Origin of the sequence: [Mycoplasma] gypis, from assembly GCF_016924775.1 — a bacterium.
GTDB classification, from domain to species: Bacteria; Bacillota_I; Bacilli_A; order Mycoplasmatales; family Metamycoplasmataceae; genus Metamycoplasma; species Metamycoplasma gypis.
In genome coordinates this window covers 115,344-173,014 of the sequence record NZ_JAFFTD010000002.1, presented here as the reverse complement: position 1 = coordinate 173,014, position 57,671 = coordinate 115,344, and the positions used below count along the sequence as shown (strand labels likewise).

The following is a 57,671-nucleotide window of genomic DNA, read 5'->3' as shown; positions in this document are numbered from 1 at the left end:
ATTAGCAAACAAGCTAATAAATAACGACTTTAGTAACTTAATAAAAACAACAAAAAAATATTTTGAAGTAGATATGGCTAACTATTTACCTAGTCCAAAAATTACTTTAAATAAATACTTTGCGTTTTTAGGCTTAGAAGTTTTACCAAAATTAACAACATATACCCAATTAAGTCAAAACAATAAAAACACCATTAAAAAAATAATAAAAACAAACTTACAAAATTTAAGAATTTTATTTTTTAAATATATCGATCTTTATAAAGCACGTTTGCAAGTTATTCAAGATTATAAATTAAATAATAATTATTTAAAATACACCGACACCCGTTTAATTGATGGCGTGTTCTGAGAAGGTAAAAAAGCACCGACTCCGGTAACTTATAAAACTTATAAATATAATGCGCCTGACTTTATAAAAAAAATATATAAACAGTTTTTTAATTCTTATTATTTTATTATTGAAAAATTCGAAAACTTTGTTTATTATGTCGACAGAAATTTAGCAAGTGACGAAGGTTATTTTTTTGACATTAATTTAAATAATAATATCTTTACCTTTTCAAAAGGGGGATTGCATCAAGCTCAAAACAATATAAAAATTTATGATTCTGAAATTTATAGCGTTGATATAGTAAGCAACTATGCCAATATTATCGCTAATACGTTCATAAATACACCACAAGAGCTTGAAATAGCTAAAACAATTAAATATATTATTCAGTTAAGAAACTCGACTAGCGACGAAATAAAGCGTCTTTATTTAAAAAATATTTTAGTTCGTGTCTTTGGAGCAATGGAACTTAGTTATTTAAAAATGTTTAACCCTAAACAAAGACAAGCAATCGCAAACACAGGACAACTAATTATTTTTATGTTAGTTTTAATGGTTAAAAACTTTGCTAACATTTTACAAACTAATACTGACGGTATATTTATACAAGTCGAGCAAAACAACAAAACCAAATTTAAAAAAGTAATTGAAACATTTGAAAAAGTCACCAAACTAAAAACAAAAATAACCACCCTGAAAACCTTAGTTCAAAAGGACGTGAATAATTATGTTGCATTAACTACTGCAAACGAAATAATAAGCAAAGGTGCACAAGTAAAAAATATTAATAACTTTATTTTTTTAGATGGTTTTAGGGGAGACTCGAAGAGTTTAAATAATTCGCTCAATATCATCGATATCGCTTGCGTTAACTATTTACTTTTTAATATTGAACCGATGGAAACAATAAAAAAATATTTAAACCCGTTTTATGTTAGTTTATTTATGCAAGTTGCAACCCTTGGCAGTGATTATAAATATTTTTGATACCAAAACAAAGCAATAGAAGATTTTAACACCCTACGTTTTTATTTTTCAAAATTGCCAAGCGATGGACCTATTTTTAAAGTAGCAAAAAACAACACGAAAATAAAAATACCCCTAAGCTCGGAACGAAATAAAATAACTAACCTTATAAAAATACAAAACAATAGCGATTTTTTTAATGAGTTTATAAATTGCGTTGATTTAAAGTATTATGAATATTTAATTTTACAACGTATTGCATTATATGAAAAAACACAAACAACTCACCAAATAAAAAAATTAGCTTTTAGCTACCCTGGTCAGAGCTTAAGCTGTCAATTTTGTGGGAATAGTTTAGAAAATGAAACAACCATCCGAAAAATAAAAAATTATGAAGTTTGCAAAAATTGTTATTTAAAAAACAATTAAAAGGAGACAAACAATGGACACCCAAAGCAATAAAGCATTAACAATTGAAAAATATAAAAATGTTCAAGATGTGTTTGCATTTTTTGAAAACAGTAGATTCGTAGTACTAAATGAAGACAAAACCCCAAAAGCATCAATAAAAAACCCAATTAACCGACTACCGTTTTCAGAATGTCAAAGCGAAGCCAATTTAGGTTTAATACTGGAAAACAATTATTGTGTTGTTGACATCGATAACAAAGATCACCCCGAAGCATATAAAAAAATGTTGCAATTAGTTGACAGTTACGGCTGAGAAACCAGTATCATGGAGACAACTAGAGGATTTCACTTTTGATTTAAATGTCCACCCAACGGCATAAAAAATTATACTGATGTTGTTTTACCTTGTGGAATTAGAGCTGATATAAAAAGTGCTAATGCAACCTCATATGTGGTTATTAAGAAAAATAATAAAATTCGTAACTGATTACGTTTTAATAACAAAGTTGATATATTACCAATGGAACTAACACCAATCGAAGGCGACCCGCTTAAAGATTTACCCACCCCAATCAACTTAGCACAAGGAAGTAGACGGAATAACCTTTTTGAGCGTATTAAAGTACTAGTGCGTGCTGGCTTTACTAAAAAACAAATTTATAACCTTTTTACAATTATTAATAACATTTTATTTGCTACCCCAATGGATGCTAATTCTTTAAATTCGTTATTTAGTGGCTTTGATGAATACTTTGAAAGTTTCAGGGAACGGAATTATTTTTCTGATAAGGGTAGGGTTTTAAATAATGCATTTTGTGATTTTTTTATAAAAAAGTATTTATTAGTTAAATACTCAGAGCAATTATATTATTATGATTTTAATAATAATACTTACGTGCGGGGAGACAATGAAATAAAAGGGCTAATTATCAAGGAAGAACAAACCCTAGAAATACCACAAGTAAACCAAATTTTGGAAACCTTAAAAGTTAGCTTATTAGTACCCAAAAGACAACCAGAAGAAAATATTATCGCTTTGCAAAACGGGTTATATGACGTTCAAAATTTCAAATTTTTAGAATTTAGCCCCAATTATTTTGTCATAAATAAAATTAATGTATTTTACGACCCTTTGTTTTGCAAATTTGATGCAATTAAAAAATTTTTTAAAGACATTACTGCAAACGATGAAAACTTGCAAAAAATATTATTTGAGTTCGTGGGTTATTGTTTAACTCAGGACACCCGATACCAAAAAGCACTGCTTTTATATGGACCAAGCGCAAGAAACGGGAAGTCGACTTTTATTGACTTATTACGCTACTTTTTTGGAGTGGATAACTGTGTCAATTTAAGCCTTGAGGACTTTGATAAACGTTTTTCAACTAGTTTATTACTTGACAAGCTTGTAAATTTGGGAGCTGATATTAGTACCGAACATATAAAGGATCCTTCAATGCTTAAAAAGCTGGTTACAGGAGACACTGTTATGGCTGAATTCAAGGGGAAAAATTCTTTTACTTTTAAAAATAAAGCGAAGTTAATTTTTGCGACTAATAAACTACCGACAACACAGGAAAAAAGCGATGGTTACTTTCGTAGGTTTATAATTGTTCCATTTGTGGTTAGGTTTGAAGGTGATAAAGATAATAAAAATATTTTAGACGACTTAAAAACACCCGATAACATGAATGCTTTGTTTCATCTTGCGTTGGAAGGTTTGAAACGTTTAAAACATAATAACACTTTTAGTAATTCAGAAAGTGTTAAAAACTTATTGCAAAACTACAAGGAACAAAATTCAAACGTCATTTCATTTTTTCAAAACGGTCCAATTAATGGCTTTATTACTACCGAAGATGGTCGCTTTCTGAGTGGTCGAGCTATTAAAAGCGTTTATTCTGATTATAAAATTTTTTGTGAAGACTTTCAGTATAAACCTTTAAACCTACAGAATTTTAAAGCTGAGGTATTGGCGTTTTTTAAAGATATCGAAATAAGACGAGTAATTAACAATTCATCTGCTTATGAGGTTTTCGAAGTTGCATAATTAAACACTTAAACACCAACACAAGGTGTTTTTTTATTTGTGTTTTAACATAATATCTTCATAAATGTTTTTATTTTGTTCAAGTGTGGGGTGAATATATTGTAGTGTTGTAACTGACGAAGCATGTCCCATAAGTCAAGACACAGTAGAAATTGGAGCATTGTTATAAATTAAATGTGTAGCAAATGAACGGCGAAGCGAGTGAGGACTGATGTCAGGGCGAATATATTTATGAATGTTGTATCTAATTCAGTCATCAGGTTTTTTTAGCTTTGATATTTTTGTTTTATAAACTTTTTTAAATAATTCATATGTTTGTAAGTTATAAAATATTTGCCGTGTTTTATTACCTTTACCACCAACAACAAATAAATTGTTTCCGACTTGTTTTAATTTGCTAAGTTCTGAAATTCGTATACCAGTTTCAAAAAGAAACAAGCATAATATTTTAATCGCTCGTTGGTTTGGTTTGTCGTTTTCTTTTAATTTGGTAATTGTTAAAATGTCATGTTGGTTTATAACTGTGTGCAGTTTTCTATGCACTTGTCCAACACTAAGACGTTCAAAAAGTTGTGCTTCTTTAGTTTTATTGAAAAATTTAAAATATGATTTTATTATTGTTTTATATACTTTTTTTGTATTTACTTGAATTTTAGTGTCTAGTATGTTTTGAGCAATTTGCGATGCTGGTAATTTATCAACCTCAAAAAGAGTCAGTACTATTTTATATAATTCTAGTGTTTTTGAACTTCTACCGACACTATGCAAATAGTCTAAATATTCTTCAATCATAAAAAGTCCTTTTTTATATTTTTTTACTTTATTTTTTTATTTGTGTGTTTTGTTATTTTAGTATTTTATTCATGCACTAATATTATAATACGAAAAATCATAAAAGTATAGTAAAAAAAATAAAAAAAATAAAATAGCCCTATTTTTTTGGGCTATGTAACATGTTAAAGTTTTGTAATTACTTCTAAAATTTTTTTATTCTTTGGATCTATTCCGTTATTTTTTAATAGCTGCGATATTAATAACTTTTTTTGCTTTGAGTTATATTGCGGGTTATTTAAAATTTCCCTTACATCCATAGTTGCAGAGCCTATAAGTGGTTTTTGCAGTGCTATGCATGTATTTAATAAATTAGCTATAAAATTCTCGTCTCTTGCTTGTTTTTTTGTTTGTGCGTTTAATTTGCTCATGTGGAGTTCCTTTCCTGTTTGTTCAGTGCTTACGCTGTCAATTTTTTCAATTTCGTTATTTACTATTTTTCTATATTTGTAAAATAAAATGCTTTGGGCAATTCTTAGGCTTAAAGTTCAAACGATAAAAACCCATGTAAAAAAACCGGCTACCAATTTAGATATTAATATTGAGTCATATTGTTGTTGTTTAAATTCTTTTATGATAAGTTCAAAAGTACTTTCTTTTTTAAAGGGTGTAAATAATAAAATTGTGCTTATTAAAAAGATGACTGCGAACACTCCCAAAAATATCAATATTTTTTTAGTTCGCTTTTTTAATGGTTTATGTTGCTTTTCTAATTCATCTAAAAAATTAGACATATTTTAATATTCTCCCTGTTCTTCTTCTTTTTTGTTTAATTCTTCGTCAATTAATTGCAATGCTTGGCGTTTGTGTTTGAATCCGTTTTTTTCAATTTCATCGTATAAATCTAGAAACTTCGCAAACTGTTCTTCAGTCATCATATTTTCACGATATGCTGTGTGGGTTTGATATTTTAATAATGGAATTGAAATATATGTTATTGAACTAACTATAATAATACAAATTACCAAAATTAAAACCATCGTAGATATAAAGAAACCAAAGCCCATTGCGTTTTGTCTTTCAATTGTTATATATAAACCATCGCCAAACACGTCACGTATTTTTTCGATTACTTCGCTTGGTAGTTGTTTTTCTTTTGCATAACTCATAAATTCTTTTCATCTATCATCTTCGACAAGTTTTTGTTCTTGAAAATAAAAAGACTTTGCAAAACTATTAATTCCATCGTTTACAATTGATGCAATAATTAAACAAAAGGCAAGCAGTCCCAAAATAATCGACATTATATAAATCGTTAATCGTTTGGTTCGGTCAAGGGTTTGCAATCATTTAAGCACGTTTATTATTCTCCTTTATTGTTATTTTTGTTTAGGTTGTGTTTCGGGTTGTGGTTGAGCTGGTTGGGGGTTAGTTTCGTTATTTTTGTGAACTTTGTTTTTGATATCTTGAATTTTTCCGTTAATTTTCCCCCTTAATTTTTTAAAGGGTGTACCACAAGAAGCTGAGATTGTTGGTGTTGCAACAGTGACAACTGCTAGTGATGAAAGTAATAAAGTTAAAAATATTTTTTTATTTTGTTTTTTGTTTGTTTTGTTTGATTCTTTTTTCATAAAAATTTTGTTCCTTTCGAGTTAATTTAATATTGTTTTCTATTTTTGTTTTTATTGCTTTAAGTGTTTCCACTTCGTTTATTGTTTTAGTTTTTTTGTTCTTTCATGCTATTGCAATGTAACGGGGTAAAATTTTAAAAATCAGGACTCAAAGTTCCAAAAACGCTTCGACTGCAATTGCTATTTTAAACACAAATGTTCCACCACGTCCAAGAGCTTCGAACTGGTTAAGGTTAAGTACCTGTTTAAATGCATCAAAGTCAATACGCTCTTCAATGTTGGGAATAAGGTGTGCAATACTTTGGTCGCTTGCTTGAATGCATTGCAATATAAGCATTGTTATAAATAAAATCATCTTGCCTCCTTTCTATGAGTAGCTTAAATATTCAACAGCTCAGTTATATTCAATGTCGATTGTCTTTTTAAAAAATCTCCCATCATATAAAGAATTTGCCTGCATTGTTATCGCGATTCCATCGCTTTCGGGGTTAAGCGCAAAGTCAAGGAGATAAGCGGTTGAAGTTGAGTTATCAAAATAGCAAACGACAGTTTGGTGATAGTTTTCGTTTTCGTCACTATTTGAAAACATCATATTTCCTTTTACAGGCGAAAAGAATCACAATAAATTCGAGGCTGATAATCAGTGATCCTTATTTGCGTTTTTAATTCTTAAACTTAAAACATACCTAATTACGACATTAGTAGATCCAAGAGAAACACTTGGATAAGATATTTTTTTATTTATTGAGGTTTTAAAAGGTTCTCAATAATTCGCTTCGGTTAATTGTAACGATGACGTTGGGTATTTTTTTAGCTTAAACGTTGGAATTTTTGTAGCCCCTTGTGGTTGTCGTTGTAAGTTTGTCAATTGTCCCTTAATATTTTGTATATCGCTTGCGTTCTGGGTTGCTTTTTGTCTTGCTTCGTTTGAGACGCTTTGAATTGGTGTAACTTTTTGAATAATTAATTCATTAACACGACTTTCATTTATTGAGGCACTTGAGGTTGTTGGGTGTGATGTTTCTAGTTCTCTTATTTTTTGTTCGTTTTGGTTAGCTTTTCTACTGATGTCTAAAATATCACTTTTAGCACTTCTTAAGTCGCTTGCTTGTCGTTGTTGCGTGCTTTCTAGCTCGTTAATTTTGTCGGCTGAAGTATTTACAACGTCTTTTATTTGGTTGATGTCTGTGGCTGTTATTTGTTGTGTTAAAGGTACGTTAAAAACTGTATTAGTTTGTTGCTTGTTTTCAAAGGTTATTTTTTTAATAGCTGACATTTTTTACATTCCTTTTTAATTTTTAAAAATCTAAGCAAAGCGCAAAATCTTTTATTACAGTTTGTTCTGCGTTTGTAATTGTGAAAGGTTCTCAGTCTGTTAAGTTTCATCTGGTTGTCTCCTCTTCGTTTGTAAAATAAAAGTCTGAATATGTTATTGAACCACTTGTTTCATTTCCAAAATCATGAGCGAAAGAGACTGTTAGTCATAACGCATTTCCATTAATTTCGCAATCATCAGGCTCAATTTTATATTTTCTTTTTTTGGTGGTATGTGTTGCGTTGTCTGTGGTTGTAAAAACAAGGTATTCAATTATAAAATTGTTTGCGTTTGCTAAATTGCTATAAATTCCTGCAAACTGTTGCGACTTTTGTTCGTTTCTTGTTCAGTCGTTTTCCCTACCATCTCAAAAATTAAAGTTAATTTTATAATTTAATAAAATAGTTTCGTGGTTAGTCTTAAAAAATTCTTTTTGAAAGCTAAAAAGCTCGTTTTTATTATTGTCGTAAATTTTTCAATCTTGTGGAATGGTATCTTGTTTATATGTTTTTAGGGTGTTTGCGTCAATTATCGAAGTGAATGTTACTTCGCTTCCATTTTGTGCTACATTGCTTATATTTGCGCTTGCTACGTTTCTTGGTTTAAAGCTGGTACTTAATAACCTTTTTTGTTCTTCTGTGGCTCTATTGCCTAAAGTTTCAAGCATTTGTTTATACTCTTCGTAACTTGTGTCGATTCCATCGATTGTTTGCATCTCATAAGCGTCCATCGTTGCCGGTGTGAATGTTTCGCTTAATGTGTCAGAATTTGCAAGTTTTTTATATAAATAAGGATAATTATTTGTTGAAAAGGGTCGAGCGTCGTTTTTTGTAGTTAGATAATAATATTTATTTTGCTTTGTTTTTATTAATAAACGCGCATGGTTTTGTTCCATTCATTGAATGGGGTATGGATTATTTTTACAATCAATTTCACCAGTTATTTCTGCTGGTAGGTATTGACTAAAACTAATATAATCATACTCCGTTGTGTCTAAATTTTGAGTAATTAAATTTACTAAATTTCATTCTGGTGTTATTGCTAATAAAATACTTGCGCTGTTGTTTTCGTTATCAATCTTGTATAAATAAAATTCATCGTCTTGACTAAATATTTCGAATGGTTGTTTATTTTGTATTATTTGCTTAATTGTCCCATCTTCGTTATACAAAGCATTAAACGAACTATTGAAAGAATAAAGCCGTCAAGTTGGTGCGCTTTCTGTTCTTTCTCGTACTTTTAACGGGACAACATAATCAGAATTAACGAAAAAGCCGGCTCTGGAATCGTATGTATTTTCCTTTTTATTTTCAACATCAAAGCGAAGTCCGTTTTTATTGTTTTCATCTTCTCTTATGACTATTTTAAGCGCTGAGTTGTCTAGTTCTCTGTTTTGGGTATCTTCTTCAAAGCTGATTCCGTCGAATAATATTTTTGCTTCTGAAAATCTAAACACTCATCCTCACTGAGTTCTTTGCTGGTTATATTTATAATCATCATCAGTAAAAAACATATTTTGTTCGCTTCTTGCTAATTCTGTATTGCCTTGTTCAGTTTTAAGAATCAATTGCAAACGTTTATATTTTTCGCTTTCTGTTATTCCACTAGTTGAAAACATATGTGAAAGTAACTCATCGTTTTGTCTTCTTAGTTCATCGCTTTGACTTTTTTGACTTGGTTTTTCCAAAATTTCGGCATCAAAATAAAGCACTGGTTCCGATTGTTCTAAAAGGCTTTTTATTTTTGTTTTATCGATTGTAAAAGTGAATGTTTTGTTTTTGTATTTTTGTTGGTTTCAATAATTTATTGTGTAGCTATTTGGGTGTTGTTCTGTTACTTGTTTTCAATAAGGTTTTGTTCCCATCTCTTCTTTGTCGAATGTTGGTGTTTTTCTCTTATTAGTTAAAGTATATAAATATAAGTCAAGTTTTAAATCCTTGCTAAATTCTCAACGTTCTTTTAAATTATTTTTTTTATAAGTGTCATAAATTATTTTAAAATTTGGATCTTCTAATAAGTTAAATTTAAATGTCTTTACATCTTTGCTTTTTATTCTTGAATCATTTAAAACGGTGTATTGTGTTCACTCGCTTTTTTTGGTACTTAGCGACACTCAGTCAGTGCTGTTATATTTTTTATTAATTCATGACTGCTCAAATTTATTTTTTTGAGTTTGTTGGGTTTTACTTCTTCCTGAGTTGGTTATGAATAAATTACAAAATTCCCGACTTTTTTTATTAATGTTTTTTATAAAATTATTTACTGCGATATTGTTAACGTTTGACATTTCAAATCCATAGCTGTAATGGGTGGGAGTTTGTTCGCCTAATCTCACGGCTGATTTATAAATTACTGCACTTGCTTCGGGGTTTAGATTCATAACAAATTTCATATAATAAAAGTCGTTAGCTTTGGTATAGATAATTAAATCAATTTTATTTTTTTCAGTTGTTGTTTCGCTAAAATCTACCATTTTTATAAAACTTGCTGGAGGTACGGTGTCTTCGCTTTTATCGTTGTTTTTTGTAGCTTCGTAAATGTCAAAATATGAAAGCAATTCGGCTACTGGTTGTTCTTCGAATAGCTTGTTAATCTTTAATAAAATACCTTCACTAGTAAACATTCACAAATAGCCAAGTTCGTTGGTTTTAGCTTTTAAAACGGTTTTAAACAATTCGGGCGAACTTGATAAATTGAAAAATTTAAATATTTGTATTTCTTTATTTCCAACTGGGTTTTTTATTATTGTAATCTCGCTAAATTCTTGTTTAAAAGGTACATTTATATTTGTTTGTGGTAGCTGATAGCTTGAGCTAATTTTAAAATTTGTAACTAAAACAAGCGAATTATTAAAATACTGTTTAAAAACAATATTATTTTTTTGTTGTTCAATTTGTTGCAATATTTCTTCGCTATCTGTTAAAAATTTCTGAGCTAATAAATAACTTGCATCATTTTCAGGCTTTAGAATTGTTTTTTTTATGTAAAGTTTTGCTCATTTCGTAAATTCTTCTTTAAAAATTTGCTTATTATTAAAATTTTTTAATTTTTCTATGTCTCTAGCTTGGTAAACTTCGAATATTTTGTTATTTTTGTCAATTTCTAAAGCTGTTTTTTTTGTTTTATTGTCGAAAGTTTCGGCACTTGGGTTTATGATGTAATTAAAAAACGCTCGTACTTGGGGTTTTGTTGGTAGCTTTTGGGCTATAAATTCTTCATATGTGCTGAATCATGGTTTTTTCATTGTTCGCTCCTTTGGTTTGGGTTTATAATTGTGATATTATGAATAAAAATAAAATTTTTTGAATTGCTTTTATTTGCTTAGGTATTAGCATTTTAATAACTTGTTGCTTCTTGCTTGGTTTTGGACTTCATGAAAAAGACGTTGTTTATAAAAACAAAGAACATCCCGAACTTGAAAAAATTGCGTTAGAAGAGATTAATTTTTCAAAACAAGGATGACTAAACAACAATAACGGCTGAGGGCTTAAATATATGAGTGAATTAAACGGTTCGGGGAATGCTTTGTATCAAGCACTGCATCCAATCGATTATGAACTCACTGATGAGCAAAGTTTAACTGTTTCAAATCTTTTATTACTTAAACAACAATGAAAAATATATGAACTTATCTTTATTATTTCAATCAGTTTTATTATGTTTCATGCTGTTTTATTGTCTTCGTTTGCAACATACAAATTATTAAAATTAAGAAAATAAAAACGCTTTTTTGTTAAAGGGCTTTAGGGCTCTTTTTTTTATTTGATTGTTATAATGGTTTTATTTTTTTGTCTACTTTTTAGTTTCATTTTTTGACTGTTAAAATTGAATAAATAAGGCAATTTGGTATTTAGTTTTATTGAGTTAGTTACTAGCGTTGGCTGGTGGGTTGGTTGATTGTTAAGAGTTTTTATGTGTCATATATTACCATCTGCACTTGTTTCAATGCTCTTCGTAAAAGTTTGTTTATTTGCGAATAATGGTTTGTCTCTAAATGCTTGTGAATCATAAAAATTTAATAAGGTATCTGCATTAATCGAATTTTTAAAAATATATGTTATTTTTAGTTCATCTGATGCTTGGTTGTATGTTCCACGGTAACCAATACAAATATAAAAGCCATCTGCCTGAATTGAATAGTTTAGATATATTACATCGCTAATATTTCAACTGGCTTTATTTGTGTCAATTTCTAGGGTATTAGCGAATGTTGAAACTTTTAAAAGTTCACTGTTAGTAAATTTATATAAATCATCATAATTTGAATAGTCGTTATATTTATCATATAAAAACACATCTCCGCCAAAGTTTGTAAGCTGTTTTATTTTGTCAATTTCTTGAGTGTTTTCTAATATAACCCCGAATCTTCCTTTTGGGTAATAAGAAAAAGAAACAAAAGCATTAGCAACATCTCAATTTTTTGACTTCTTTATTTTGTTGCTATTAGGTTCATAATAAAAATGGCAATCAAGTCCTTGAGCTTTTTGGTTAGCATCTAAAACAATAAGGGGGGTGGGTTTTTGGTTATTTGTTGTTTCATAAAAAAAGTTAAGTAACGGGTTGGGGTTATGTTTTCCAATTGTATTTTTCAAAATATACTCATCTTGCGAACCTTGTAGTATAAAAGTTTCTGTTGCTGGTTGGTTATAAATAATATTTTCACTTTCAAAATATAAGCGATTCGCATAACTGTCTGCATTCTTGTCCAAACGAATATCGGTAATTTTTAAATGGTTAACCGTTTGGGGTGTTATTGCATTTAATACCTTGGCTGTTTTTTTCTTATTTTCGTAATTTTGTTGCGACATAAAATTAATTAATACATCGCCTGAATTATTAGATGAAAAATATAAAAAGCTTCGCGTTTGGTTTGCAATTACCTCTTTTAAAATGCTATAAGCGTTTTTATTTGCTGTATCATATGCGACAATTTTTGTATTATCTGTAAAATTAACACTTCCCAATTTTATTTTTTTCTCGTTTAGTCCCTTAATGAATAAGTTAAGTGCTTCGGTTGGGGTAACGTCCACGAATTGAATATTGTTAGGGGTTTTTTTACTTAGTCAAAGTCTTATGTCGCTTATTTCAATACTAAAGTCCTTTAGGGTATTAGGTTTTAAGCTGATGCGTCCAATTGAGGTTATTATTCCGGTAAAAAATACACGACCATTTGAAGAAAGTGTTGCAATTGAATAGTTGTCAATTTTTGTCAAAAACTCCGTTACATCTAAATGTTTATTATTTTGCAATACGCTTTTATGAATTACGTTATTAATTGTAATTTTTGAAAAGTTAAAAGCATGAAAGTCAAAAGAAACAACGCCCCCGAATGCCCACTGGCTGTCTCCGTTTATGGTTAAAACTAAATTTTTTTGAAAGCCGTTAAGTTCCATTTTTTAATTAGAACTCCCGAACGAGGTTTGTAATTTTCTAGCATTTCCCCCACTTTCTACGACTTCTTGCCCGTAACGGTCATTTTTTACCGATATCTCAATTTTTTGAATTGGTTGGTTGGTGGTTGTGTTTTCTGGGTTTTGTTGTGCTGAATTTATCGAATTAATAGCCACCGCTGACGCTCCTACAAGTCCCAAAATTGCCGCAAGTGAACTGATTCCCATTGCTATTGCAACGGGGGCTGCAAATACTCCCCCTTGAGCTATTGCTTTAGATATACCAATTCCAACGTTTCCGATAATTGTAGCAATCTTATAAGCTGTAAAAGAAACAATTGCTGTCTTCATAGCTCCTTCAACTCCCCCAAAACCTTGAACAATATTATTTAAAACTCGCATAAAAGATTGTCCCAATGCTTTCTTAGTGTCCTCTGCTGACTTCTTTAACTCAATCATTGTTTTAATGTTTTGAGGCATTGCGTCTTGTTGTTGTTTTAAATATTTATTTCCGTCACGAATTAAAAAATTAAGACGTTGTTGGGCTGTTGAGGCGCTTAGCGTTGCTTTGGTATTTTTATCTAAATATATTCCAATGCTTTGTAAGGTTGTCGCTTTTCCTGTGGCTATAAATTGTGCAAATGCATCGTTTGCAGTATCTGCTGAATACCCTAATTTTTCAAAGTTGTCCGACAGTCCTTGAATTGCTTGCGCTTTGTCTTCGAATCCTAATTCCTTAAGGTTTGCCTTTAATCTCATTTTTGCCATAAATTCTTGAATGCTTGCTTCTGCTCCACTAAATAGAAAGCTTCCCAATCTTGCCGCTAAAAAAATGTTTTTAACATTTGTAACAGAACTTTTTATTTTTCTTTGCATGTTTGAAAGTGCTTTGTCTAAACTCTTGGTATTTAGTTGCGCGCTTAGTGTTACTTTCCCGATTGCCATTATTTTCCTCCTTTGCTAATAATTGATTCAACAAATAAGCCAAGTGCTTCTTGCGATGGTTGTGGGGTTTGTTTTTTTAGTCTTATTTTTTGCTTTAGTTTTAATATTTTGTCGTCTTCAATTTCTGAGTCCGGTAGTCCTCTTATTTGCATTATTTGGCTAAGCGTTGACGTTGCTGGTAAATTTGCTAAATATGTTATAAACAATTTAAATTTAAGCCGTAAAACTTGCAAGGGTTCAAGGTTATAAACTTGCCTAAAGTTTGCTACTATAGTGTCTAAGTCCTCGACATAATCAAGGTAGACTTCTGTTACTTTTTTTCGGTTTCGTTTTGCTCAATGTAAGGAATTGTTTGTTGGTATCAAAATGTAAATAACTGCTCAATTATTTGCTGTATGTGTTTAACTGGGTATTTTTTAAGTAGTTCAAAAAACTGAATAAATTGTTCAGGTTTAGCGAAAAATATTTTTAAAAATTGTTCGTTAGCTTCTGCTGATGTGTTTAAAATATTGTTTAAATCTTTAGTTTCTGTGTATTTTTGAAAATTTATAACACTTAAAAAACTGGTATCAATTTCGAATTCTTGCCCGTGAAAAATAAATATATCTTTTTCGTTGATATTTAAAATATCGTCACAATTTAAAAGACTCATAAATTAAGCTTTAGTTATGTCTCATTTATTGTCTTGGGGTAATATATCGAATTGAAGCTTAATAATTTCATTTGCTGAGCCGTTTGGTATTGAATTTTTAAATAATAAAACTGCTTTACCTTTTAAAATTAGCCCTTTTTCGTTTAGCGATACCGCTGATGTTGTTCGTTTTATTTCATCGTTAAATTCTATTTTGATGAATTGATTGTTTGACTTAGTTGGGTCGTTTGTTAGTAAATAAACTAAGTATTGGTGAAGTTGATCGTCTGCATCATAGTCGACACTGACACTAAGTGACTGGCTTCCCCCTGTAATTAGTGAGGTTGTTAGCCCGTTGTTATGAAAATAGGTTCGGTCCTCTTTTTTAACTGAGTAGTTGAATTTGAAGTCAGTTACAAAATTTAATAATTTGTAATCTGCTGTTTCGGGGGTTGTTGATGGTTCTGGGTAAGTTGCTATATATAACTTATTCCCGTTATTTGTTTTAATCATGTGTTGCTCCTTTTTTAATAATTAGTTCGAAACTTATTGAATAAGTTTGAGAGGTTAAATCGAATATAAAATTGTCGAATTCCCTTGAAATTTCTTTATTTGTTTCGTTTATTATTTCGTTGTTTATTGCTCTTGCTACAATTGTCATATTTTCGCTCTGTGGCGTGTATTCTTTTAAACCGTTATATATTAGGGTTAACAGTTGCAACTGCTGTATACGATTAATTTTGTCGCTGTAAAGCGATATTTTAAAATTGAAACGTCATAAATTGTCATTTATGTAAATGTAATTAAAGTTATTTAACTCCTGAATACTAAACAAAAGTGCGTGGTTTGTTTGTTCATCTAGCATTTCAAACCAAAAGGGCGGCACATTAATTTTTTTTATTTCTTTTAAAAAGTTATAAATATCTAAGCTCATTAGGTGCGCTTTGTTGTAGTTCGTTTTTTGCATCTATCTCCTCGACTCCTTTTGCTAATATTTGCTCTAATTCCTTAACCATTTCAGGCGCGTGTCTTTTTATTGTCTTGTTTAATAAATACGGTTCCATCTGTGGGTTTGAATATGTAAAATATATTTTTTGCTCTGGTATTCCATTAAATTTTTTTAGTCTTCTGTTTGCTAAGCTTATGTTTCTTCTAAAGCCGGCAAGAACAATATAAGGGTACCTTTTTGTATTTTGAAAAGACATAACCACAGTTCATCCCTTCGCTTTTTGTTCAGCTATTTTTATGTTTTTTATTTTTGGTTTTGCTACCTTAAGGCTGTCCTTCATGTGTTTAACGTTATCACGGTAACGACTAGTGTTATAAGGTAATTTTGGTATTACTTCTCTTTTTATATCGTGTGCTTTATTGTGAAGATATGTTGCAAACTTAGGGTCCAAAGCAATTTTTTTAAGCTCTTCAATTTCTTTGTGATTAAGTAATAATTGGGCGTCTAATTCTATCATTACTTTATTAGCTTTCTAAGTTTGTCAATATTTGATTTTTCTAAATCAAAAGAATCAACAAAATAATATAAAAGACCAAAAATTTTAGTTAATAACTCTTTAGGTTTTTCAATGTCTCCTTCATTGTAAAAATATACTTGCACGTTATTTTTTGGCATTGTGTTTGAAATATTGTCCGAATAAAGTGGCTTTAATATATATTTTTGTATTCTGTCTCAGTCTTCGCTATATGGCTTTATTTTTTTGTTTATCTTGTCAATTTCTTGGGTGTTTCTTGATGCGCTTTGCTCGTTTTGGGTTGTTTTGTCTTTGACTGTTGTTATTTGTTTTAATTCCTCGACTTTTTCAACTAACGGGTCCATTTTTTTCATCTTTTCTTTTAGTCCCTTTATTTCACTAGTGTGAAAGTTTATTTGTTGTAGAGTTTGAGCAGCCGCTTGTTTTGTTCCCCTTACATTTTTGTCCATATTTTTATCTGCTTGTTCTAGTTGTTTAATTTTTGAATCGATTAATTCTTTAAATGTTTCAAGCTCTTGAATTTTTTGGCTTATTGTTGTATTTAGTTGTTCTAATTCTTGAGTTTTTTGGTTAGTTTGGTTATTTGTTCGTTCTACTTCCTGAACTTGTGTTTGCAGCTGTTCAATTTTGTGGGTTGTTTCTGGCAATTCTCCGGAATGTGCCTGTTCGTGTGTTTCTTTGTATCTTCTAAATTCTTCTGCTGTTACGGTTGCAGTTTTGTCTGCTTTTGCTTCTAATTTTGAATCTAGTTCTGTTTTTTTATAAACTTCATCAACATTTGCTTTTTTGTCTAACGCTTGGGTTATTTCAGTTTTTGAAAATATATCAACTTTATTGACTTTTTTTTCTTCTAAGCTTTGCAATTCTGTTTTAGGCGCTAAGTTTTGGAGTGCGCTTGCTTGTGCATATTGACTAAGCTTTTGCTCAATTTCTTCACGATTATATACATTGCTTGTTTCTACCTTTGTTGCTATTTTTGAGGTTATTAGCTCATTAACGCGTCTTTCGGTTAGTGCTTGTGCTTTTAATTGATAATCGTTTAAAAGACTCGTAACTGCTTCAAGCTTTAAGGCTGTCGCTTCGTTTTGTTTTTGTTTTTCTAGGGTGCTTATTTTTTCTTCTAAGTTGTTTTTTAATTCTGTTACTTCTGTTACTTTCGCTTTTTGGTCGAGTAGGTGCTTTATTTGGTTAAGTACCGACACCTCTTTTTCTATTTCGTTGTTGTTTAGGGGTAGCGCTTGAATATATTCTTTTATTTCTTCATTTTCTTCCAAAGTTCCAAGATACTCGGCAATTATTTTTTGTTCTTGTCGATTGAATAAGTCAGTGTCCACTGAAACAATTGTATAAAGTCGTTTGGCGCGATATACAAGGTCATTTATTTCCGGTGTTCAGTCTTGCGACTGTAAAAATTTAATACTTAACCGTTCGCGCTCTGTTCTTTCAAAAGTTGAGGCTATTAAAGTGTTGTCTTTCATGATTGACGCAAAAATTACACGCGAATAAATTTGTTTACTTTCAACAATTCCTAAATTTGTGTTTTTTTTAATTTTTAACAAAATAAAGGGTTCTTTATAATTTCGACTATTAAAGTGTATTTGTCTACTCATAACGTACCTTGTCCCCTAAAATTCTGTAAATCATGCGTTTGTCAACAATTCCTTGGGCATTTTGTAAGGTAATATCTGGGTTCTCTAAAAAAGTAGCTGCGAGGTGAATTGTTGCTTGTTTAACCTGTAAGCAAAACGCCACTGGGTCTTCTAGGTTTGGTATTTCGTTAACCGCTAGTTTATAACCACAGTACTGAGTTAATATATTACGGTGCGCAATTTCTATATATTCCCTTAAAAGTGTGTCCCTAAACTCATCGATAATTGCAAGTGATATTTTTGCATCTTGTGCTCAGTCGTCTAATATTTCAGAATAATATATTTGTTCTTGTGTTTGCTCAAACATAGAAAAAAAGAACAATAAATATTTATTGCTCTTGCTCCTTTCTTTTAATTATTTTTTACAAAAATATAACGTGAATTTACAAACGGGTCGATTAGCTTAATTTCCCCACGGGTTGAAACGTAACGGTTGGTGATGTCTTTTGATAAGTCTGTATATGGATCATCTGCTATCATGAAAGTTAAACCGTAAGCACATACTGCCTCTTTTTTGAATAGCAATCCAACTTTTGCTTGTTTAGCAATTTTCTTGGTTGGAAACTCTTGTGAAAGTAAAATGGGTAATCCTCTGTAAGTTCTTGTTTGTGGGTTATATAGTAAATTTATAAAACTTGATTGAGTATTATTTATATAACTTCTTTCCATCTCTGAAAGAATGTCAGGATGTGTTGCGAATACAAAGCCTGAAAGTGCGCCTTCTCCGTATTCTGCTACGATTCTAGTAATTACTGCATCTAAGTCGCTAAATGTAAATTTTCCAACTTCTGCTGTTTCTACTTTAGCTTCTAGTGTTACACCTCCTGTATATGTACTTTGTTCCATTGCTTGATCTGCGTGTGCAAAAATTCCGGCATAAAAGTTTTTACGTAAGTCCCTAATAATTTGATCCTTAGCGTTTTGGGTTTGAGCGTCTCAAAGTTCTTGTCCGTGTGTTAGGGCGTTATTTTGTGAAATCTTAATTGAATGTCTTTTTGGCGAAAGTGTTACCTTGAAAGTTTTTCCACCTAGTGCTGTAGAGTCTGCCGCTTCAGCAATTTCTGTTATTTGTTTATGATCTGACACGTAAAAGTTTTTTACAAGTGTATCAAGTCCGGTAAGTGGGTATTTTTTAGCAAGTTCGGTAAATTCTGGAAATTGTGCTTGTCACTCTGTTAACACTCCGGGCATGGTGTGTGTTTCGATTAGTGCCAGTCCTTTTTCGCTTGTTGTCCCGTCTAATACTCTTTTTTCAAAAGCATCAAAAATAACTGAATTAATTAAACGTGCTTCAGTTTTTTGAGCTGGTGTAAGTGCGTAATATTGTTGCTTCATTAGTTCGCTTATTTCATCTTTTTGAATAGTTCCGTTTTTTGCTTTTGTTTTTAATTGTTCAAGGTTCAATTGGGTTTTTGCATGTGTTAAAGATTCGAATGCTCTTTTTGTTAATTGTTGCGCTTCCAGTTCTTTAACCTTTTGTTCTAAGTTTTGTAATTTTTCAGTATCTTCGTTTTTTGTTTGTACTTCTTGAAGTGGTTGTTGTTTTGTTTGAATATTTGCTTGTTCTTTTTCTTTATATTCTTTTAGTGCATCTTGCAACATTTTTTCAATTTGTTCTTTATTCATTTCGTCTTCTCCTTTGGTTTGGGTTTGTTCGTTTTTATCTTCTTCGGTTGGGTTTGCAAACTCCTCTGCATATGGTTTTAATTCTCTAGTAAATACACGGCACTCGTCTTGCGGGTAAAAGCCGGAATATACTGGATCAATGCTTATTAGTCTAGCTTTTTTATAAATTAATTCAAAGTCAACATCTTCGCTTGTTTGCTTGTCTTTGTTGATGTTTTTGCTTGTTTCGACTGGTTCAAAAATAAACGAATTTGACTTTACTACGCCTGATTCGATTAAATTGGCAACCTTGCTTTGCATTGCGTCTTGTTCATTAACTTCAAAAGTTGCAAAAATAGTATTCGCTTCCTTGTGAATTTTTAAAGTGTTGTTTGCTGTTGATGCAAGTAGGTGTTCTATTCCAATCTTGTGGTCTAGGTATGAATTAATTTTTTGTCTTTCTAATGGTTCGTTATAGTCGAAACAATCAGGGGCAATTTTTTCCCTGTATTTTTGTCCGTTTAAATTTTTATAAACGGGGGATCATGAATCTAACTTAACACTTAGCTCAATTGCTCTTTTTGGTGTTTTATTTTCTTCGTTTGTGTTTCGTACCACTAAGCCACTAGAATAGCTATACAAACGTGTTTTTGGGCTATTGTTGTCGTTTTGCTGGTTTTGGTTTGTTTGCATTTGTTTCTCCTTTCGGTGGGTTGGGTTGGTTTATCTCGACAAGGGTTGAATTAATTAATAACTTGTCGCCATCTGGGTGAGCGTCTAAGCCGATTAAGTTTCTTATTTCATTTGGTGTCGCATAACCGTTATTTATTGCCGAGCTTGCAAATTCTTGAATACTTTTTATATCAACGCTAAGCAGATCGAGCTGCTTATATGTTATATATTCTCTTGTTGGTTCTAAAAGTGAATAACTTAATCGCTGACAAATGTTTAACAATAACGGTTTTAATGAGTTGTCAACATATGACTTATTTAACTCAGCGCTTGAGTTGTATTTATTCGGGTCGTCGATTCCTAATTTTTGGGGTGGTATTCCAAGCACGGCTGCAAATTCTCGCCCTAGTGCGTTACGGGTTTGAAAGTCAGGGCGCATATTAATTATTTCGCTTGCTTTTCCAAATTCTCATCGTTCATCTAGCACGATAGCAAAAGAGCCATCCCGTTTTTGTTTTTCAATCATTTCACGTAACGCTTTTTCCGCTTGTTGTCTTTGTTCCTTGCTTGTTGCGTCCCTAATTTTGATATATACCGAATAGCTTATGTCGTTCTTGATGGCGTTAAGGGTTGAAAGTTCGTTTTCTTTTATTTTTGTAAGCGTTGACTTAAAAAGTGTTGAAAGGGTAATGCGTTCGAATCCTGGTATTATCTCGTAGTCGATTCAAATAATTACACTGTCGTCAATTTTGATGGGTTTGTCCTTGTCGTCGCTAAAAATATAACCACCGTTTTTTTCATCTCTTGCAATAAAGGGTGGGAAAATGGGTATTATTGCACTAGGGTTATTTTTTTCATCTTTTTGAATAAATAAAGGGCAATAACCATATAAAAATAAGTTTCATATTATTATTTTTCGAAACTCTCACGGGGTTAAATAGGGGTTTGGTTTTTGGTTTAAAATTTGGACAATTTCTGAATTAATAAATTGTTTTTGCCCTTTATTTTCTTTTACATGTCTGAAGTTTACTTTTCCGATATCGTTAGCGATTAGCTGAATTGCTCTGACAATAATACCGTAAGTCATTAGCTCGCTGGGTTCAAGTGAACGAATTAACGCGCTTTGCTGCGATCAATTTAGGGGAATACTAAAATTAGAGTAAAAGTCATTAGAACTTTCACCCCTTAATCTTTTTGGTTTTCAAAATCTTGAGAAAATATTAGCCATCTTTTTTCACCTTCTGGTCCTATTATGGTGTTTTTATATATTTTCTCTGACTTTTGTTATAAATATTATAACAAAAAAATAAAAAAAGTAAATAAAAATAAAAAAATAATAAAAAAACATAGCTTTCAGGCTATGCTTGTGCCTTTTGATTCTTAAACCGTTATTTTTTTAAATATTTTTTAGGTTCTTAAATCTAGGCAAAAAAAGTCACTTAAGTGACTAAAATAAGTATATTTTATAAATTTTATTATTCTATTATTTTGTAATAATTGTCCTTTACGGTTTGCGATGCTTGAACATCTCGAGCACTTGCTGAAACTAACATAGCAATAAACTGGTCGATTCTTTTATTTTGTGCAATTTTTTTTATAAAAATATTTCCTTGGTTTGTTTCCTTGGTTGCTACATTAAGAATATGTGAAAACATTAATTTATTATCGTCCATTATATATATTTTTTGTTTTTTTAGTTTTATTTCAAATTGGCGAAAAAAAGGTGATAAATATACCCCTTGTTTAACTTGTTTTGTCTGATCTTCATAAAAAATATTATTGTCTAATAAGTGCCGTTTTATCATATAAAATTGCCACGGATCATATAACAATTGTGAGGGTTGGTATTTTTGTTTATATTCAATAATTTTATTTATAACATCGCCATAATTAATAACATCGCCTTCGGTAATTGTTAAAAATTTGTTTTTAGCTCAATCACGATAAAACGCCCCGTCTTTTACTTCTTTAGTTGCGACGCTTTTTTGAGGAATAAAACCGTGTCCCTTAAATACTCAAAGTGGTTCGCCGTCTGGCTGAGGTATTTCTCAATTTAACACCACGGCTGTGGTGTCGTTTGTTGATGATAAGTCGACTCCCATTAAGCAGTTAAAGTCCCTAAAATCTTCTAAAGCTAGCTTTTTAACGAAGTCGGCGTTTTTTTGTTGACTTTGTAAAATGTCGTTAATCGTAAAAAAGGCACTTTCATTATTTACTCAAATTCCTAACCTTTTAACTTTGAATTCGTTTGCAGCTGAAACTGTTGTTATTTGCGCATATTCCTTTTGCAAGTCTTCAAGGCTAACTGTTACACCCAGACCAGGGTTGGCTTTAATTCAATTTTTTGGGTTTTGTCAATCTTTTATGTCTTCTTCATCAAGTTCGGCGGCAAATAAAAAAATATTATAATTTTCGTCCACTTTTTCAGGGTTTAATATTTGCCGTCTTAGGAATTCTTTATAATCTTTTTCCCTACGGTAGCAAACGGAGTCAATGTTTGTCCCTTTGGTGGTATCGTAGATAATTAATAAATTTTTACGACTGTTATTTTTTGCGTATTTTGCCGACTTTTGCATGGTGTCGTCTTTGTGCAGGTGGTATTCGGTTAAAACAACAAGCGACGGATTCTTTCCTTCAAGGGCGGCGGTGTCAAAAGGTATCGCTTTAATTTGTCCCCGTTTGGTACTTAATATTCTAATTGTGTTATATTTCAAAAATTTCTTTTTAATTTTAGGACTTTTGAATATGTAATTGAGGGCAATGTCATAAGGTATTCTACTACTTTCTCGAGTTGCTCCACAAAAATACACTTCACTATTACCATCGTGCAAAATTCCTCGAGTTGTTGCTAAGGCTATCATAGCCCAATAACTTGACTTCCATTGCTTTCTGGCTTCGACATCGAATACTTCATTTGTTATATATTGTTCGGGGTTATTTTTAAAAACTCATCCAAACACGAAACCGGTCATAAATTTCCGAAACTCGGCAAAAATAAACGGCTTATTAGTTTGGGGGATAATTATTTTTTTAGTAAAGTTTTTTATTTTTTCGTAATTTTGCAAAGTATAAGCAAACGGGAATTCTGGTTCGTTATGAAACTTATACAAAAACAGTATATGTCTAAGGCATTGTAAAAAAATCATTTCCGAAGTTACTATTTCGTTATTGATTACCTTAAGTGCATATTGCGTTGGTTCGTCGTTAGTGGCGTCGTAGTTGTTGTTTGCCCATTGTTTAGCTTTTTTAAGTTCTGGGTGGTTATAATTCGTCGTCATCTTCTTCTTCGTTATCTTCTTCAATTAGGTTTTTTATTTTTTGTTTAGTTAACTGAATACTTAAGTTTGCTTGTAACAGGTTAAGAATATCGCCGTAAGCTTTTGAAAAGTTAAAATTTTTATTTATTAGCTTTCCCGTTTCATCAATTAAAAAAATATTATTGTCGTTGCTAATTTTTAGCAGTTCGCTATTTACCTTATTTAGTTCGCTTTGCATTCTTTCTATGTTCTTATATGACTTTTCAACTCAGTTTTTTACACTAGTATAAAAATACAAACCTTGGGGGCTATCTTCGTCGATAGTTTTTAAAAAAGCGGGGGTGATGGTTGCTTTTTCTTGTTGGAGTTGGTTTGTTGAATACTTTATTTCGCTTAAAAGGTAGTTTTTACGCTCTTTAAGGGACTTTATTCGCTCGGGTTTAATTTTGTACTCCCAATCGTTTTTTATTTGGCTATGCGCTTTTATTAAGCTTATGAGGTTGTCAATTGAATACATGACAATGTTAAGCGCAATATTTTCTTCCTGTTCGGGGTTTTGTTGCATATATATTTTTTTTATCTTTTTTATTTCTTTTTTATTTTTAAAATCTTCGACCATTTTTATTTTTTATTTACTCCTTTCGGTTTTTATTTTCGTTGCCATTTGGTTAATAAATTGAAATACTAATTTACAAACATAATATAAGCTTCGGTCCATACTAAATTCTCGGCATCTAAAATATTCTAAATCTTTATAAAGTGAGCTTATAAATTTTTCAATCTCGTAATTATCAAGGCAAGAAAATAAAATATAAATTAATTCTAAAAGCGAGCTTATGTCGGGATATTTGGTTTTAGTTCCGGCATTTTCTTTTATAAAGTTTGCTAATCTTCTCGGACTAATTTCCCCAAAATATCAAATCAAAAAATTCCAAATACCTCCGCTAAATCGCAATTTATGTTCTAGGGTGTTTTTATTTCTGAACATTAAGGTGTAAATATTTTTAAATAAATAAAAATGTATGTAGCTAAAAAATTCTGTTTTAAAAATAAGCTTAAATAATTGCGATGCTGCTAGCTCCTTATTTTTTCAATTTGGTTTTTTATCTCGTTCGACATATAAGCAACTTACGAACATAATTTCCCAATCGAGTGTTTCTGTGAAATCGTTAATCGTTTTTAGTTTTCTTCTTTGTCTTTCTATTCTTGCCGTTGTTTTATTAAAATCATCATAAAAATTTATTTTATTTTGAATCGCTAATTTTGTGAAGTTATTAAATAGTTCTATTTCGGTGAGTTTATATTCTTGTTTTATTGTTTTAATTGTTAATTTTGTTATGTCCATTGTTTTAATTTCTCCATTTTTTAAAAAGTTATTAAAGTATTGTGGAAATTTGATATTTTTAAAACTCCTTTTCCCAAATCTATTTTACTATATTTTTATAACTAATTTTTTGAACACTAGTTTTTATATGTCTTATTTTCTTATATACTTTAATAATTTTTTTAATATATATATTATATATATTAGTCTAAAAAAGTCAAGTTTTAAAAATTATAAAAATATATTAAAGGGGTTTTTTATAAAATTATACAAAAAAAATTATAATTTTACTTAATATACTTTAATAATTTTGAACATAGTATCAAAAAACAAAATTACACAAAAAAATAATATTAAATAACTCATAAAAAAATAAAAAAAACAGTGCTGAAATTTACCACCCTAATTGTTCAAATTTTAGAAAAAACACGCTGAAAGGTAATCGGTGGGCTGAACGCCAGCACTAGTATTTTTTTAATACCCCCCCTACCTTTAACAATCACAAGCAAAAAAAATGCAAGCAATAGCCATTTAAAAACACCACAACAAACAAAGCACCTCACCACCTAACAAACTCCCACCAAAATAAAAACGCTCGTTATAATCAAAATAAAAAATATTAAAGCAAACAGATAACCACCCTAATAAAAAAAAGAAAATAAAAAAAGAGGCAACTGCCTCCCCTTGGTTAAAACCTTATTCAGTATGGTAAAAAGGTTAAATACAACGTCTGCCATACTCCAGCAACTAAACCAAGCTAGCGAAAAAAAATAATTTTTTAACGTTGTAACCTTGTAAATACATTTACATAATTATTATATATTTTTTAACCAAAATAATAAAAAAAAGAGGCAACTAACGTTTGCAGCTAGTGTCCCGAAGTTTCTTTTTATTTTACACTTGTATAAGTGGCCAGAAACGTTTATTTTTTTGTATTTATCTTTATAAGCAAGTAAACTATAACTCCGCTAAATAAAAAAACCAAATAAATGTAAATAAAAAAACAGAGCCGTATCATTAAGCTCTGCAATTAAGAATATTTTTTATACTCTAATAAAAATATGAAATAAAAATTCTTTACATTATTATTATTTTTTTTAATATAAAAGGAATTTGAAGGTAACTTATGCCAAATTACAATCATAAAAACTTTATTCGTTGAAGTTATATGTTAATGAGGAATATTAAGTATCTTTTTACTTATAATATTATTATATCATGCACTTTTAAAGTGTTGCAAAAAAATTGCTTTTTTTATTAAAATATTTTTAATTATTTTTTTAACTTTATTTTTTTTAGTTTTGTAGTATAATATATATACATCTACAAAATACAAGAATTTTTATATTTTCTCTGAACTTTTTTGTATGTAGGTAATATTCCGAAAAAAATTGTTGAAAAGAATGTCCAAATTTTTAAATTTTAATTTAATAAAATTATTTGTGTGATATGATTAAATTCAAAAAATTCATTGTTAATATATTATGTTAAAAAAACGCTATTTATTAAATTTTTATGTTTTTGAATAATTAAAAAAATAAAATAAGCTAAAACCCTCAAAATACTGAGGGCTTTTTTTATACTCTTTTAATAAAATGCATTTTTTATAATTTTGGTTTTTTTGTAGATTATATATATAAGGAAGTGTTGGAAAATAAAAAAAGATTAAAAAATAAAGTTAAAAAAAAAGTTAAAAAAAAATACGAAAAAAAATAAGAAAATGTGCTTGACTTTTCTTTTTTGGAGTTATACTTTAGGTACAGCGGTTCAAAACGAAAAGCGAACCTTCTAAAAATTTCAGAGTCTAATTTTTTCCAACTTTATATATTTAAGAAAGTTATTTTATTAACCCTTATGGAGGTTAATTAATGGAAAAAAGCAAAAAAAAGAAAAATTATCACAATAAGTTCTCTTGCTGCAGGTTCAATAATTATTGCTGCTTCAATTACAGCTTCACAGCTAATAAAGAATGCAAGGTAAAAGTAATGAAGAAAGAAAAAACAAAAATGAATTAATTATTTTAATAAAAGAAAAATTGCAAAATATTTTAATCTTAAAAAATGATTTAATATCACAAAATCTAGAAAATATTGCCCAAGATTTAAATACGAATATTAATGAACAAGATTTAGATAATTTTGATGAATTAAAATTAAAAATCAATTTTTAATGCCTTAAAGAAAAAATATAATCTTGCAATTGAAGTTCAAAAGTAAGAACAAGTAAAATTACTGAATAATTAAAATATCTAGTATCAAAATTAAACGAATTACTGAATTTAACAAATAGTCAGAAATATTTTGCTTTAAATGAGTTAAAGAAAAACTTAAAAAACAGGTATTTAAAACAAACACAATTTTTTAAAAATATTTCTTTAGAAATCAATAATATTAATCTTGCTATCAAAGATTTTACAAACCAAAAAGAGGTTATCGATAATGATGTAGAACAAGAATTTAAAAAACTTACTAGTCAAATAAAAATAATGGAATCTTTTTACGAAATCATTAAAAATGATAATGATTATAATTCTTTAAAAATTTCTTTAGACAAAATAATTGAAGAATCTAAAAAAGCTAAATAGCACTCTGGCCAGCAATCAAATCATCCAAAGAATTAATGAAAATGATCGTATTTTTAAACAAATAAAAGATGAAAAAGTTAAAATAGATTCTAAAATTCACAAAGAAAACAGTGAGAAAAACAATATCAAAGTCAAATTAACCAATTAAGTCAATTGAAAAATAAAAATAATTGAAAGTAATAATATAAATTTTGACAATTTAATGCAAGAGATTTCTTGTTTTATTACACAAAATACTTTCAATCAAACTTGAAACGAAGAAGAATTTAACCAAAATCTACAAAAAGCAATAAGATTTATTAGTGATGCTGAAAGCAATTTCAAAGTCTCGCAAACAAAATTGCAAAATGTAAACTCACAAAAAAACTTAATTAATTCAGAATTTTTAGATTTTCAAAATTAAAGAGTTTCCGAAGAAAATAAAACTTAAAAAATAGTTATCAACAAAGAATTCAAAACATCATAGCTGAAATAGATGAACATTTTAACCAAATATCATTTTCTGATGTTTTAAATAAAATCCAAAAAATTAAAAACTTTATTTAAGAATATCAACAAAAAGTTGCAAAAAATAATTTTTAAAAAAGTAAAAATGATTTTATTGATGAATTTAAATCTTTTGTAATCAATTCAACATTTACACTTATTAAACAAAAGTTACAGGATAGAATTAATACAGCAGAATATTTAAAAACAGCAAAACAGCAGGCAGATGAATTATTCAACAATATAAATTTACTAAGAAATAGACTTTTAAATATTAATAATCTCTTTATTAGTCATGAATTCATTAATTCTTCAAAGCAAAATCAACAAAAATTTTAAACCTTAAAAAATGACATTAATAATCATATTATTGATAATAAGTTAAATAACAATATATTTGAATCTATTAAAAATTTAAAATCTGATTTAGATATTATTATGTCTTTTAGTTTAAATTGAAATGAAATTTTAGATGGTAACGCTGTTTTAAAACAATGAAAACAAAAAACGAATCAAAAAATAAACTCTTCTAACAATACTAACAGTAAAGAAGAATTGAAAAAGAAGTTAACAAACAAACAAACATTAGTGTCGGAAGTTAAAAAAATATACAATTCAATTCAAAAACCCTAATCTAAACTTCAAGAAACATATGATTAAAAACACCTTGCTTTCTTTTAATAAAAATATTGATTCAGCTGGTCTTGATCACCTACTTTATTCAGCGTCTATTAATGAAAATAATTACGAAATTTATACTAATTTTGTTAATAATACAGCAAATAAAACACAATTGCTTTCAATAAATCTTGATGACGAGAATATTAATAAACTCGTTTTTAACCTTGAAGTATTAATAAACCCAGAAAATAATCAACTTGTTTCATTCGAAAAATCTTTAGAATTTAAAAATGATTTAAACGAAAAAATTTCAGCAATAGATTTATCATCGTTTGGAAAATATTTTAATTATAATCCTGATTCACTTTACTTTAAAAATATTAATCAAATATCTAAAAAAGATTTTTAACAAAAAACTACAAAAATTGGTGGATATTTTACTTTTAAATTAGGTGATTATTTCAGTTACCAGATAAAAAAATTAATGAAAAAATAAATTAATAAAAACGTTTGATATTAAAACAAAAGAAATTGAAATTATTACTGAAGAAAAACAAGATTAATTACTAAGGTTGGTTTTGGATTCAGTGACGGTTTTAAAAATTCAGAATATTATAAGTCGCAATTTCCATATGGATCTCTCGAAAAATTTCTAAAACAACAATTTCTACAAAATCAAAAAAATAAAAAAACTTTTGAAGCAAGAAGTTGAGAACAACTTGATAAAAAGTCAAAAGAATCACAAATTAAAAAAATTTTAAGAAACCTTGCAAAATTCAATGATAAATATAATGGCTGAAAATTAGTGCAAAGTTTTGAAATAAATGAAAGGCTACAAATAATTAAAGCTAATTTCAAAGTAAAGAATTCTCAAGGCAGAAATGATGATGAAGTAATTTTAAATGTTGCTTTCGCCCCTAATAACTTTGAACAATATCTAAAAAATTCTTTAGATTTTCAAAGTCTTTATAATGATATCCTAAGCACACAAACAAACGAAAGAAACCATACTTCAGAATCTAATATTTGATTAAAAATGAAAATAAAAAATGAGAGCCATAATCAAACAAATTATCTTGCTCAAGATTGACAAAAAGTTTTTAATAATATTTTTGAATTACCTTCAAAAAACAACTTTTCACTGAAAATAAATAAAGAAAAAACAACTTTTAATAATTTACAAGGTTGAGTAAGATTGAATCTTGAAATATACCACAAAGATAAACTGATTAAGAATACCGCTAATCGTTTCTTTATATATTTAAATTACTTTAAACCATTTACAAAAGAAGATATTAAACCTATTAATAATAATGAATGATTCACTGATGATGATTTTAATTATCAAACCAAAAATGATAGCGAAAAACAAATACAAGAATTAGTTTCAAAAATTAATGGTTCTAATTTTGACTATCGTCTTTCAAAAGGAAAAAAATAATTTCCCCACAAATAATAAAGCAAGGAAAATCTTTTGATAAGATAAACTTTGTTTTAAGACTAAAATCAGAATCAATAAAAAATGAAAAGGTCGAAGGATTTAATACAAATGGCTTCGAAAATTCTTCAGCACAGCCAACTGAAACACCATCTGATGGTAGTTTATCAAATGATCCAAATAATAATTTAAATTTAAAACCACTAATAGATTCTTTCTTTTTGTATTACTATGATGTTGAATTTAAACCCACTCGCAGAAAAGGATACTCAATGTCATTTAAGCTTGGTTTCATTAATAAGAATAATCCGGAAATTAGATTTAAAACAACTCAAAAAATTATGCTTTCAAATTTCAGAAATGAGATTTTGGAACAACTATATCCAGAAGTTATGTTAAATTTAATAACTTATGATGATTTTGAAATCAAAATCAAATTCAAGGTCCAACTGAATTCTTTACTCTTGTCAATGAAAATGGTATTGAAAATGTACTGAGTCCTATAGAGTTCAAATTATTTTACGGTTATAATCAAAATAATCACAAATTAACTATCAATACAAGAGAAATAATTAATAATGGGTATTTTATTTTAAGAAATAATAATAATTTTAAAATTAGCAAAGTAAAACTACCAAACGATCAAGAAGGTTCAATTTTTACTCGTTTTAAATATCGAAACGGAGATAAAACAATCGAAGGTAATACTTGATATAAAAATTAAAGCTTTTAGAAAAGAAAAAAACCAACAAAGCTATTCAGATTCCGATTTAATTACTAATTTAAATGTTAAAAATAAAAATTTAATTAAAATTTTTAAAGAAAATGATCAAATTTTAAGAAATCGAAAAATTGAATTAAATTATCTAGATAGCTTATGAAACATCAATGATAGAGAAGCTTCTTGAATTTTAAAACATAAATACATTAAAGATACTTTGTTAAATACAAATAACAAAAATGTGCAAATTCAACTAAGGTTATGAGCAGGAATAATTGTTTTAGACGCAAAAAGAATCGATAGGCTTACTGATCCTAAAAGTGGTCTTTTTTTTAACATTAATTACTCTAATTTAGAAAATAAAAATGAATTTAGTTTTGAAGCAACACAAACTGTTGAAAGAAAAAATAGAAATTCGATAACAATTATTTTTGTTTTAACATTCAGGAGTGATGATAACAATTGTTTAAGATTTCTTAAACCAAGAAAAATATAAAATATTAACAAAAAATATTGTCGATGAGCTCCTTGTTAATAGACAAAAAGATTATGAATTTAATGATTGAGGACAATTTAATGAATCTAAATCAATTTATGTCGATAAATATGCGGTTGATTTAAGGTTTCAATATAAAAGAATATTGAAAATGAGTATTGACAAGCAAATACAATATTGAGTTATAAAAATTTTATTTTCAACCAAGAAAATAATCCAATTTTATAATTAACCAATTATGATAAAAATGATCTTTTTTATTATAACCCTAGCCAAAATATAATTTATAAACTTCACGACGATTATTGTTTTAATAATATATTAATTAATGCAAAAAATGTTTAAAATAAACAAATTAAAGATTTAATATCGCGTTCAACGGCAATAAATTGTGGATCAACAATGATGATAGGAAATATTTTTTCTAAGAAAGATGGGGTAATATCTTTTAATAACTAACAATCATGTTATAGATTTTAATAATGACGAAAAAAGTTATACAAATACCGATGATCAAAGCAATTTTATTTTAACAAGAGCTGGAAATTAATTCCAAAACGATATTGAAAATGGTTTTGTTATTGAGGTGGTTTATATGTAACTCAAGGTAAAGGGAAAGTAATTTGAACCGGTAAGAATCATATTTTTAATACCACACATGACAAAAATAGTTTGTTGATTTAACAGTATATAGTTTTAGTATTTCAAGCATGAGTCAAAAAACTAAGTATGAAGGTAAAATTCAAACTACTCAGTTATATGAAAATTGAAAACATTAAACTAATTATTTGAGAATATCTTTATTTAGAATACGACCAAAACATGCAAATTAATAAATTTAATGCAAATAGTGTTTCTGTACTTTTTTAACGGGTTTCCATACTGAAAACAAAATGGCTATATTTATTAATAAAACCAACTATTATGGGGTTTAGTAGTAAATGAGAATATTTGCTAACCTATTACAATCCTGAAACTCAGGAATAGGAGTAATGGATGAATACGGTAATTATATCAACAATAAATTCAGGAGTACCATTAAAATATCAAACAGCTGAATTTAATTACTTTTTGTTTAATTAATAACGATGAAGAATAGCCTTTAAAATTAAACAATAAATAATATTTAGCAATGCATCTTCTTAAAATGAATTTAGTTACTCTCAATAATTTCTCTTCCCATTATTGAATAGCCAAAAAAATCAAACAAAAAGCGAAACATTAAAACGTTTCGCTCTTTGTTTGAAGATAAACATAATAATTAATTAAAGGTTTATTCTTTTGGGAATGGGAATCACACTGGCTTAATTTCTTCATTGTGTTCTCTGTATGCTTTTTCCAATGCATATGCATATTTGCCTAAATTTTCTCACGCAAAATCTTGAGTGTTTAAGAATGAAGATCTTGTAGGGGACCCATCAATATTAGGAATAATTGAAACTTTTGCTCAATCAAATTCTTGATTTTTTCAGTATCATTTATTAATAGCATCTCTAAAATTGTTATATTCTTTCTGAATAGCTTCTGGTAATACTCTTATTTTTCCATAAATAGAATTTCAAACTTTACCGTAAGCTCATAACAGATATGCATTTTTTTCAATATTAAATGTATACATTCTATTTTCTTCTTCAGTCGGTTCTTGATACTTGTTGATTACTCTTAATGAAGATGTAATATTTTCAAAAACTTCTTTTATTTTTTGTACGTATAAATCATCAAATGATTTTCATTTCAGTTTTGTTTTATCAATAGAAAATAAATCTGTTCAATCTTGATCTTTCTCTTCAAATTCAACATCTAGTTTTGGAATATTATTATCAATAGAACTCTTAATTTGCATCACTATTTGATTATTTCCATTTATTAAATCACCGGTAAATCAGAATACAGATCTGTCTCCATCTTTAAAATATGCGCTAGTTAAATCATATTTTGTAGGAGATGTACCATAATAACCTAATCATCCAAATTTATGATAGTATTCATCAGCTTGATCATAAAGTGGCTTTTTAATTTGTTTCAATAAATCAATACCATCATTTCAATCTTTATTGGTTGAAACTGAAAGATTGTATAGTTCTTTTAATGAAGTTGAATACAGTCTTTTCGAATTCAATTTATTTAAACTGTTTTGATATTTACTAATAACTGGATCTATCTCAGAATCAACATTAAGTCTTACATCGTTTAATTTTAAATCTTTAAAATGCATTGATTTAAGTGAATTTAATGTATTTATTGAATTTTCTAATTTTTGTTTCACTTCACCATCTAGGAAATCAGCAATATTTTGTTTCATTAAAGCCCAATTATCAAGAAAGTCTTTTGCATCTTTGTAAACTTTTTGTAATTTTTCAGTATTTGTGGAAATGATAGAATTATCTGTTGTGCTTTCATTAATGCTATTTATTTCTAATCCTGATTCCATATTTTGAATTGGTGATTCAAAATCTTCTGGAGTTGGTTTTCTCTTCATTTCGTCTATTAATGAATTAATATCAGAAACTTTTTGTTTGTAATTTTCAATTAATTCTAATCTTTCTCTATCAATTCTTTCCTTTTCTGCTTTCATGTTATTGTAATTTTGATTTAGACTTTGCAATTTATCTTCAAAATCATCAATGCTTTCGCCTTCAATAATTTTATCAACCACATTGGTCTTTGCAGTTTCTAAAAATTGTTTATATTCTGTTAATTTTTGTGAATTGTAATATGGTTTTGATTCTAATGTGGTTTCTAATTCTTTTGCTTCATTGTATTTCATAATATAAGTATTGTATTTTTCAAAATTATCAATAAATTTTTGCAATACTTCATTTTGTTTTGTTATTTCTTTATTTGTTTTTGAATTGTTTGATAGTAAATTTTCGTTTTCTCTAATTACAGTTTCAATAGTCTGTTTTAGGGGATTGTTTTCCCCTAATTTATCTTTTAATTCGTTTATTTTTTTAATCTGTTGATTATTTTTTTCTTTAAGAGATTGTCGTTGGGCAATTGCTTCTGTTCAGTTTCGCTTAGCGGTTTCTAAAGCGTTTAAAACTTGTTTATTGATTTCAGAAATTTCGTCAGCTGTTTTTTCTGATAAATCTTTAGCTTTATTTAAAACGGTTTCTAAGTCGTTTTTGATTTGAGAATCTTGCCACGATTCTACTTTTTCTATTTCATTTTGTGCATCTTTTCTATTTTTAGCTAAAGCTTTTCAATTTTTTATTTTGTCTTGAACAGCAGAAATATTTTCATAAGCGGTTAACACTTCTTCATCTTGAGCAAATGTTGCATCTGGCATCTTTTGATTATTTTGCAACAATGAATTTAAATAACTTTGAAGTTGTGTGTATTCGCTTTTACCATTTAAATTATCAAGTATTTTATTTGTTTCATCTCAAATTTCAGATAATAATTGCTTGTCTTTTGCAATTTTATCGGTTCTTATAGTTTCAAATAAATCTTTTAATTTTTCATTTTTTATTATTAAAGTTTTAGTATTATCATTTTGATAATTACCTGGATTACTATTATTAATTTTTTCAATAATTTCGCTATATCTTTCAGGATTTTTATTTAATTCATTTTTTCAATAATCGTAATTTTTAATATTTTCTTTCAAAATTTCAGTAATGCTTTTTTTAATATTATCTAAATTAGTATTTAGAGGGTAATAAATATTACTATTTAAAATTTCGGAAGTCATTGAATCAGGTTCGTTACTTTTGGCTTTTTGAATTACATTATCTAATTGAGTTTTAAACTCACTATAATCATTTTTATTTTCAAATAATTTTAAAACTGTTTCAGCTTCTTTAATCTTTAAGTCGATGCTATCTCAAATTGATTTTTTAGAATTATAATCACTTGTTGCTGTTTCTGCAGCACGATCTATTTTATCAATCAATTCTTGAATTTGAGCGTCTGTTACTGCATTATCTTTTTCATTATTTACGTTATTTATTACTGCTTGAGCAGCATCATTAACATTTTGATATCTTTTTCCATAGTCAGCAATTTGTTTACTTAATGCTGAAATTTTATCTTCTAATGTTTGCTTTAATCCTGCACGTTTTCTTCTTGCTTTTTGCCATTCAGTTTCAGCTAGAACTTTTGCATTTTGGATATTTTTTAACAGCGAATCAAGTTTATCTTTAGTTAATAAACTTAAATCTTCAGTTAATTTTAAAGACTCGGTCAACATATTTGCAATTTCAGGGTCTTGTCAAGATTCATTGTTTTGAATATTTTGAATTTCTTTTTGAGCATCTACTTGAGCAGCAATAACTGCTTTTCAAGATTCCAACTTATCTTTAATGTTTAAATTTTCGTAATTACTTAAAACTTCTGCATCTTGATCATATGTTGCTTGTGGCATTTTTGGATTATTATCTAGCAAGTTTTGTGTATATTTCTTTAATTTTTCGTAATTTTCTTCTTTTGAAACTAATGAATTATTAAATATTTCTATTTCATCATATTTATCACTTAATAATTGTTTATCTTTTTCTATTTTCAATTCTTCAGCTTTTTGAATAGCCTTGCTTAATTTATCCATTTTATTCAATAAAGTAAAAATATCATCATTTGAAAAATCGGAAGGATCAGCCTCTTGCAAGGTTGAAAGTATTTGTGAGTATCTAGGACTTTTACTCAATTCTAATGACAATATATCAAATTTTTCTTTTAGTACTGTTAAGTCTGTTTTAATCTTTTCATAAATAGAAGTAATTGAATTTTGCAAAGGTTTTTCAATGTTATTCTGCAATTCTTGATTATTCATTGTATTTTCAGATGTTGATTGCGATTTTGTAAGTGATATTTTTAAAGGGTCTAGATATTTTTTATATTCAGGTTTTGATATTATTTTATTTTTAATTTCTTCACCTTGTTTTGTGATTAAATCTATTCTGTCTCATATAACTTTTTTAGATTCATATTCAGATTGTGCATCTTTTCTTGCGTTATCAATTTTTTCAATTAATTTGTCAAGTTCGTTAACATTAGTTACATTTGCAAAACTTTCCTTTACTTTTAAAATTTCATCTTTTGCAGAATTAATAATGTTTTGGTATTTATAACCATATTTTTTAATTTGACTTTCAAACTCTGAAATTTTTGATGTCAATTGATCTTTTTTAGCATTAATAGCATCATTAATATTTTTTTGTTCAATAGAATTTTGTTCAGAAAGTATTGTTGCTAATTTTTGAATTTCTTTAGCCTTCAAATTACCTAAATCAATATTAGATGCGTTTAGTTTTTCTTCTAAATATGATTTATCTAAATTATTTTCTTGCAATTGTAAAATTAAATTTTTAGCTTTTTGCTTTGCGATTGCAAGATTATTAATTGCTTCATCTTTTAATTCTTTAGTATCTTGAGCATCGTAAATTGCTTTTGAAAGATCTTTTCATTTTTTGTCTAATTGTCCAAAATTATCATTTTCGTAATCGGTTGGAATAGCCTGTTGTAATTTATCAATAATATTTTGATATTTTTCAGGGTTTTTCTTCAATTCTTCTAATAATTTTTTTGCTTCTTCAATACGATTTTTTAAATCAATTTTAGCTTTTTCAGTATCTTTATTATAAACTCTCAGATCATGCTCAGCTTCTTCAATTTGTCTTTCAAGAGGTTTTTCAAATTCTTTTCTAATTTGATCAACAGTTTTACCGTTTAATTTGGGGTCATCCGAAGAAATTATTTTTTTACCAAGTTCATTTGCGGAACTGTTCTGGCTATTATCTTCTAATTCTTTTTTTATTCTTTCAGCTTTACTTTTTAAATCTTCTAAGTGATTTAATATTTCTTCTTTCGCTTCTTTTTTATTATTTAATTCTTTGATTTTATTTTTTAAAGTTTCGACCAATTCTTCAGTTTCTTTCGCACCCATATTGTCGGTATTTGGAATTGAATCTAAAATGTTTTTTGCTTCATCTTTAATGTCTTGATATGAAGCACTTAGATTTCGAAAATCTCTCAAAGCATTTTTAATGTCTTCAAGTGATTTTAAATAAATCATTTTTTTATTATCTAATTCTTTTTGTTTTTTGTTAATTTCAATCAAAATTTTCTTGTTTAAATCACTAACTTGACTAGAAGTCATGTTAGGTGTGTTATTAGATTGTTCGACAAGTTGTTTAAGTTCGTTTGAATCAATTTCATTTTTATTTAGTTCTTCGATTAATTCATTAGCTTTTTGAATTGAATTTTTTAATTTTTGGATATTTGATTCTTTATTTTCAACTTCTTTTTTAGCTTTTTTATAATAATTTGTTAATTTATCTAATGTTTTTTTTAATTCATCTATATTCTCAGAATTTAGTTTATCTATCGTTTCATTATAAACTGGATATAAATCATTATTTACATAAGATGTTTGATTATTTTTTTTATTATTTTCTAAAAAGTTTTTAACTTCATTTAATAGATTACTCAATTTGTTTTTAATATTTTCTTTTTCACTCATAAATTGTTCAAGAGAATTTATTACATTTTTATTTGCCTTTGAAAGTTTATCAACCTCTTGCTTTAACTGTTCAATTGTTTTTGAATTATTATCTGTCGAAATTGAATTCAAGATTTCTTCTAAAGTATTTGCTTCTTTATTTTTTGAATGTTTTTTTAACTCTTTTATATTTTCGTGGGCTTTTTGAATTTCTGTACTTAATTTTAAAATTTCAATTTGTTTTTTAATTTTATCACTATCAGCTTTTTCTAGTAAATCTTTAAGTTGTTTAGAAATTTTGTTTAAAGAAGAAATTTTGTTCTCATTCTTTGAGATTAAAACATTATTTTTCGCATTTTCCAATTCTTTTACAATGTTAGGGAATGCAACTTTATTTTGATTTATGAAATCAACAACTTTATTTTCGATTAATTGTTCTGCACTACGAGCTGCTTTCAATTTTATTACATAATCATCATACTTAGATTTTAAATCATTATACTCTAGTGTGATTGAAGGAATTTTATTCTCAAGTTCTTGTTGTGTTAATTTTTCTAAATCTAAATCTTTTATTAAGTTTTCTAAATTTTCTCCTTGATCTTTTATGTCGGAAACATTAACTTGTTTAATAAGAAGATTTGATTTATTTAATAAATCACCAAGAATATTTTTTGTTGCATTATATTTATCGATTAAATCTTTGTCAACTTCATTTAATTGAGTAAGCGATTTTAATAACTGTTCTAATTCTTTTGTTTCGGCGTTTAATTTTTTGTTTTGGATTGAATCTATTATTTTTTTTAATTCTGCTGCTTGATTAGAGTAATGGGATGCGTTTAAATTTTCAACTGTTTTTAAAGCATTTTCAATTTCTTTATTCAATAAATCTAATTTACTTGCTTTATCATTTGCAGTTTTATTTTTTAATTCATTAATTTTGTTATCAATATCTTTAATAGCTTGTTCTATTTGCTTTTTGTTATAACTGTCTTTCTTTAAATTAATTTGATTAATTAAATCTTCAAGCTCTTTTGAATCTTCTACTAATTCTTTAGATTTTAAAGAATGAATAAAATCATTAGCATCTTGAATTTTTCTTTCTAACTTTAATAAATTAGCATTATCATCAGCACACGATTTTACCAAATAATAAATGGTTGAACCTACCGTTGCTGCTGTTAATCCTATTGCCAAGGAACCAACAATCTTTACTTTTTTACTTTGCGACATAATACTCCTTATTTGGTTAATAATATATAGATTTTTTTATAAAATATATAATATTATATACGTAAAACGATGAAAAAAATAAATATAACTTTAATTTAATTGACAATAATCAATAATTTTGTTTTTTGAAATAAATAAATTGTTTTTTAAAAAAAGTATTATAATATTTTTACGTATGCATCGTTAGCTCAGTTGGTAGAGCAGGAGACTCTTAATCTTCGGGTCACAGGTTCAAGCCCTGTACGGTGTACCATATCTTTTAATGACCGAAAAAAAGAAGCAAAAGATTTTGCTTCTTTTTTTATAATCAAAAAAATCTAATAAAAAACCTCTTGAGGTTTAATAATTATTTTAAAGCCGATTTAGCTTGTTCAACGATTTTAGCAAATGTTTCTGGATAATTAATAGCTAATTCAGAAAGCATTTTACGGTTAACTTGAATGTTTGCTTTTTTAAGTCCGTTAATTAAACGTGAATATGTCATTCCTAGAGGTCTTGAAGCTGCATTAATACGAGCAATTCATAATTTTCTGAATTCTCTTTTAACTTGTTTTCTATCTCTAAAAGCATATGTTCATGATTTAACAACAGCTTGTTTAGCAACTTTGTAACCGATTGATTTGTGTCCTCAGTAACCTTTTGCTAATTTAATTCATTTTTGTCTTCTAGCTCTTGTAACTGTTCCGCCTTTTACACGCATTACATTATCCTTTCTATATTAGCTCTTTAATTCTTTTGTAATCTGATTTTGAAATCATTGAAGATTTACGAGAATGTCTTTTTTGTTTTGTTGTTTTATTTTGAGCTAGGTGTGAACGATAAGCATTTCCACGTTTTACTTTACCACTACCAGTAATTTTGATACGTTTCGCTAACGCTCTTTTAGTTTTCATCTTTGGCATCGCTGTCTCCTTTTGAATTGTCAACTGTTTTCACTTTTTTCTTATCTCTTTCTAAATACATATCTAAAAATCTGTCATTTACTAATGTTGGTTCTTTTGAGATTTTAGCTATGTCTTCGACTGCTTGATAAAACTTCATTAAAACTTCTTCACCAATTTCAGGTCTTGTCGCTTCTCTTCCACGGAATTTTAAAGAAACCTTAACACGATCACCGTTTAGAAGAAATTCACGTGATTTACGGGCTTTTGTTTGTAAATCGTGATCACCAATCATAGCTGTTAAACGAACTTCACGGTTAACAGTTACTGATTGTTTTTCTTTTGCTAATTTATTTTTTTTCTTCTTTTCGTATTTAAATTTTCCGTAATCCAAAATTTTTGCAATTGGTTTATTATCGGCGATTGAAATTAAAACAAGATCTTTTTTTTCTTCTTTAGCAACGCTAATTGCTTGGTTACGATCCATAACTCCTAATTTTTCCCCGTCTGCACCAATAACAAAAACTTTTTTGTATGGTATTTGTTCGTTTAAAACATGTTCTGATTTTGGTTTTTTGTCTTTTTGACTTTCGTTTGCTTGAATAAGTGTCTCCTTTAATAAAAAAGTGGGTTTTTAGACCACTTCTCATACTACACGATATATTAACATATAGTAGCAACCCGGATTAATTATTTCCTAGGTGAGAAATGTATCTTCTTTTTTGCTTTAATGCGTTAATTATTATAACATTTTTTACTATAACTTCCACTTCTTTTTTAATTTATATTTTTTTCATTTATTAATAGTTAAAAAAATATATAAAAAAAACAGGTTTCCCTGTTTTTAATTATTAAAATATTCCTAATAAACCGTGTGCACGTTGTTGAACAGTTCATAGCAATCCATTTTTGTCACTATTACGATATATGTAAAAATCAGCGATGTATGAAACTGCTACTGCAATTAAAATTAGAAAAATGACTAGTAAAATGATAAACAAAATTGTAGCAATTTTACGTTTTTTATTTTTTCTTTGTTCATTTAATTCTTTAGCTAAAGTTCAAATTTCATTCACCTTTTGTTTTGTTTCGGCTTCGCTAATTTGCTTAATGTAGTCTTTCTTTTCATCTTTTTTAAGCCGTGAATATTTGTGAGATTCAATTTTTGTGATTGCTTCTTTTTTAACTTCTTCTAATTGCTCATTAATTTTTTCTTGCATTGTTTCTCCTATTTTCTTATTTTAAATCAAAATTCATTGATTGATGCACTGTATAAACTTTGACGTGCTGAAGCTTTAACAATTTCACTTTCTGAATATCTACTTGAAAATTCTGTTGGCATAACTGGTATTAATATTGAATTTTGTGGTTTGCTTAAATTTCCATCAACAGGCCTAACCGGTGCTTGTCCCCCATTAAGAGGTCAAATAGGGAACGAAGCAGGAGCATCACTACTTGATGAAGGAAGTAATAATCTTGAGTTAGGGTTTAAACGCATTAATTTATCTTGTTGTGCTGAAAAGTATGCATAAAAGTCTCTAAATTCATCTGAAGTTAAGAAATAATTTGGATTAGATTCAAATGTTTTCAGAATTTCTTTCGCTCATTGACGATATTCTTCTTTAACATTCATATTATTTGAAAACTTAGTAATTTCATTTTTCATAACATTTGAAGGACGATGTACATAAGCTGCATTTTCTACTCAACTATTATAAATGTATAAATTTTTAGTGTTTTTATCATAATCAAAAGTAAATTTATAAGCATTCATAGTTACTACTGGTTTAATTGAATCAGGTGTAACCTCTCATCAGTTAGAATTAGGAAGAACACCGAATTTCTTTCCTCATGAACCTCATCAACGATTATCGTATTGTTGTGGAGTGAAATTAGGTGATTCTCAACCTCTTGTTGGGAAACCAACTGATTTCCCGGCAAGAACCTGTAAGAATCCTATTTGTTTATATCTATCATCAGGAATGATTCTTAGTTTTTGTTTTTCAACTGGCGTAAATAGTGAAATATTAAATGTTAATCCTAGTGATTCTTGAGTATTAATCAAGAATTTAAAGTTAGAATTATTACTATTTGCATCAACTAATAAACTTTCTCTTGAATTTCTTTCTGGAGATCTATCGACATCAGGATTACCTTCAAAAACAACTTTTTTGAAAATGTTGTATGCTTTTTCTTTCATATAATCTTCAATTTTTTTGTTTTTTGGTAATTTTGGATCTGAAATTCAGCCTGCTTCTTCAACATTAAAAACTAAAACTTTAGCTTTTATTCCAACCTTATCCTCACCATCAAAGAAAATTGAAGAATTACCATTTTGAATTTGAATTTTATCCAATGTTTTAAATGTTAAGGTAAGTGTTTTGTTAACAATCATTGGCTCAATATTAGTATTGCTTGGTTGATAAATATACTGAACTTTGACATTTAATGATTTACGATCCACATCATCTTGGGTTTGATTAATTAAATCAAATCATCCACTATCAGAGAATTTTTTAATTTTTACTCTGAAAGTCGATTGTGAAAATACAGAAGCTAGTTGTGAAGAATTTTGAATATCCTTTTTGGTGTAAGCAAATTGATCAAATAATTCAAGTAATGAATCAGCGTTTGTAATATCAAGCAATTCGCTATTGTTTGATGAATTAATTTCATTAAATGCTTCCAAGAATTTTTCTCTTGTTGTGCTATCTTTAGAAATTGCTACTTGGTATTTATGTTCAAAAGGTTGAGCTTGTCCAAATTCTTGTTTTGGCAAAGGATTTTCTGATTCAGGATTTTCATCTAGTTGTTTAAATAAACGTTCTTTATTTTCATCAGAATAAATTCAATTTTTATAAGCTGACCCTAAATGTAAAGCTTCAAAAATTTCAGCATCAAAAGTACTTTGTTTATCTCAAACACTTGAATCAAATAATGATTCTTGGTTATTGATAAGTTTGTTAATTTTTTCACGATATTGAGCTAAATACTCTTGATATGCAGCTTTAATTTCATCAGTGTATGCTGATTCAGTGTCAAGTCTTATTGCACTATATAAATCAGCAAATAATTCAATTAATGGATTTTTATCAGTCATTACGATTAATTGTTGTTTTATATTTGCTTGAAAGGCAAAGAATTGATGGTTTAGTTCATTCATTATTGTTGCAAAATTTGCAAGAATACTTGAAATTCTTGTATTTTTTATTTCTTCTTTATATTTTGGAAGCAATGAATTATATTTATTTTCAAGTGCTTCTAATTCTTCCTGAAGTTGTTCATTTGCTATATATTGATAGTAGTTTTTATTTGAATTTTCAACATTATTTAATAATGGTTGAAGAGTAATGAAAAGTTTTTTATAGAAACCAAGGCTTCCATCTGTATCATCCATTTTATTATTGAATTCTTGTTGAATATCTGAAATGAATGTATTTAAAATTCCGCTTGTACCCGAGGTTAAAATTTCAATTAAACTATCTAATTTTGTATCATAGCTATTAATTACAGTGTAATTTGCTTGTTTTGCTTCCTGAATTTTATTAGCGAAAGTAACAAGTCTTTGGTATTTTATTTCATTAACGTTTGAACCAAGTCTTACTGTTTGTGAATCTTGTGAAAAATCCAAAATATAATCTTGTACAAGTAATTCGACTTCTGTAACTTTTGCTAAAGTAGCATTATAAGCTTTAAAAATTTGATTTCTTACTGCATCAATCGCTTTTTGTAAATAATCATTAACCTGTGAATAAGATAAATCATCTTTCTTCGCTTCTGCTTCTTCTAATTTTTGAATTGCATTTTCTTCAAATCTTTCGACAAAAACATTTTCAGAATCACCATTAGCAATACTTTCCTTATTGTTTTCAACATATTGTTTTAATCTTTTATCAAATTCTAATTGTTGTTGAATTTGATCACGTTTTAATTGCACTAATCTTTCAATAGCTTCTTTTAGTGATTCGGTAGTTTGAACCTTATCGCTTTCAACGTTTGGAATCGCTATTAAAACTTCATTAGAACGTGTAATTAATTGTTTTAAAACATTGTATTGAGCGCTTACTTCAGGACTATCAAGGTTTGTATTTTGAACATTTACGTAATTTTGCGCTTCATTTGTATAACGACGTAATTCATTTGAATTTTCTAATGCTGTTTTAATTAAATCCTGATTTTCATCAGCACTTCTTGTTACACGTCTTGTTGAACGACGTGAACGAGATTGTGTTGATTCTAAATCAGCAAAATATTTTGTATTTAATTCATCATAATTTAAAACATTTGCATCAAAATCTTGTTCAAATTTTTCCATTAAGTGAAGAATTTGTTGACGATCTTCTTTTTCTAAAACAGTATTTGAAAGAAACTTAGCAAGTACTCACTCGTATTTAGTTAGAATTAATAAACGATCATATTCATAATTAGTTTCGTCAATTTGTTGTTGAAGTTTATCGCTGTTTTGATATTGAATATACATTTCAATATTTTCATTAATTAAATCTTGCACTTTTTGTTTTTCTTTATAAGTTCTACTTTTAGAATCATCTTTATGAGTTGCATTATTTAAATCATCAAGTTTTTTAGTAATCGAAGCAAGTTCTTTTAGTTTGTCAATTGTATCAACAAGAATATCTAATTTATTACTTAATTCATTAGCATCATCAATAGATTCGGTTGATTTATTTTTTTCATACAAATCATTTACCAAAACATTAATTTTTTGTTCTAGAGTACTTTGGTTAGGTTCATAAGTGGTTTGATTTAAAAGTTTAACTTTATCATTGTTTTGCTTACGTTTTGTATTTAATTCTTTAGATTTTGTTAACTTGTCAGCTAATTTTTCTTTATTATCTAGCACTTCTTGTAGTCATGAATCCGCTTGTAAATTTAAAAGATTTCGCTGAGAATTGTTTGAAGGAGCGCTTTCTCAAAGAGATTTTATTAATAACTTTTGGTCAGTTAAATTTCAAGTTTCTTGAAGATCTTTTCAATCTTTTATTTGGTCTGAAACTTTTTTTTGTAGTTCAACTGTTTCTTTGACGCTTTGAGTATTGTGAATTAAATTATCCAATTCTTCTAATGTAATGTTTTCTTTACTTGCAGTAGTTTCAAATGTTTTTACTCATTCGATTCCGTTTTCTTGCATTTTTAGGCCATTAACGCCTTCATAATTAAAGAAATCAGTATTATTAATTTTTTCTTTAATTTCTTGAAGTTTAGAGTTTAATTCAACTAATTTTTGAACTTTTTCCATTTGGAAAGTAATTTTTTCAATTAATTCTTGATAAATTGTTTCTGATTTTGGATTAGCATAGTTTATTCTTGATTCTTTAATTAAATTATCTAAATCAGTTAACGCTTTTTTAATAACTAGCGATTCGGTTGTGTTGCTGTCAGATTTAATTCTGTTTGCTAAATAAACTTTATTTGCAAGTGCAACAATATCATCTGAGTTATTTTTGATAATTGTTACTTTTTTCAAAACTTCTAAAACTTCGTTTTTAGTTATGGCACGAACAACATCTTCTTTTAATTTTGTTAATGCTTTATTAATTTCTGTATCAGCTTCTTTATCGAATCCTCCAACTTGTTGGTTTAGTTTTTCATTTAAAAGCTGTCTGATTCCTGTTCTTGTACCAGTCTGAGCATCTCTATTTCCAATTTCATCAATAACATTTTGACGAAGAGTTTCAACATCAACTTCATTTTCGTATTCTGCTTGAAGTTGTTCATGTAATTGTTCTAAATCAGAATATTCATTTTCCAGTTTTGGTGCTGAAGATTTCAGTACATTTTTCAATACATTTACTGAATTTATTTGATCTTGATTTCTTGTTGGGTTAGCTTCAATCTTAGAGATATAATCTGCAGTGTTCTTTTGAACATCACCTAAATTAACTTCACTTGAAATTTTTGTCATTAATGATTTAATCATTTTAGCATCATCTGCTGAATTAACTTTTAACTGCATTTCATCAACAAAATCATTTGTTCATTTTTTAATATCTTGATGTTCTTGTGAAGACCCAAATTCAGGATTATTTACTTTATTGCGTAAATTCTGAAGTTGGTATCACGCTAAATCTTTGTAAAAAGCCACTTCCATATCGTTACGATATTTGATAATTTCTTCATTTCCAATTTGATCACGACGATTTAACTCTAAATCATTAGTATAACTTGTCTTAATTTCTTCAAATTTATCAAAATTTGCTTCAGAATGAAGTTTTTGGAAATTTCTAATAGTTTTTTCAATTTCTGATTTTTTATCATTTGTTTTAATAATATTATCTTCAAATTCAGCAAGAGCTTGATTTTTTTGGTCTAATAATTCTTGAGCTTTTACAAGAATATCTTCCTGGTTTGCTTGAATTTTGTCAATATTTGATTCAGAATCAGAAATTACATTATCTTTTTGAGTTGATAGTTCTGTAATTTTTGTATTTAGCGATTGATAAATTTTTCAGTTTTGATTTTCAACTAATTGTTTTTGTAAGCTATTAAATTTATCATTAAATATTTTTTTAACTCTGGCTATTTCAATAGCTTTTTTAACATTATCATTTTTTTTATTAATTTGTACAGCATCATCAGTGCTTAGCAATTCATTTTTAGCAATAACGTTTGCAACATAAATAGCGACAAGTGAATCTGTCGGATTATCATACTCACCGTGAATTTTTACTAGTTTGTCTAATTGTTTTGCAAGAGTTACAAATTTTTCAAAATTATTAGCTACATTAGTAACTTTAGCAATTTTTCTTTCATCTTTTTGAAGTTGTGCAAAAGTATTAATTTTATTTAAAGCTTCATTATGGTGTTTAACAGCATCAGAAAGATTATCACCAATACGAGTTGCTTTTTGAATTTCATTGTTTAAGTAAACAATTTTATCTTGTTGATAAGCAATTCTTAAATCATCTTGTTTTTGTTGTAGATATCTTCTTTGATTATTCAATTCTTTTAAATTAGGAATTATTCTTGGTGTATTCATTTGTTTAATGAATTTATCAGCCATTCTAATTTGATTATTTGAACTATCAGTTTCATTCTTAACTCTGCTTGCATGATATTGGTCAGAATTTACATCATTAATAGTATCAATTAAACGTTGTTTTTCAATTTCAAGATTAAATAATGACCCAACAACATCAGTAGCTTTTAAAATATCTGAACTAAGTGATTCAATTTCTTCACTACTTAATTCTTGGAGTGTTTTTTCTTTTAACTCATTGTATTTTGCTCAAGCCGCTTGTGCTGCAGGTGATTTTGAATCACCGAAATTTTCCATAATTTCAGCTTTTAATTTTGCTAATTTGTCATTTAATTCAAGATTTTGTAATGTTTTTTTAGCATTTTTAGTTGCTTCTTCTAACTCTCTTTGGGCTTCTTCAATTTGTGCTTTTGTTGCATCAGGATTAGCAAAAAGTTTGTTAACATTGTCTCTTAATTGATCTATTTTAGCTGTTATAGGTGCCATTTGATCAGCAAATTTTGAATTATTTGCAACTTCATTAACTTTTTTAGCTTCTTCATCTTGGTCACTTAATTGCTTCATCGCTTGTGCTGTATCGACCATATTTTGCAATTTAGCACTTATTTCAGCAATTTCGTTTGTTGTATTTTCGTCGCTATCACCATTGTTTATTTTTTCTAAAAGTTTATCTAACTTACCTTTAAGCTTACGATAAGCATTAATTCTTGTTTTTTCATTTTCAGTAAAATCTGAACCATCTTCATGTTGAAATGCAGCATCTAAAAATTCTGCTGTAAAGTTAGTTTGTTTTTTAGTTTGTGCTGCTTTTAGACCATCACTTGCATCTTGCAACGCCATGTTGTATTGTCTAATTTGATAATCTAATTGTGCTGATGTAACTGGGTTAAAATCTTCAACATACAAGTTAGAAATTTTATTTAAATTTTCTAAACGATTTGTAATTCCCTTAGCATCATCTCCGAATTCATATAGTTTATTTAAGAAATCTTTTGACTGAATTTCAATATTTTTTAAGTGAGCTTTTAATAATTGACGTTGTTTTTCTTCAATATCTTTTTTAATTAAAGCTAAATATTCGCTTGAAATATTTTTAGTTAAATAAAGATTCTTAATGCGATTTTCAAGATCAGTTCCAAGAGTTTTAACTTCATCGGTAATATATTTACTATTTAAAGTTTCTTGAACTTGTGCACGGATACGATTAATTTCATTTGCGTTCATTTGGCGCGCAAATAGTTCGTCTTTATTTTGTTCACTTAATTCATAAAGTTGTTTGTTTTTTTCTTGCAACGGAATATTTGCGTTGATAATTTCAGAAATTTTATCTTCTCAATTTTGTTTTTCTTCGAAAGTAACAAAACCATTATTAAAACCGTCATTCAAAGCGTTATTTCAGTCATTAACAACTTTGTTCATGCTTTGTGCTAAGTAAAAATCATTAAATAACTCAGATTTTTTACTGATAATATCATCTTTTGAATATGATTGGTTAATATCAGTAATTTTTGTATTTAATTCTTCTTTAATTGATTCCAATATTGAATTAAAGTCATTGATCTTGTTTTTTAAACCTTTTGATGCTTCTTTTAATTCTGTTTCTGATCTTTGGTTATCTGTTAATTGTTCGTAAAAACTTTGGACATTTGCAGCAATATTTTCAATATCCTGAATATTTTTTACATCATGTAAGTTTTTATCAACTAAAGCTAAAAACTCTTTAACTTCTTGTTTTTTATCAGCACCTAAAGCTTCAGAACTTTTATAAGGTTTAGTTTTTGCAAGATAATCATTAATTAAATCTTGTTTTTCTTTAGAATCTTCAATTGTTTTATTAATCTTTGCTGATAGAAGTTCAATGTGTTGCATTTGAATGTCAAGATCATTAAAACGGAAGTGTTCAGCAATTATGTCTTCATAAATTGCATTTAGTTTATCTTGCAGTTGTTGTTTTAAACTAGGGAATGGAATTTCATTTAAATAGTTTTTATAATGTTCATATTTTTCTAAATATGGTTTTAGCCCATCATCTTCTTGTTTTAAAAATGAATTTAAGTTTTCTTTAAATGTTTTTAAAAATTCTGCTTTTTGTTCATTTGTCATTGAAGATGAATCTTTAGTAAACTTTTCGATATCCATTCCTGGAATATGTAAAAATTGATTAATTAAATCAAGTTCACGAATTCTTTTGAATTGATTATTTAAAATATCTTTTCAAAAAACTTGTTCTTGTTTAGAATCATTAAAATTAATTGAATCTAAATTATTGATAATTGAGTCAAAAACACTATTTTGTGCTTCTTGGATTAACTTAATTTTTTCTTCTAGTGTTAAAGTTTCTTCTTTTCATGAATCATTAGTATTTTTTAATTGTTCTAAAACTTCACTAGGCAAACCAGGATTTTGTTGATATTTTTTATATAAATTATGGGTAATTTCAAAATTATCATATAGGTTTTGCTCAATATTTGAGTTAGTTGAAGTATGCAGCGAAGCTACTGCTGTCGCCGTTCCAATTAATCCAGTCGCTAAAATAGCATTCGCAATAATTGCCGCTTTTAACATTTTTTTATTATTTGCCATAATTTTCCTTTTCTAGTGTAGTTTGATTGATATATCTAGTTTATCTAATGCATCAATAAAATCTTGATGTCCAATTCCACCGCGATAGTTATCTTCTTTACCAACATCGTTTCTTTTTACCAGTGGATCTGCTGTTCATAATCCTGATTCAGGTTTTATATTATCAAAAGTATATTTAACAAATTCACGATATTTAATTTTTGAAGCTACATATTTAGCTAAATTTTGAGCATTATTTACTTGTGGATTTTCAGTGTTACCAGGTTTTGGTTCAAAGAAATAAACATTACGTAATAAATCTTCATTACTGATATAAATATCTTGAGGTTTTTCAGTGTATGACTCATCAAAACGAGTTAATCATCTTCAGTTAATTACCATTGCTGCATATTCACCGTTATCTTTTTGCACTGGAACAACAATATTAATTGGTAAGAATAACATTACTTTACCTTTATCATTTTCACGTTTTGAATCGCTAGCATTTCTATAAATGTATGCTTCTGTATTTAGATAATCTTTTACAAATGGATATGCTTTAGGATTTTTCATTGATCCCATAGCTCTTGAATATTCAAATTGAGAATTTAAATATGCGCCACCACTTTGGAATTCTATCCCTTTATATGAAACGAAGTTAGGGTTTTGTGTTTTTCAGTAAATTTCATTTCCAACTTGTTTGTAACCTTTATATTCAGCATTTTCTTTCATTTTTAATTTGATTCTGAATTTTTCACTACTATCTGACAGAGTTGGTGTTTTTGTGTCAATATCTTCATCAATATTTTCAGTAAAATAATCTTTATTTTGTTCTTGTAAAATACCCATTGTGTATTTAATGAAAGAACCCATAAAGTTAACTGGTGCAGATGTATTTTTTCATCCTGCTCAGTTGTCTTTAAATAATGGAATAACATTAGAATTATCGGCACCTGGTGCTGGATCAAATAGATTATTAGGACCAAATAAGGTTTTATCTAATTTTAAGTTGTCAAATGTTTTAAATGTAATTGGAACTGAATCATATTTGATTCCAAATGTTTGAACATTACTAAATGCGGTATTTTGAACATTTAAATTTTCAGGTTTTGTGTAAACAAACAATAAGTTTATATAAGCTTTCTTAATTGTTGTATCTGATTGTAATTGAAGTTTGCTAAATTTTGAATCTTCTGTGTTGCTTCTGATTGCATAAACCTTAATGTTGTCAGTTTTATATTTTGTTGCGTATTGACCTTTAATAATGTTAAAGTCTTCAAACATCTTTAATAAAGCTTCATTGTTTGTAATTTCTTTTGCTTTATATGTAACAGAGTTAAAAGTAATTTCTGTTTGATTTCTTTCGCTTTCAATTTCGTCTTGGAATGACTCAGCAGAAGCGGAATTTAAAGGTTTTATCTGTGCATAACGATATGTTCCATTGTCAGCATTGCCTAAATATGTAAATAGTAAATCAGTATTAGTTGTGGTATTGAATCATTTATTAATTGCAAATGCTTGTTCATATGCTTTTACCAAGTTAATGTATTCAGTTGAAACATTTGTTTTTGATACAACAAGTTTATCTAATTCTGAAACCAATAATTTCGATAATGAACCTAATTTATCATAATTAAATTTAGCTTGTTTAAACACAACATCAACATCATCATTAGAATTTTTTAATAAGTTTTCACTAAATTTAGTAAAATCTGCTCTTCCTGTGTATGTATCATTACCGTTAATGAATTTATTTAAAATAAATCTTAAATTATTATTATCATCACTTGTTGTTTGTGTTTCTTCTTCATTATTAACTGCGTTTGAACCATAAATTAATTCATTTAATTTTAGACGAGTTTTTGAAATTGATTCAACAAATGTTTTGTAATGATTAAAGTATGTTTGTCTTTCTTGTGTAATATCCTCTTTTTGAGAAGTAGGTGTATCAAATGTCAATGTCGCTTCGCTACTTACGTTTTGAATATCACTGTTTTGTAAAGAACCTAATTGAGTTGCTTGTTCATTAAAATCATTAATTTTTTCTTGAAGTTGATCTAACGCTGAAATTTCTTTTAGAACTTCTCTAATGTTAAAACTATGATTTTCTGAAACTTGGAATTGGTCTAAGAAACGTTTGAATTGACTTTTATCAACAAGTAGTTTTGAAACAGAAGTAGAAACAATTCTTTGGAATAAACTTTTTAAGTCAGTTCCAGCTTTAATTACTGCACCAATAATTTCTTTTGCGTTAGAAATTAATTGTTTTTGGAACTCCTCAGGGTTTGATTGTGATTCTTTAATGTACTCATTAGCTTTACCATAATCACTATCTTTTCCAGTAGCTAAAGTAATTTCGCTAAATTTATTTAATAATGCCTGGCTAATTCCTGAAATATCTCTTTTTAGACTTGCATTCAACTCATCAGAATCTTGCATTAATAATTCATAGTAAGGTTGGAATTTTTCTTTATATGAATCATAACGATTCTTTTCTCAAGTTCAAATTGCTTGATATTGCTCATTGTATTTTTCAGTTGCAACTTTCATTTTTTGATTTAAATCAACAATTTCTTCTGGAGTTTCAACACTTGTTTGTAAAGGTGTAACCCCTACTGATTTATAATCGCTTAAACGTGGTGAGTAATTATCGTCAGGATAGTTTGATTGCATTAATTTATCAAGTAAGATATTGCGAATATATATCTGTGAAATTTGTTCGTTTTTAACTTTTAATAAACGATCAACAATTCCATCATTTCCATTTGTAATTGCTTTATTTAATTGAATCTTTAATGGTTCATCATGATTTAAATCACTTAGTGCTGCATTTGCTTCAGCTAATTTAGATTCTAATTGACCATAAAGTTCAATCATTTCAGTTATTTCATAGTTGTCAAAATCATTTTTGTGTTCTTTATAAGAATTAACAAATTTTTTGGCACTATTTTCAGCTCTTCTTAAGATAATTGAGTCTTCAAGTGATTTTTGGAAACCTTGAATTGAATTTCCATCTAAGTATATATCCATATATTTAATGTATTCAGCTTCAACTTCTTTTTGTGGGTTAGCTTCTAAATCTTTAAATGGATAATCAATAATAGCTTGTAACGGAATTTTGTCTTCTACAGTTAAAAAGCCATCATCATTAACATTAGTAGAAATTGCATTTAATTGTTCAGTTAATTTTGCAACTTTAACTGCTAATTCAATTCTATTACGGTAATTATCTAAAGCGTTTTTAGCGAAAACTAATCTATTTTTATTCTTTTGAGTGTAATAGTATGCTTCATCTTGTTCAATTTCTTGATTTAATTTTTCAACTGAAGCTTGAACATATTTATTGTTTCTTACTGATTCTGATTCTGAAGATAATGATTCAATTTTTTGTTTACCTAATGAAACTCTTTGAGCAATTTCCATATAATCAGCAAAAACATTATTGATAAGTGTTGCTTGTGCAATATCATTATTAAAGTTTTCTTGTGAGTTTGCATCTTTAATATTGTTTGCTAAATCATGGTAAAAAATATTGTTTGCAATTCAAAGTTTTTCATAGATTGGAAGAATAGAACTTTGCTCAGAAGAAGAAATCTTATTTTTTTGTTGAATTTTGTATCCTTGTTGCCCTTGTGAGTCATCTTTTAATAAAACCTCTAAAGAATGTTTACGTTTTTCATAGAAACCTTTAGTTTGGAAAGATTTTTTCTCTAAGTTAGGAATTAAATCATTTTCAATTTTGTCAAGACTATCTTCTAATTCTGGAACTGAATCCATAATAACATCAGCGTAATTTTTAGCATCCTTTTCAAAACCATAATCAGTTGTTTCATTTTCGGGTGTGTATGAAACATTTTTAAAACTTTCATCAGCTAAAATTTCAGCTTGTCTTTGAATTTCTAGTTTTTGTTTGTTAATTAATTCTTTAACTTTTCCAAGCAATGATTTAACTGTTGAAACAATAATTTTATCTTGTGGGTTTTGATCTAATTTATTTTGTAAATTAGTTAAATAAGCTTCAAATTTTGTTTTTGAATCTGTGTTTCTGTTTTCAACATTACCAGCAGGATATTCAACTGGATTTAATAATTCTTTAATTTCATTTAAACCGTTTTGAGTATCAACTAATAAATTATATTGTTCAATTAATAAGTTAATATCTTCTGTTTTTTTACTTAAATCAGTTTCTTCGCTAGCAATATACATATCTTGCGATGCATTAATTTCTGCTTGAATCATTTCAAGAAGTGTTGTTTCACCATTTGAAAGATTATCTTTTTGATTTTCAGTTGTTTCAAGAACTTGCGCTTTTTTAACCGCCTTAGCTAAATTGATTACAGTTGATTCTTTATCCTTAAAACTATCTAATTTTGAATTAATTGCAAAGATTTCACTTTTTTTCGAAACTTCTTGAACTTCTATCTTTAATCCATCAAGGAAATTATTAATTTTTTCTTTTAGTAAATCATCTTCAGTAGTTAAAGCATCAAGTTTTTCATTGATTTCACTACGATATTCGTCAATTTTTGATTTTTGGTAATCTTTGGCTTCTTGTAAGCTTACGTTATTAATATATTCATCGTATAAGTTAACACGTTTTATACGAATATCTTCAGAAGATATTAAAGCGTAATCTTCATCTTCTTCAGCATCAAATTTTGATTCTTCTAAAGCAGTTTTTAAGTTGTTAACACTAATTTGGTTAATTTCGTCATCTTTTTTATCATTCATGTAATCAACTACATCGTTTTGTTGATTAATAAATAAATCTAGATTTCTTAATCTATCAATGTAATTTTTAACAACATTAATATCGCTTGGATTATTAATTAAAGCGATTTTTTTGTCGAATTCTTCTACAGCTTTTAGATTTTTAGCAACAAGTTCATCACTTAAATTAGCAAAGTTTTGCAGTCTGTGGGTAGATTGAATTTTTGCTTTTGTTTCATTTGATTTTTTGGTGTATAAATCTTGATATCATGCCAGTGAAATTTTTGGACGATAAGCAAGAATATCACTTGTTAAAGTTGGATAACGCCCATCTTGGAATTTGTCTTTATCAACATCAAATTTTCTAAAAACTGCATCACTAAAATGAGAGTCAGTAACATTCATTTCTGTTTTATTTTGTGCTAATACTTGTTTTAGGCTTTCGATATAAGCAACAGCATTATCATATTCTTTGATTGTTTTTACACGTAGTTCCTTTTGAGACTCATTGTAGTTTTCGATTTGGAATTTTAATAATCTTAATTGTGGAATCGAAATATAACGTTCATTAATTTGTCTTTCAAATTCAACATATCTATTATCAAAGTTTTCAATCTGTGTGTTTAAAATATCACGCAAACGATCGTGATCTGTGTAAATATCTTTTAATTTTAGTAAAGATTCATGAGTTTCATTACGAGCTTGTGTTTTTTCCATTTCATCAGTAATTAACTTAATTTTTGTGTCAATATTTGAGTCAGAATCATTAAGAATAATTAAATTTTCACTGATGACATCTCTTAGATTTGAATATGCTTCTGGATTTTGTTTTTCATTAAGAGTATCTAATTGTTCTAAAGCAAGTTTTGAACGGTGTGCCAATGCTGTTTGCTTACGAATAGCAGCTTCTTTTGTGTCAATATCGGTTGATTTTAATCTTTGTTCATAACTTAGATTTAAAATACGATTTGCATCGTTAACGATATTATCAATATTATTGTTTACTGAAGCATAAGGTTGTTTTTCAATATTTGGTCCATCATATTTTTCAATTTGAAGTTGCGCAACAGCCTTACGTAATAAAGCGGCTGAAATTTCGTAAAGTAGATCATTACGTTCTTTATTAACTTTATTTAGTTTTTCTTGATATTCACTAACTTTTGAAATTCCGTTACTATTAATATTTTGTAAGTATGTGTTTATATCGTTATTAACATTTTTTGAATGATTAATTGCATCATTTGGTCTGTAGTTTCCATAGTCTTGCTCATTTGCAAGATCGATTAGAGTTTTTAGGTTATTGTTTGCAATTTCAAGTTCACGTGAAATTTCAACACTTTCAGCTAATTCACGCATTTGACGACGAGCTTCATCGCGTTGTGCTTTAGGCAATGAAGGATCAGCAACAATAGATTTTAGTTCTGAAAGTTTATCTAAAAGTTTTTGTTGTGTTGGTGTAGGTTCATTATCCTTCATATCAGGTGCGAATGTATTATTAATTTTTTTAAATACATCATCAAATCCTGCTGTTGATTGATATTTAGCTTGTGCATCTTTAAATTCTTCAATTGCTTTTTTAAGCTCATCTTGAATTTGTTGTGGATTTGAATTTTCAGGGTCATTTAATGCTTGCGCTGCTTGTTTTTTTAATTCATTAATACGAGATATTTGACTATCTAAAGCTGAAATTTCATCTTTATCTCCGTCAGAAGTTTCTAAGGCTAAATTAGCGTCATTAACGGTTTTTTCCAATTGTGAAAAACCTTCAGCTTGCGCTGCTATTGCTTTCATTTTGTTTTCAAGAGCTTTTAGTTGTGATTCTTTTTCTTCTTTTGAAAGTTTTGGATCTAAAGCAATAATTTGGGCTTTATTTTTTAAATTATTAATATCATTTTCAAGATCTGAATTGTAAGGTGACTTTTTTGATCCTTTTGGAAAAGCCTTAGAAATATCTTCTAATGCTTTTTGGGCAACTGAATCAGCATTTGCAAGTGATTCATCCATTTGTGATTGTATGTATGCAACACGATATTGCTTGATGAAATATTGCAATTCATCACGAGTTGCTGTTGAGTCTTGTACAACAAATTTTTGTGATTTTAAATTTAACGAACTTAGTTTTACTTTTGTTTTTTGACTAATTTTTGCATCATCCGAATTAATAATAGCATTAGCTCAGTCAATATAACGTTTTAATTCTTGTTTATTGGTTTGACGTAATCTTTCTGAAATTTCTTGGAACCCTTGATTTAATTCAGCAACAGATTTTTTATTATTAATTAAATCATCTAATTTTTGACTATCTTGTGAAAGTACTAGTTTATCAACACCAAATCCATCTTCAAGATCTCATTGAACTTGTTCTAAAACTTCTGACAGTGATTTTTTATACATTTTTGCAACTAAAGCTGTGTTGTTAACATTGTTAAAAATTTTGGTTGCTTCTTGTAAAACTTCTGAAGCATTTTTAGCAGGTTGTTGTTCGCTTTCATTATTTACTAAAAGTAAATTAAAATTACTTAAAATTTCTTGTTTGTAATCAAGAGTTATTAAATCTTGTTGTTCATATAAATCAAGATTTTTTAAAATATTTGTTTTGATATTGTTTAAAGTATTGACAATATTTTCTAATCCTTCTAGCTCTTGTAACTTATCAGATGGTTTTTGTTCTTTATTAGTGTTAATTTTGTCAATCATTAAACGGCTAAAATCAGCTATTTGTTCAGGATAGCTTTGTGAGTTTATTTCTTCGATTTTTTGGCTTATTTGATTTTGAATATCTTCTTCAGGTAGATCAAATTTATCAATATTTTTTAAAATATTGCTTGCTACAGAAGTTAAATAATTAATTTCGTCTACTTTGGTTGCTGCATATTTAATTTCTGATGATTGAGCTTGTTTTATTAATTCATTAATCTTATCTAATGCTTTTTGTTTAGTTTGCTGACTAACTTGAGCACCTTGAATTTCATTTTGAAGGTTTTTTACAAATTTTAAGAAATTGCCTTGTTGAGCTTGAATTTTATCTTGTTCTTTTGAAATGGCACTTAGTTCTTCGTTTAAACTATTTTGAGTTTCAATTAATAAGTCACGTGAATATGATGATTGATTAATCAAATTAATTGTGTTATTAAATAATTCTAAAACAGCTGCTTTTTGATTAATATTTTCATATGGTGTGCGATTTCTAAGAATATTTTCATGTAGGGTTCAAGCCTTTGTTTCTAAATCTAACGATAAATCATTTTGAGTTTGAATTAAAGGATCAATTTCGTTAAATAGCTCTTGTAATTTTTGTTGCTTGTTACCAGTTGAAAAATCTTTGTTAGCTAAGAAATTACTTGCATCAGTAAATAAATCATTTTCTTTAACTAAACTTATATAATCTTGTAGATTTTTGTCAAAGTTTTCATCATTAGATGATAATAACTTAGCTTTTGCTAATTCAAGCTTAATTATATTACGTTGTTTTAGCATTTGCTCGATTGATGAAGAAGGATTATCTAGTAATTGTTTTGCGTATTGATTAATGTGTTCTAAATTAGCTTTTTGTTCTTTAGTTAAAATATTAGAATCTTCACTTTCTAAGAAACTATCTAAATTTTCAAAAGCTGTATTTAGTTCACTAAAAACATAAACTTCTTTTTTTATTTCTTTATTTGTTTGGTGTAATCCTATTAATCATCCAGCAGCTCCAAAACCAAGCAATCCAGCAATAAAACTGACTGATCCTAAAGCTTTATAAGCACGATTCTTTTTCTGTTCCATAAAACTCCTTAAGTGTGTTAAAAACTAAAAGGTTGCATTTAAAAAATACAACGTTTATTGTTTGAAAAGTTAATAGAAAAATATAAATAATATTGAGGTTTTTATCCCCAACTTTTTCTTTATTAAATTTAGTTATTACAAATAATCATTTAGGAGGAATAATCTGTGTAAAAATATTTATATTTATAAAAGAATTATAATAAAAATACTAAAAAAACTAAAAAAATAAATTATTTTCTTGTTTTTTAAAATAAATATGATATTTAATATATTGCATTTTAATTAAATGTAAGCAATCTTTCT

Annotated in this window: 38 protein-coding genes and 1 tRNA gene (1 of these 39 only partly in view); 11 read left to right on the top strand and 28 right to left on the bottom strand. The window is 27.9% G+C overall.

Translation table 4 applies throughout. The features are described 5' to 3' along the window. Positions 1-1,729 carry the 3' portion of a hypothetical protein gene (locus JV175_RS02350; protein ID WP_205498989.1) on the top strand. It extends 239 nt beyond the left edge of the window, so the window shows 1,729 of its 1,968 coding nt (coding positions 240-1,968); its start codon lies beyond the left edge, outside the window; it ends in the stop codon at positions 1,727-1,729. Between the two features lie 13 nt (positions 1,730-1,742). Then, complete coding sequence (locus tag JV175_RS02345; protein ID WP_205498987.1) at positions 1,743-3,761, top strand: phage/plasmid primase, P4 family; 2,019 nt, start codon at positions 1,743-1,745, stop codon at positions 3,759-3,761. 33 nt (positions 3,762-3,794) lie between these two features. Here JV175_RS02345 and JV175_RS02340 read toward each other — a convergent pair whose 3' ends face one another. From JV175_RS02340 to JV175_RS02310, 7 genes are all read right to left on the bottom strand, one after another. Beyond that, complete coding sequence (locus tag JV175_RS02340; RefSeq protein ID WP_205498971.1) at positions 3,795-4,553, bottom strand: tyrosine-type recombinase/integrase; 759 nt, start codon at positions 4,551-4,553, stop codon at positions 3,795-3,797. A 164-nt stretch (positions 4,554-4,717) separates the two neighbouring features. Next, positions 4,718-5,326 carry a hypothetical protein gene (locus JV175_RS02335; protein WP_205498955.1) on the bottom strand — a complete coding sequence of 203 codons (609 nt, stop codon included), beginning with the start codon at positions 5,324-5,326 and terminating at the stop codon, positions 4,718-4,720. A gap of 3 nt (positions 5,327-5,329) precedes the next feature. Continuing rightward, on the bottom strand, positions 5,330-5,836 hold the full coding sequence (locus JV175_RS02330) for a hypothetical protein (protein ID WP_205498954.1): 507 nt from the start codon (positions 5,834-5,836) through the stop codon (positions 5,330-5,332). 75 nt (positions 5,837-5,911) lie between these two features. After that, positions 5,912-6,163: a hypothetical protein gene (locus JV175_RS02325; protein WP_205498952.1), complete on the bottom strand. Its 252-nt coding sequence runs from the start codon at positions 6,161-6,163 to the stop codon at positions 5,912-5,914. Next, on the bottom strand, positions 6,123-6,518 hold the full coding sequence (locus JV175_RS02320; RefSeq protein ID WP_205498950.1) for a hypothetical protein: 396 nt from the start codon (positions 6,516-6,518) through the stop codon (positions 6,123-6,125). The genes JV175_RS02325 and JV175_RS02320 overlap by 41 nt, the downstream gene beginning before the upstream one ends. Positions 6,519-6,530: 12 nt before the next feature. Continuing rightward, positions 6,531-7,439 (bottom strand): hypothetical protein, encoded by a 909-nt coding sequence (locus tag JV175_RS02315; protein WP_205498948.1) that lies wholly within the window; start codon positions 7,437-7,439, stop codon positions 6,531-6,533. Positions 7,440-7,461: 22 nt separating this feature from the next. Next, positions 7,462-10,722, bottom strand: coding sequence for a hypothetical protein (locus JV175_RS02310; RefSeq protein ID WP_205498940.1), 3,261 nt, complete (start codon positions 10,720-10,722; stop codon positions 7,462-7,464). A 38-nt stretch (positions 10,723-10,760) separates the two neighbouring features. On the opposite strand from JV175_RS02310, the gene JV175_RS02305 reads away from it, so the two are divergent. Beyond that, on the top strand, positions 10,761-11,198 hold the full coding sequence (locus JV175_RS02305) for a hypothetical protein (RefSeq protein ID WP_205498938.1): 438 nt from the start codon (positions 10,761-10,763) through the stop codon (positions 11,196-11,198). Positions 11,199-11,236: 38 nt separating this feature from the next. Here JV175_RS02305 and JV175_RS02300 read toward each other — a convergent pair whose 3' ends face one another. The 14 genes from JV175_RS02300 to JV175_RS02235 form a co-directional block, all read right to left on the bottom strand. Next, a complete protein-coding gene (locus tag JV175_RS02300) occupies positions 11,237-12,871 on the bottom strand; it encodes a hypothetical protein (protein WP_205498936.1) in 1,635 nt (544 codons plus the stop codon). A gap of 3 nt (positions 12,872-12,874) precedes the next feature. Next, entirely contained in the window at positions 12,875-13,813 is a 939-nt protein-coding gene (locus JV175_RS02295; RefSeq protein WP_205498934.1) for a hypothetical protein, read from the bottom strand. Then, a complete protein-coding gene (locus JV175_RS02290) occupies positions 13,813-14,178 on the bottom strand; it encodes a Gp15 family bacteriophage protein (protein WP_205498932.1) in 366 nt (121 codons plus the stop codon). The genes JV175_RS02295 and JV175_RS02290 overlap by 1 nt, the downstream gene beginning before the upstream one ends. Next, a complete protein-coding gene (locus JV175_RS02285; protein WP_205498930.1) occupies positions 14,124-14,465 on the bottom strand; it encodes a Gp15 family bacteriophage protein in 342 nt (113 codons plus the stop codon). Before JV175_RS02285 ends, JV175_RS02290 begins: the two co-directional genes overlap by 55 nt. Positions 14,466-14,468: 3 nt before the next feature. Continuing rightward, positions 14,469-14,957: a phage tail tube protein gene (locus JV175_RS02280; protein WP_205498928.1), complete on the bottom strand. Its 489-nt coding sequence runs from the start codon at positions 14,955-14,957 to the stop codon at positions 14,469-14,471. Further along, positions 14,950-15,378, bottom strand: a complete 429-nt coding sequence (locus tag JV175_RS02275) for a hypothetical protein (protein ID WP_205498926.1) — start codon at positions 15,376-15,378, stop codon at positions 14,950-14,952. Before JV175_RS02275 ends, JV175_RS02280 begins: the two co-directional genes overlap by 8 nt. Further along, positions 15,359-15,910 (bottom strand): hypothetical protein, encoded by a 552-nt coding sequence (locus JV175_RS02270; RefSeq protein ID WP_205498924.1) that lies wholly within the window; start codon positions 15,908-15,910, stop codon positions 15,359-15,361. The genes JV175_RS02275 and JV175_RS02270 overlap by 20 nt, the downstream gene beginning before the upstream one ends. Further along, the gene (locus JV175_RS02265) at positions 15,910-17,538 is read right to left on the bottom strand and encodes a coiled-coil domain-containing protein (protein WP_205498922.1); all 1,629 of its coding nucleotides are present in this window, start codon (positions 17,536-17,538) and stop codon (positions 15,910-15,912) included. The genes JV175_RS02270 and JV175_RS02265 overlap by 1 nt, the downstream gene beginning before the upstream one ends. Further along, positions 17,531-17,884 carry a phage head-tail connector protein gene (locus JV175_RS02260; RefSeq protein ID WP_248284141.1) on the bottom strand — a complete coding sequence of 118 codons (354 nt, stop codon included), beginning with the start codon at positions 17,882-17,884 and terminating at the stop codon, positions 17,531-17,533. The genes JV175_RS02265 and JV175_RS02260 overlap by 8 nt, the downstream gene beginning before the upstream one ends. 44 nt (positions 17,885-17,928) lie before the next feature. Next, positions 17,929-19,875, bottom strand: a complete 1,947-nt coding sequence (locus tag JV175_RS02255) for an HK97 family phage prohead protease (RefSeq protein WP_205498919.1) — start codon at positions 19,873-19,875, stop codon at positions 17,929-17,931. Next, the gene (locus JV175_RS02250) at positions 19,838-21,082 is read right to left on the bottom strand and encodes a phage portal protein (RefSeq protein ID WP_205498917.1); all 1,245 of its coding nucleotides are present in this window, start codon (positions 21,080-21,082) and stop codon (positions 19,838-19,840) included. Before JV175_RS02250 ends, JV175_RS02255 begins: the two co-directional genes overlap by 38 nt. Before the next feature lie 247 nt (positions 21,083-21,329). After that, the gene (locus JV175_RS02245) at positions 21,330-23,132 is read right to left on the bottom strand and encodes a terminase TerL endonuclease subunit (protein WP_205498915.1); all 1,803 of its coding nucleotides are present in this window, start codon (positions 23,130-23,132) and stop codon (positions 21,330-21,332) included. After that, positions 23,116-23,730, bottom strand: coding sequence for a hypothetical protein (locus tag JV175_RS02240; protein WP_205498912.1), 615 nt, complete (start codon positions 23,728-23,730; stop codon positions 23,116-23,118). Before JV175_RS02240 ends, JV175_RS02245 begins: the two co-directional genes overlap by 17 nt. Before the next feature lie 9 nt (positions 23,731-23,739). After that, positions 23,740-24,456, bottom strand: a complete 717-nt coding sequence (locus JV175_RS02235; protein ID WP_205498910.1) for a hypothetical protein — start codon at positions 24,454-24,456, stop codon at positions 23,740-23,742. Between the two features lie 1,948 nt (positions 24,457-26,404). Here JV175_RS02235 and JV175_RS02230 point away from each other — a divergent pair. The 7 genes from JV175_RS02230 to JV175_RS02200 all read left to right on the top strand — a co-directional run bounded on the left by JV175_RS02230 (position 26,405) and on the right by JV175_RS02200 (position 30,781). Further along, positions 26,405-26,605, top strand: coding sequence for a hypothetical protein (locus JV175_RS02230; RefSeq protein ID WP_205498902.1), 201 nt, complete (start codon positions 26,405-26,407; stop codon positions 26,603-26,605). Positions 26,606-27,221: 616 nt separating this feature from the next. Next, positions 27,222-27,422, top strand: a complete 201-nt coding sequence (locus JV175_RS02225) for a hypothetical protein (RefSeq protein ID WP_205498900.1) — start codon at positions 27,222-27,224, stop codon at positions 27,420-27,422. 521 nt (positions 27,423-27,943) lie between these two features. Continuing rightward, positions 27,944-28,138: a hypothetical protein gene (locus tag JV175_RS02220; protein WP_205498898.1), complete on the top strand. Its 195-nt coding sequence runs from the start codon at positions 27,944-27,946 to the stop codon at positions 28,136-28,138. A gap of 19 nt (positions 28,139-28,157) precedes the next feature. After that, positions 28,158-28,535, top strand: a complete 378-nt coding sequence (locus tag JV175_RS02215) for a hypothetical protein (RefSeq protein WP_205498896.1) — start codon at positions 28,158-28,160, stop codon at positions 28,533-28,535. Between the two features lie 396 nt (positions 28,536-28,931). Further along, positions 28,932-29,567, top strand: a complete 636-nt coding sequence (locus tag JV175_RS02210) for a hypothetical protein (protein WP_205498894.1) — start codon at positions 28,932-28,934, stop codon at positions 29,565-29,567. 269 nt (positions 29,568-29,836) lie between these two features. Next, positions 29,837-30,070 (top strand): hypothetical protein, encoded by a 234-nt coding sequence (locus JV175_RS02205; protein WP_205498893.1) that lies wholly within the window; start codon positions 29,837-29,839, stop codon positions 30,068-30,070. Between the two features lie 456 nt (positions 30,071-30,526). Further along, complete coding sequence (locus JV175_RS02200) at positions 30,527-30,781, top strand: hypothetical protein (RefSeq protein ID WP_205498891.1); 255 nt, start codon at positions 30,527-30,529, stop codon at positions 30,779-30,781. A 1,273-nt stretch (positions 30,782-32,054) separates the two neighbouring features. Here the strand turns inward: JV175_RS02200 and JV175_RS02195 are convergent. Then, positions 32,055-38,450 carry a hypothetical protein gene (locus JV175_RS02195; protein ID WP_205498889.1) on the bottom strand — a complete coding sequence of 2,132 codons (6,396 nt, stop codon included), beginning with the start codon at positions 38,448-38,450 and terminating at the stop codon, positions 32,055-32,057. A gap of 177 nt (positions 38,451-38,627) precedes the next feature. On the opposite strand from JV175_RS02195, the gene JV175_RS02190 reads away from it, so the two are divergent. Continuing rightward, positions 38,628-38,703: transfer RNA gene (locus JV175_RS02190), tRNA-Lys, on the top strand. 93 nt (positions 38,704-38,796) lie between these two features. On the opposite strand, the gene rplT is transcribed toward JV175_RS02190, so the two are convergent. The 6 genes from rplT to JV175_RS02160 form a co-directional block, all read right to left on the bottom strand. Continuing rightward, complete coding sequence (rplT, locus tag JV175_RS02185) at positions 38,797-39,150, bottom strand: 50S ribosomal protein L20 (protein ID WP_205498887.1); 354 nt, start codon at positions 39,148-39,150, stop codon at positions 38,797-38,799. A gap of 13 nt (positions 39,151-39,163) precedes the next feature. After that, positions 39,164-39,352, bottom strand: coding sequence for a 50S ribosomal protein L35 (gene rpmI, locus JV175_RS02180; RefSeq protein ID WP_205498885.1), 189 nt, complete (start codon positions 39,350-39,352; stop codon positions 39,164-39,166). Further along, complete coding sequence (gene infC, locus JV175_RS02175; protein ID WP_308699422.1) at positions 39,333-39,884, bottom strand: translation initiation factor IF-3; 552 nt, start codon at positions 39,882-39,884, stop codon at positions 39,333-39,335. The genes rpmI and infC overlap by 20 nt, the downstream gene beginning before the upstream one ends. Positions 39,885-40,182: 298 nt before the next feature. Then, on the bottom strand, positions 40,183-40,551 hold the full coding sequence (locus JV175_RS03875; protein WP_240337645.1) for a GA module-containing protein: 369 nt from the start codon (positions 40,549-40,551) through the stop codon (positions 40,183-40,185). A gap of 8 nt (positions 40,552-40,559) precedes the next feature. Beyond that, a complete protein-coding gene (locus JV175_RS02165; protein WP_205498883.1) occupies positions 40,560-48,911 on the bottom strand; it encodes a rhoptry family protein in 8,352 nt (2,783 codons plus the stop codon). A 12-nt stretch (positions 48,912-48,923) separates the two neighbouring features. Continuing rightward, positions 48,924-57,368, bottom strand: coding sequence for a coiled-coil domain-containing protein (locus JV175_RS02160; RefSeq protein ID WP_205498881.1), 8,445 nt, complete (start codon positions 57,366-57,368; stop codon positions 48,924-48,926). Positions 57,369-57,671: the final 303 nt, after the last annotated feature.